This is a genomic window from Beijerinckia mobilis (assembly GCF_000745425.1).
GTDB classification, from domain to species: Bacteria; Pseudomonadota; Alphaproteobacteria; order Rhizobiales; family Beijerinckiaceae; genus Beijerinckia; species Beijerinckia mobilis.
Genome location: NZ_JQJH01000015.1, coordinates 1 through 57671, shown reverse-complemented (window position 1 = coordinate 57671; position 57671 = coordinate 1). Strand labels below are relative to the sequence as shown.

General features: G+C 54.6%; 52 protein-coding genes and 5 tRNA genes (1 of these 57 running past the window's edge). 21 read left to right on the top strand and 36 right to left on the bottom strand.

Annotation, left to right across the window (positions count from 1 at the left end):
• The 4 genes from glcF to DL88_RS12520 form a co-directional block, all read right to left on the bottom strand.
• Positions 1 to 298: the beginning of a glycolate oxidase subunit GlcF gene (gene glcF, locus DL88_RS12535; protein ID WP_034996508.1), read on the bottom strand. Its footprint begins 1040 nt before the window's first position; only the first 298 of its 1338 coding nucleotides appear in the window; it begins with the start codon at positions 296 to 298; the stop codon falls past the left edge of the window.
• A gap of 54 nt (positions 299 to 352) precedes the next feature.
• Positions 353 to 1708 (bottom strand): FAD-binding protein, encoded by a 1356-nt coding sequence (locus DL88_RS12530; protein ID WP_245270824.1) that lies wholly within the window; start codon positions 1706 to 1708, stop codon positions 353 to 355.
• A 102-nt stretch (positions 1709 to 1810) separates the two neighbouring features.
• A complete protein-coding gene (locus DL88_RS12525; protein ID WP_210165311.1) occupies positions 1811 to 3289 on the bottom strand; it encodes an FAD-linked oxidase C-terminal domain-containing protein in 1479 nt (492 codons plus the stop codon).
• Positions 3290 to 3672: 383 nt separating this feature from the next.
• Positions 3673 to 5856 (bottom strand): malate synthase G, encoded by a 2184-nt coding sequence (locus DL88_RS12520; protein ID WP_034996503.1) that lies wholly within the window; start codon positions 5854 to 5856, stop codon positions 3673 to 3675.
• A 624-nt stretch (positions 5857 to 6480) separates the two neighbouring features.
• Here DL88_RS12520 and DL88_RS12515 point away from each other — a divergent pair.
• From DL88_RS12515 to DL88_RS12500, 4 genes are all read left to right on the top strand, one after another.
• The gene (locus DL88_RS12515; protein WP_034996500.1) at positions 6481 to 7704 is read left to right on the top strand and encodes an MFS transporter; all 1224 of its coding nucleotides are present in this window, start codon (positions 6481 to 6483) and stop codon (positions 7702 to 7704) included.
• A gap of 496 nt (positions 7705 to 8200) precedes the next feature.
• A complete protein-coding gene (locus DL88_RS12510; protein ID WP_034996498.1) occupies positions 8201 to 8995 on the top strand; it encodes an alpha/beta fold hydrolase in 795 nt (264 codons plus the stop codon).
• 44 nt (positions 8996 to 9039) lie between these two features.
• On the top strand, positions 9040 to 9552 hold the full coding sequence (gene ruvX, locus DL88_RS12505) for a Holliday junction resolvase RuvX (protein WP_034996497.1): 513 nt from the start codon (positions 9040 to 9042) through the stop codon (positions 9550 to 9552).
• An 81-nt stretch (positions 9553 to 9633) separates the two neighbouring features.
• Positions 9634 to 9707, top strand: a tRNA-Gln gene (locus DL88_RS12500).
• A gap of 523 nt (positions 9708 to 10230) precedes the next feature.
• Here the strand turns inward: DL88_RS12500 and DL88_RS12495 are convergent.
• Positions 10231 to 10304 (bottom strand) — tRNA-Cys (locus tag DL88_RS12495).
• A gap of 198 nt (positions 10305 to 10502) precedes the next feature.
• Between DL88_RS12495 and DL88_RS12490 the strand changes: the two genes are divergently transcribed.
• Positions 10503 to 10578, top strand: a tRNA-Asn gene (locus tag DL88_RS12490).
• A 111-nt stretch (positions 10579 to 10689) separates the two neighbouring features.
• Positions 10690 to 12405 carry a DUF6538 domain-containing protein gene (locus tag DL88_RS12480; protein WP_169741573.1) on the top strand — a complete coding sequence of 572 codons (1716 nt, stop codon included), beginning with the start codon at positions 10690 to 10692 and terminating at the stop codon, positions 12403 to 12405.
• A gap of 539 nt (positions 12406 to 12944) precedes the next feature.
• Here the strand turns inward: DL88_RS12480 and DL88_RS12475 are convergent.
• The 7 genes from DL88_RS12475 to DL88_RS12440 form a co-directional block, all read right to left on the bottom strand.
• Positions 12945 to 14408 (bottom strand): primase-helicase family protein, encoded by a 1464-nt coding sequence (locus DL88_RS12475; RefSeq protein ID WP_034996493.1) that lies wholly within the window; start codon positions 14406 to 14408, stop codon positions 12945 to 12947.
• A 24-nt stretch (positions 14409 to 14432) separates the two neighbouring features.
• Positions 14433 to 14732: a peptidoglycan-binding domain-containing protein gene (locus tag DL88_RS12470; RefSeq protein ID WP_034996491.1), complete on the bottom strand. Its 300-nt coding sequence runs from the start codon at positions 14730 to 14732 to the stop codon at positions 14433 to 14435.
• Complete coding sequence (locus tag DL88_RS12465) at positions 14729 to 15247, bottom strand: hypothetical protein (RefSeq protein ID WP_156971081.1); 519 nt, start codon at positions 15245 to 15247, stop codon at positions 14729 to 14731. The genes DL88_RS12470 and DL88_RS12465 overlap by 4 nt, the downstream gene beginning before the upstream one ends.
• A 467-nt stretch (positions 15248 to 15714) precedes the next feature.
• Entirely contained in the window at positions 15715 to 16869 is a 1155-nt protein-coding gene (locus tag DL88_RS12460; protein WP_034996489.1) for a hypothetical protein, read from the bottom strand.
• Positions 16870 to 17734: 865 nt separating this feature from the next.
• The gene (locus DL88_RS12455) at positions 17735 to 17971 is read right to left on the bottom strand and encodes a hypothetical protein (protein WP_034996488.1); all 237 of its coding nucleotides are present in this window, start codon (positions 17969 to 17971) and stop codon (positions 17735 to 17737) included.
• Between the two features lie 100 nt (positions 17972 to 18071).
• Positions 18072 to 18719, bottom strand: coding sequence for a recombinase family protein (locus tag DL88_RS12450; protein WP_084705158.1), 648 nt, complete (start codon positions 18717 to 18719; stop codon positions 18072 to 18074).
• A gap of 2070 nt (positions 18720 to 20789) precedes the next feature.
• Positions 20790 to 21188 carry a hypothetical protein gene (locus DL88_RS12440; RefSeq protein ID WP_034996486.1) on the bottom strand — a complete coding sequence of 133 codons (399 nt, stop codon included), beginning with the start codon at positions 21186 to 21188 and terminating at the stop codon, positions 20790 to 20792.
• Positions 21189 to 21736: 548 nt separating this feature from the next.
• Between DL88_RS12440 and DL88_RS12435 the strand changes: the two genes are divergently transcribed.
• Positions 21737 to 22111, top strand: coding sequence for a DUF3597 domain-containing protein (locus DL88_RS12435; protein WP_034996484.1), 375 nt, complete (start codon positions 21737 to 21739; stop codon positions 22109 to 22111).
• Between the two features lie 704 nt (positions 22112 to 22815).
• On the opposite strand, the gene DL88_RS12425 is transcribed toward DL88_RS12435, so the two are convergent.
• Positions 22816 to 23265, bottom strand: coding sequence for a hypothetical protein (locus DL88_RS12425; protein ID WP_034996482.1), 450 nt, complete (start codon positions 23263 to 23265; stop codon positions 22816 to 22818).
• A 197-nt stretch (positions 23266 to 23462) separates the two neighbouring features.
• Positions 23463 to 23696, bottom strand: a complete 234-nt coding sequence (locus DL88_RS20355; protein WP_156971080.1) for a hypothetical protein — start codon at positions 23694 to 23696, stop codon at positions 23463 to 23465.
• Between the two features lie 193 nt (positions 23697 to 23889).
• Here DL88_RS20355 and DL88_RS12420 point away from each other — a divergent pair, with 193 nt between their 5' ends.
• The 3 genes from DL88_RS12420 (at position 23890) to aroD (ending at position 28731) form a co-directional block, all read left to right on the top strand.
• A complete protein-coding gene (locus tag DL88_RS12420; protein WP_034996481.1) occupies positions 23890 to 25224 on the top strand; it encodes an MFS transporter in 1335 nt (444 codons plus the stop codon).
• Between the two features lie 176 nt (positions 25225 to 25400).
• Positions 25401 to 27866 (top strand): glycine--tRNA ligase subunit beta, encoded by a 2466-nt coding sequence (glyS, locus tag DL88_RS12415; RefSeq protein WP_034996480.1) that lies wholly within the window; start codon positions 25401 to 25403, stop codon positions 27864 to 27866.
• 94 nt (positions 27867 to 27960) lie between these two features.
• Positions 27961 to 28731 carry a type I 3-dehydroquinate dehydratase gene (aroD, locus tag DL88_RS12410; RefSeq protein WP_245270822.1) on the top strand — a complete coding sequence of 257 codons (771 nt, stop codon included), beginning with the start codon at positions 27961 to 27963 and terminating at the stop codon, positions 28729 to 28731.
• 81 nt (positions 28732 to 28812) lie between these two features.
• Here aroD and DL88_RS12405 read toward each other — a convergent pair whose 3' ends face one another.
• The 8 genes from DL88_RS12405 to DL88_RS12370 form a co-directional block, all read right to left on the bottom strand.
• Positions 28813 to 29661 carry a SphA family protein gene (locus tag DL88_RS12405; protein WP_169741572.1) on the bottom strand — a complete coding sequence of 283 codons (849 nt, stop codon included), beginning with the start codon at positions 29659 to 29661 and terminating at the stop codon, positions 28813 to 28815.
• 595 nt (positions 29662 to 30256) lie between these two features.
• A tRNA-Gln gene (locus tag DL88_RS12400) sits at positions 30257 to 30331 on the bottom strand.
• Positions 30332 to 30557: 226 nt separating this feature from the next.
• Positions 30558 to 31673, bottom strand: a complete 1116-nt coding sequence (locus DL88_RS12395; RefSeq protein ID WP_245270821.1) for an L-dopachrome tautomerase-related protein — start codon at positions 31671 to 31673, stop codon at positions 30558 to 30560.
• 533 nt (positions 31674 to 32206) lie between these two features.
• Positions 32207 to 33109, bottom strand: coding sequence for a pirin family protein (locus DL88_RS12390; RefSeq protein WP_245270820.1), 903 nt, complete (start codon positions 33107 to 33109; stop codon positions 32207 to 32209).
• A 93-nt stretch (positions 33110 to 33202) separates the two neighbouring features.
• On the bottom strand, positions 33203 to 33469 hold the full coding sequence (locus tag DL88_RS20680; RefSeq protein ID WP_034996474.1) for a hypothetical protein: 267 nt from the start codon (positions 33467 to 33469) through the stop codon (positions 33203 to 33205).
• Between the two features lie 207 nt (positions 33470 to 33676).
• Positions 33677 to 34000 carry a thioredoxin gene (gene trxA / locus DL88_RS12380; RefSeq protein ID WP_034996472.1) on the bottom strand — a complete coding sequence of 108 codons (324 nt, stop codon included), beginning with the start codon at positions 33998 to 34000 and terminating at the stop codon, positions 33677 to 33679.
• Positions 34001 to 34136: 136 nt separating this feature from the next.
• Entirely contained in the window at positions 34137 to 34664 is a 528-nt protein-coding gene (gene infC / locus DL88_RS12375; protein ID WP_034996471.1) for a translation initiation factor IF-3, read from the bottom strand.
• 176 nt (positions 34665 to 34840) lie between these two features.
• Entirely contained in the window at positions 34841 to 36169 is a 1329-nt protein-coding gene (locus DL88_RS12370) for a glycosyltransferase (RefSeq protein WP_084705156.1), read from the bottom strand.
• A gap of 466 nt (positions 36170 to 36635) precedes the next feature.
• Here DL88_RS12370 and rplS point away from each other — a divergent pair, with 466 nt between their 5' ends.
• Positions 36636 to 37085: a 50S ribosomal protein L19 gene (gene rplS, locus DL88_RS12365; RefSeq protein ID WP_034996470.1), complete on the top strand. Its 450-nt coding sequence runs from the start codon at positions 36636 to 36638 to the stop codon at positions 37083 to 37085.
• 259 nt (positions 37086 to 37344) lie between these two features.
• On the top strand, positions 37345 to 37716 hold the full coding sequence (locus DL88_RS12360) for a hypothetical protein (protein WP_034996468.1): 372 nt from the start codon (positions 37345 to 37347) through the stop codon (positions 37714 to 37716).
• A 59-nt stretch (positions 37717 to 37775) separates the two neighbouring features.
• Here DL88_RS12360 and DL88_RS12355 read toward each other — a convergent pair whose 3' ends face one another.
• Entirely contained in the window at positions 37776 to 38183 is a 408-nt protein-coding gene (locus tag DL88_RS12355) for a VOC family protein (protein WP_034996466.1), read from the bottom strand.
• A 523-nt stretch (positions 38184 to 38706) separates the two neighbouring features.
• On the opposite strand from DL88_RS12355, the gene leuC reads away from it, so the two are divergent.
• From leuC to dinB, 4 genes are all read left to right on the top strand, one after another.
• Positions 38707 to 40113, top strand: a complete 1407-nt coding sequence (gene leuC / locus DL88_RS12350; RefSeq protein ID WP_034996465.1) for a 3-isopropylmalate dehydratase large subunit — start codon at positions 38707 to 38709, stop codon at positions 40111 to 40113.
• Positions 40114 to 40483: 370 nt separating this feature from the next.
• Complete coding sequence (phaZ, locus tag DL88_RS12345) at positions 40484 to 41575, top strand: polyhydroxyalkanoate depolymerase (RefSeq protein ID WP_051955940.1); 1092 nt, start codon at positions 40484 to 40486, stop codon at positions 41573 to 41575.
• Entirely contained in the window at positions 41559 to 43331 is a 1773-nt protein-coding gene (locus DL88_RS12340) for a PHA/PHB synthase family protein (RefSeq protein ID WP_034996463.1), read from the top strand. The genes phaZ and DL88_RS12340 overlap by 17 nt, the downstream gene beginning before the upstream one ends.
• Positions 43332 to 43556: 225 nt before the next feature.
• Positions 43557 to 44618: a DNA polymerase IV gene (dinB, locus tag DL88_RS12335; RefSeq protein WP_084705163.1), complete on the top strand. Its 1062-nt coding sequence runs from the start codon at positions 43557 to 43559 to the stop codon at positions 44616 to 44618.
• Here the strand turns inward: dinB and DL88_RS12330 are convergent.
• Positions 44601 to 45122, bottom strand: coding sequence for a gamma carbonic anhydrase family protein (locus DL88_RS12330; RefSeq protein ID WP_034996551.1), 522 nt, complete (start codon positions 45120 to 45122; stop codon positions 44601 to 44603). The two genes, dinB and DL88_RS12330, sit on opposite strands and share 18 nt — an antisense overlap.
• Before the next feature lie 428 nt (positions 45123 to 45550).
• Here DL88_RS12330 and DL88_RS12325 point away from each other — a divergent pair, with 428 nt between their 5' ends.
• A complete protein-coding gene (locus tag DL88_RS12325) occupies positions 45551 to 45979 on the top strand; it encodes a GlcG/HbpS family heme-binding protein (protein WP_034996460.1) in 429 nt (142 codons plus the stop codon).
• Positions 45980 to 45987: 8 nt separating this feature from the next.
• Here DL88_RS12325 and DL88_RS12320 read toward each other — a convergent pair whose 3' ends face one another.
• Positions 45988 to 46890 carry a lipid kinase gene (locus tag DL88_RS12320; protein ID WP_034996459.1) on the bottom strand — a complete coding sequence of 301 codons (903 nt, stop codon included), beginning with the start codon at positions 46888 to 46890 and terminating at the stop codon, positions 45988 to 45990.
• A 116-nt stretch (positions 46891 to 47006) separates the two neighbouring features.
• Here DL88_RS12320 and DL88_RS12315 point away from each other — a divergent pair.
• Positions 47007 to 47093 (top strand) — tRNA-Leu (locus tag DL88_RS12315).
• Between the two features lie 85 nt (positions 47094 to 47178).
• On the opposite strand, the gene DL88_RS12310 is transcribed toward DL88_RS12315, so the two are convergent.
• Positions 47179 to 47451 carry a hypothetical protein gene (locus tag DL88_RS12310; RefSeq protein WP_156971077.1) on the bottom strand — a complete coding sequence of 91 codons (273 nt, stop codon included), beginning with the start codon at positions 47449 to 47451 and terminating at the stop codon, positions 47179 to 47181.
• 30 nt (positions 47452 to 47481) lie between these two features.
• Positions 47482 to 47742: a hypothetical protein gene (locus DL88_RS12305; protein WP_034996456.1), complete on the bottom strand. Its 261-nt coding sequence runs from the start codon at positions 47740 to 47742 to the stop codon at positions 47482 to 47484.
• Positions 47743 to 48288: 546 nt separating this feature from the next.
• On the opposite strand from DL88_RS12305, the gene DL88_RS20350 reads away from it, so the two are divergent.
• Both DL88_RS20350 and DL88_RS19930 read left to right on the top strand, forming a co-directional pair.
• Positions 48289 to 48633 (top strand): hypothetical protein, encoded by a 345-nt coding sequence (locus tag DL88_RS20350; RefSeq protein ID WP_156971076.1) that lies wholly within the window; start codon positions 48289 to 48291, stop codon positions 48631 to 48633.
• The gene (locus tag DL88_RS19930; RefSeq protein ID WP_084705154.1) at positions 48621 to 48851 is read left to right on the top strand and encodes a type II toxin-antitoxin system HicA family toxin; all 231 of its coding nucleotides are present in this window, start codon (positions 48621 to 48623) and stop codon (positions 48849 to 48851) included. The genes DL88_RS20350 and DL88_RS19930 overlap by 13 nt, the downstream gene beginning before the upstream one ends.
• 64 nt (positions 48852 to 48915) lie before the next feature.
• On the opposite strand, the gene DL88_RS12295 is transcribed toward DL88_RS19930, so the two are convergent.
• From DL88_RS12295 to DL88_RS12255, 9 genes are all read right to left on the bottom strand, one after another.
• On the bottom strand, positions 48916 to 49155 hold the full coding sequence (locus DL88_RS12295; RefSeq protein WP_034996453.1) for a hypothetical protein: 240 nt from the start codon (positions 49153 to 49155) through the stop codon (positions 48916 to 48918).
• A gap of 593 nt (positions 49156 to 49748) precedes the next feature.
• On the bottom strand, positions 49749 to 50498 hold the full coding sequence (locus tag DL88_RS12290) for a hypothetical protein (protein ID WP_156971075.1): 750 nt from the start codon (positions 50496 to 50498) through the stop codon (positions 49749 to 49751).
• 233 nt (positions 50499 to 50731) lie between these two features.
• On the bottom strand, positions 50732 to 53581 hold the full coding sequence (locus tag DL88_RS12285) for a tape measure protein (protein WP_034996450.1): 2850 nt from the start codon (positions 53579 to 53581) through the stop codon (positions 50732 to 50734).
• Positions 53582 to 53598: 17 nt separating this feature from the next.
• Positions 53599 to 55194 (bottom strand): terminase large subunit, encoded by a 1596-nt coding sequence (locus tag DL88_RS12280; protein WP_034996448.1) that lies wholly within the window; start codon positions 55192 to 55194, stop codon positions 53599 to 53601.
• On the bottom strand, positions 55163 to 55573 hold the full coding sequence (locus DL88_RS12275) for a phage terminase small subunit P27 family (RefSeq protein ID WP_034996447.1): 411 nt from the start codon (positions 55571 to 55573) through the stop codon (positions 55163 to 55165). The genes DL88_RS12280 and DL88_RS12275 overlap by 32 nt, the downstream gene beginning before the upstream one ends.
• A complete protein-coding gene (locus DL88_RS12270) occupies positions 55574 to 55885 on the bottom strand; it encodes a phage head completion protein (RefSeq protein WP_034996445.1) in 312 nt (103 codons plus the stop codon).
• Complete coding sequence (locus tag DL88_RS12265; RefSeq protein ID WP_034996444.1) at positions 55882 to 56280, bottom strand: DUF3168 domain-containing protein; 399 nt, start codon at positions 56278 to 56280, stop codon at positions 55882 to 55884. The genes DL88_RS12270 and DL88_RS12265 overlap by 4 nt, the downstream gene beginning before the upstream one ends.
• Positions 56277 to 56690 carry an HK97-gp10 family putative phage morphogenesis protein gene (locus DL88_RS12260; protein ID WP_034996442.1) on the bottom strand — a complete coding sequence of 138 codons (414 nt, stop codon included), beginning with the start codon at positions 56688 to 56690 and terminating at the stop codon, positions 56277 to 56279. Before DL88_RS12260 ends, DL88_RS12265 begins: the two co-directional genes overlap by 4 nt.
• Entirely contained in the window at positions 56690 to 56977 is a 288-nt protein-coding gene (locus DL88_RS12255; RefSeq protein ID WP_034996441.1) for a head-tail connector protein, read from the bottom strand. Before DL88_RS12255 ends, DL88_RS12260 begins: the two co-directional genes overlap by 1 nt.
• Positions 56978 to 57362: 385 nt before the next feature.
• Between DL88_RS12255 and DL88_RS12250 the strand changes: the two genes are divergently transcribed.
• Positions 57363 to 57671, top strand: a 309-nt coding sequence (locus DL88_RS12250; protein ID WP_034996090.1) for an IS5/IS1182 family transposase, incomplete at its 3' end; no start/stop codon positions are given.

The following is a 57671-nucleotide window of genomic DNA, read 5'->3' as shown; positions in this document are numbered from 1 at the left end:
GCGCGTGATCGACGAGATGCATATAATGGACGCCGGAAGGGCAGGTCGTCATGCACGATAGGCAGGATAGGCAGCGGTCGATATGTTTCACCGTGGCGGCATCGGCAGGCCGCTCATTCTCGAGCATTTCCTTGATCAGATAGATACGCCCGCGCGGACTGTCATTTTCCTCGGCCAATGTGATGAAGGTCGGACAGGTGGCGGTGCAAAAGCCGCAATGCACACAGGTCCGCAGAATTTTCTCCGAACGCGCAATATGCGGATCGGCGAGTGCGGCGGGTGTGAAATGGGTCTGCATGGCTTTGTTCCATACACCGCTGGGACTGTATATGGGTCCCGCGCGATTGAGTGATCAGGAATTGTGTGTCTGTTGTTCCGGCTTGGAATCGGAGCTCTTGGGATCCGAGATCCGGGGCTCGAAGTTCTTGCCGAATTTATCACGGTTCAGCAGAGATAAAGGGTCAAAGGCCAGTTTGACTCGCTGCGAAAGCGCTGCAAGAGCTGTTGCCTGCGGATGGAACACAGGCGTCTGCGCACGTATGCAATCGTCAGCGCGCATCAAGGTTGCATGACCGCCAAATCTATCGACAGCCGCGCGGATCGGTTCGGCATGGGCGTCAGTCGATGGCTCGATGCAGAGCCAGATGAGTCCCCCGGCCCAATCATAAAACCAGCGCAGGATCGGTACGCCGGCCGCATGGATTGCGGTGACGAGCGGTGCGGCTTCGGTCGGCGCGGTGGAAAGCCGCCAGACTTGACCGGAAATGGCTGTTACCGGCAAGGCATCGCGAACGGCGGACCAGAATTCCCGGGAAACGGCTTCCTGCAGCAGGTCATACTGACCTTTCGCAAACATGGCTTGTTTACGAAAGAAGGTGATGATTTCTTCTTTGCGCTTCTGGACGGAAAGATGGGGCCCCTCAATGCGCAAGATGGCAATGGGCCCTCTTGCAAGGCCAAGCAGGCTCCCCTCGGGCAGGCAGGAAAAACTCGAAATATCGTAAGGTAGACCCGTGGCCATGCGCAAAAGCGCCAGCGCCTGATCTTCCGTCAGATTTGAGACGACGACGCTTTCCTCATTTTCCGGGCGCGGCAGGACCTTGAGCGTCACTTCCGTCATGATCGCCAGAGTGCCGTGGGATCCGGCGAGCAGCTTCGAGAGATCATAACCGGTCACATTCTTCATGACCCGGCCGCCGGATTTGAAAATTTCTCCGCGCCCGCTGACAGCTTGGAAGCCAAGCAGATGATCGCGGGCCGCGCCGGCACGAATACGTCGCGGCCCGCTTGCATTGACGGCGACCGTGCCGCCAATGGTGCCGCCCTTGATCCTGTCGTTTTTCGTCAAGCCATAAAGATCGCCATGATCCATGGGTTCGAAAGCCAGTTCCTGACCGTTTTGGGCGAGCAGGGCCTGGATTTCCCGCAAGGGCGTGCCGGCATGGGCACGCAAAACCAGTTCCGCAGGTTCATAAAGCGTGACACCAGATAGAGCGCTCAGCGATAGGCATTTTTCAGCGGTAACCGGACCGCCCAACCCCGTTTTCGATCCAAAACCCATGATTTCAAGGGGCGTGCGATTGGCGACGGCGGCTTCGACGACCGCCAGCACATCCTTCTCGTCACGGGGTAGGAGAATATCCATCGCTGCGGCTTCATTCGGTGCGGCCGTCGGGGCGGGCTGCTCCGGGGAAGGGAGATCGGCCAAGGCATTGCTTCCTGTTTTTATCACGACCGCGGATCGATGATTTTATCTCTTTCGGCTGATTTGCGCTTCGGCGCCGGGAGCGGTGGAACTGCCAGACACCGTCTAGAACCGCGGCAAATCGGGGAAGGGCAACTGGCCGTTATGGACATGCATACGGCCAAGCTCCGCACAGCGGTGAAGTGTCGGGAAAACCTTGCCCGGATTGAGCCGATGGGCGGGATCGAATGCACATTTCAGACGCTCCTGCTGTTGCAGGTCGATCTCATTGAACATACGATCCATCAAATCGCGTTTCTCAACGCCGACCCCATGCTCTCCCGTCAAGACGCCGCCGACTTCAACGCACAGGCAAAGAATGTCGGCGCCGAACTGTTCAGCTTTCTCGCTATCACCGGGCTTTGAGGAATCATAGAGGATCAGGGGATGCAGATTGCCGTCTCCGGCATGAAAGACATTCGCCACCCGCAACCCATATTGCGCGGCGAGCTGGTCCATGCGGGTCAGGACATACGAGAGCTGCGAGCGCGGAATCGTGCCATCCATGCAAAGATAATCCGGGCCAATGGCGCCGACGGCCGGAAAGGCATTCTTGCGGCCTGACCAGAAACGAAGCCTTTCGGCTTCGTTCTCCGAGACCTTGAGCGAGGTTGCGCCCTTCTTTACGGCAATATCCGCGACACGATCGATGAGGACATTGACCTCCGCCTCGGTTCCGTCGAGTTCGACGATGACGAGGCTACCGGCGTCGCGCGGGTAGCCGCAAGGCTGAAAGGCTTCGACCGCATCGATCGAGGCTTTGTCCATCATTTCGAGACCGCCCGGAATGATGCCCCGTGCGATGATTTCCGCAACGCAATCGCCGCCATCCTGGACGGTCGGAAATCCGAGGAGGATGCCGCGCGCCGTCGCAGGCTTTTGCAGAATACGCACCGTAACTTCGGTAATGACACCAAGCAATCCTTCGGAACCCGTCAAAACACCGATGAGATCATAAAGATCGCTGTCGAGATGTTTGCCGCCGAGCCGGAGGATCTCGCCACCCATCAGAACCACTTCGAGGCCGAGAATATTATTGGTCGTAAGACCGTATTTCAGGCAATGCACGCCGCCCGAATTTTCCGCGACATTGCCACCGATGGAACAGGCGATCTGTGAGGAGGGATCGGGCGCGTAATAGAAACCCTCGTCTTCCACAGCGCGGGTGATTGCGCTGTTGGTGACACCGGGTTGCACCCGCACACAGCGGTTCTCGTAATCGATTTCCAGAACACGGTTGAATTTGCTCATGCCGAGCAGAATGGCGTCTGCCAGCGGCAGCGAGCCGCCGGAAAGGGAGGTGCCGCTGCCGCGCGGCACGACCTTGACATTCATATCCTGCGCGACCCGCAGAATTTGGGAGACCTGCTCGACTGTTTCCGGCAGAACCACGACGAGCGGCAATTGACGGTAAAGCGTAAGCGCGTCGCATTCATAGACGCGCATCTCCCGCTCCGTATGGACGACACCATTCGGTACGATCTGTTGCAGCCGCGCGACAATCTCCTGGCGTTTCGTGAGAATCGCTGCTTCAGGGAGGGGCATTTGCAATGTCACGGGTCGAAACTCTCGATCAAGCCGGGCTCTGACAATACGCTCACAGACGGCAAATTTTGAATGGACGCGCGTGATAATAGATCAGACGCATTCCAAAATACCAGAAAATCCATGTGACAAAAGCCATATGCCAGAGCCTGCGCAAGAGACCGTTCCCCCTCAACGGATTGCAAGGCTTGCGGAAAGGGCTTTAACCACTTGGCCGTGATCGGAAAATTCCACGCAAATCCCTCGAATTGCGAAGAATTTACCTGAAAATCACCAGTCAGACTATTCCTGCATGAACCGATGATAATCGTGCCGGTACCAGCATTCTGTCAAACATGCGCATGGGCGGGAGAGACCCGCCCATGCAAAAAACTGCGCGGAATTCAGGCCGCGGAAGCCTGACCCGCGATGCCCTGCTTGGCCTTGGCCTCTCTGCGGCGAGAATGCAGAAGATATTCGGTATAGCCGTTCGGCTGTTCGAGGCCCTTGAAGACCAGGTCGCAGGCGGCCTTGAATGCCACCCCGTCGAAGCCGGGCGCCATCGGCTGATAAATGGCGTCGTCGGCATTCTGCTTGTCGACAACGGCAGCCATGCGCTTCAAGGTTTCCATGACCTGAGCTTCGGTGACGATCTTGTGATGGAGCCAATTGGCGATGTGCTGGCTCGAAATCCGCAAGGTCGCGCGATCCTCCATCAAGCCGATATTATGAATATCCGGCACCTTGGAACAACCGACGCCCTGATCGATCCAGCGCACGACATAGCCCAACAGACCCTGCGCATTGTTGTCGAGTTCCTCCTGGATCTCCTGCGCGGAATAGGTTGTCTTCGTCACCGGCACAGTCAGAAGATCATGCAGCGGAGCGCGCGGCCGGCTCGCCAGCTCTTTCTGCCGCGCGAACACATCGACTTCATGATAGTGCAGGGCATGTAAGGTCGCCGCCGTCGGCGAGGGAACCCAGGCCGTATTGGCACCGGCACGCGGATGGCCGATCTTTTGCGTCAACATATCGGCCATGGCATCGGGCGCCGCCCACATGCCCTTGCCGATCTGGGCCCGGCCGGGCAATCCGCTGAGCAGACCCACATCGACATTATTGTCTTCATAGGCCTTGAGCCAGGACTCGCTCTTCATGCCTGCCTTGCGCACCATCGCTCCGGCTTCCATTGCCGTATGAATTTCGTCGCCAGTGCGGTCGAGGAAACCGGTGTTGATGAAGACGACCCGCTGCGAGGCAGCCTGAATCGCCGCCATCAGATTGACGGTGGTGCGGCGCTCTTCATCCATAATGCCGATCTTCAACGTAAAGGGCGACAGGTCGAGCGCCTTTTCGATATCGGCGAAAACCGCATTCGCGAAGGCCACTTCCTCCGGACCATGCATCTTCGGCTTCACGATATAGACAGACCCGGTGCGGCTGTTGTGCCGTTCATGTTTGCCGTAGAGATCGTGACGGGCGACGAGCGCCGTCACCATGCCGTCGAGCAGATTTTCGGGAATCTCCGCGCCCGAAGCATCTTTGACGGCATCGGTAAACATGTGATGGCCGACGTTACGGATCAGCAGCAGACTGCGTCCGTGCAGACGCAGACTGTCTCCCTTGCCCGTCTGATAGACGCGGTCATCATGCATCGTGCGCGTCATAGATGCGCCATTCTTGACGAATGTATCGCTTAGGGTGCCCTGCATGAGGCCCAAAATGTTGCGATAAAGCGCGACCTTGTCGGCCGCATCCACGACGGCGACGCTGTCTTCCATGTCGATGATGGTGGAAATGGCGGCCTCGATGACGATATCGGCAAGGCCGGCCGGATCGGTCTTGCCAACCGGATGGGTGGCATCGATCACAAGCTCGAAATGCAGGTGATTGTGACGCAGAAGAATGGTCGTCGGTGCTTCAGCCGAGCCGGTGAAGGCGACGAACTGATCGGCCGAGGCGAGACCGACGCTCTTGCCATCAAGGCTCGTTGCCTTGAGTGCGCCACCCTCGATCCGGAAGGATTTGATATTGGTGTAGGACAGACCTTCGAGCGGAAACGACTGATCGAGGATTTGCTTGGCCTTGGCGACGACGCGGGCGCCGCGTGTCGGATTGAAACCCTTGCCACGCTCTGCGCCGTCTGTTTCGGGGATAGCATCGGTGCCGTAGAGCGCATCATAGAGGCTGCCCCAACGCGCATTGGCAGCGTTCAAGGCATACCGAGCATTGCTGCCGGGAACGACGAGCTGCGGACCGGCAATGGCGGCGATTTCCGCATCGACATTGGCGGTTTCGATGGATTTCGGCGCAGGCTCCGGAAGGAGATAGCCGATTTCACGCAAAAATGCTTCAGTCGCAGTGGGTTCGGTGCTGCCACCGCCACGGTAATAGGCATCGATCTTGGCCTGAAGCTCATCGCGCTTGGCGAGCAAGGCGCGGTTCTGGGCGCTTTTCGATGCGACGAGATCGGCCAGCCCACGCCAAAATTGTTCGGCGCTGACGCCCGAGCCCGGAATGGCTTCCTTGACGATGAAATCGTGAAGTTCCGAATCGACCGAAAGGCCGTTGATCGAAAGATATCCCATCTGGCTCTCCGAAATTGGCAGATAGCTAGAGCGTTTCGGATCGTTCCGGAAACGCTCCCCTCAAAACAATCAGGGCATTTTCAGGCAATGGAATCGCGAAGCGATTCAGCATTTCCGGAAAATGCTCCAGTCCGAACCTGTCGTCGCCCGTTTTGAATCCCCCCATTGCAGACGGGTCCCGCTGCATTGTAGGAGCGTATTCGGTGAAACAAAAATAGGCAGTCGACAGATATGCTTGACCCATAAATGGCGTATAACATTCCAATCGTCAATTTTTCTGGAAAATATTTTCATTTTTAAAAAAATTAATTATCACTATGAGATATAATGATAATTTTATTTTCGCGATAGGTATTATCAAAATACGCTGCATTTTTGGGCGCTCCGCTGGAGGCTCATTTTCGGAATGCTTTTCCAACAGTCATTTCGTTGGCCAGAACATGGCCTGAATGCCCTCCTCTTGAAGAGATGAGGTTTCAAATTTCTGGGAGCATGCGGGCGTGCCTTCCAAATCGGGTGGCGTGTTCGTGAGATGCGGTGCAGCATGCAGCGTTGACGGCGGCTTTATCCCCGGTAGACATATCTCAATATCCTCTGCGCTAGCGTTCAAGGAACGACCTGTTCATGTCTATCGCGTCTTCCGCCGGGGCTGGCACTCTGTTCGGGCACCGGCCTTTTTTCCTGTATTTCTGGTCGCGTAGCCTCTCTGCTTTTTCCCGTCAGATCGCGATGGTCGCTGTCGGCTGGCAGGTTTATGCGATGACGAACAGCGCTTTCGATCTGGGAATGATCGGCTTGATGCAGTTCCTCCCGACGGCGCTCCTGACATTCGTGGCCGGGCATGCGGCGGATCGTTATGAACGAAAACGGGTCGTTCAGGCCTGCCAGATCCTGTCTGGATTGACATCCGCCTTTCTTGCCTATGGCACCTTTGCGGGCACATTGACGGAGACACAGATCTTCGCGGCGGTGACGGTTTTCGGTTTCGCGACAGCATTCGAGAGCCCGGCGGTGGCGGCAATGCTGCCGGCAGTGGCGCCGGAAGGTATGCTCCAGAAAGCCACCGCGCTTTCTACATCCGCATTCCACATTGCAGTTGTTGGCGGTCCGGCTTTGGGCGGTCTTGTCTATGCGCTGTCGCCCGGAGCGCCCTATGTTTTGATGATGTTTTTCTGGCTGGTCGGTTCCACTCTCAACGGCATGATCGTTGTCGAGAGGGCTGTCCTCTCCAAGGAGCCGCCGAGCCTTGCTTCTCTCTTTGCCGGGGTGGCTTTCGTGCGTGCCAATCCGGCCATTCTCGGAACGATTTCGCTCGATCTTTTCGCCGTTTTGCTTGGCGGCGCGACATCGCTGATGCCGATCTATGCGCGTGATGTTCTCCATACAGGGCCGCTCGGTCTCGGCATCCTGCGCGCCGCACCCGCCATTGGAGCTCTGTTGATGACGGCCGTACTCTCGCGCTATGCGATCGAGCGCAAGGTCGGTGTCAGAATGTTCCAAGCCGTCATCCTTTTCGGTGTGGCGACAGTCGCCTTCGCGCTTTCCGGCCAGATGTGGCTGTCGTTGCTCGCGCTCATCGTCATGGGGGCAGCCGATCAGGTCAGCATGGTCATCCGCATCTCGCTGGTGCAACTGGCGACGCCTGACGATATGCGTGGCCGCGTCGGTGCGGTCAATTTTCTGTTCGTCAACGCATCCAACCAATTAGGGGAATTCGAAAGCGGATTGACTGCGGCCTGGCTGGGAGCTGTGCCGGCGGCAGTCCTGGGCGGTATTGGAACCATTCTTGTCGCGCTTTTATGGATGAAGCTGTTTCCAAGCCTGCGTCATGTTGAGCGGCTGGAATAATGACATCGTTGCCACAGCGACGCATTTGCATGTTTCAAAACACACGGATTTTCTGTCGTCAAAGCAAAGGACTGTCGATGTAATTCCTTAGCAAAGCGGAGGTTGGACAGGGCAAATGATAAGGGAGTTTAATGTATGCGTTGCGCGATCATGAAACTGTAATCAAGGCAGGTTGTATTCCTGCGAAAACATGTAACTTCTATCGGATCCTGTAGATCGTCTTTATGTCAGGTTGTTTTTCGTTTTGATAATTGGTGATGGCCGAAGGCGAGAGGTGCAATGACGCTTGCCTGTTCTTGCCATAATTTTAGCGCAACTTGCAGCATACCGAATATAACGCGCAGAAATGAAGTGTTTTCAAGAATTTCGAATCGCGGCGCGTTTCGCGTCAAAGCGGAAATATTTGAGACTATCGATTTTCGGCTGGCTGCGATCGCGGTGAAGCGGTACGCCTCTGGAACCGAGGCCAGACCATTGCAAAAGGGCCGATTCGTCCATGCATCTCAATTTAGCCGACGGCACTTTGCTTCATTACGATATTTTGGGACAGGGAGAGGAAGTTCTGGTCCTGATTAATGGGCTTGGTCTTAAAGGCACCGTGTGGCGACCGCTTGCGGCCTCACTCAAGGACCGTTTTCAGGTCGTGATGGTCGACAATCGCGGTGTGGGATTGACCCGATCGACCGGAGCTTTTTCCACACGGGACATGGCGGATGATGTCGCGGCGCTGATAGACCATATTGCGCCGAGCGGCAAAGCGCATGTGCTGGGCTTTTCGATGGGAGGCATGATCGCCCAGCATCTGGCCGTCGCTTATCCGGACCGGGTCGGTAAGCTGATTCTCGTCTCGACGACCACCGCGCTCTCGGCGCGCTCGGCGGCGGTGATCGCCCATTGGTGTGCGATGATGCGGGCGGGCATCGACCCGGCGATCATTCTGCGCGACAAATTTCTTTTCATCTGGGAAGATCAATTCTTCAACAAGGAAAGAAGCGTCTCGCAGCTGATTCAGATCATCCTGAGCGACGCCGCACCGCAAAGCACCGAGGATTTTTGCCGTCAGGTCGCGGCCTGTCGTGGCCATGCGGATCAGGGCCTGCCGGCGCGCATCCGCGCCGAGACATTGGTGATTTCCGCTCCAGAGGAACGTCTGCTTTCGGTTCCTGAAGCGCGGCAATTGGCGGCTTCAATCCCGGGCGCACAATTTCGTTTGCTGCCGGGAGGTGGACATAATGGCTGGGTCGAATATCTGGGCGATATGATCGACTACGTCGAAGCATTTTTAGGGTAGCGAAGTGACCTCTTTTACGATGCTGGCTGGGGCGAGATAAAAAGATGGGTGCAAAGGTTTTGTCCCTTGCCGAGCTTAAACCTCTGCTCGCCTCGCGCCAGCGCCTGATTGGCATCGATCTTGGCACCAAGACAATCGGTCTCTCCCTTTCCGACCTCGAGCGCCGCATTGCTACCCCTCTCGAGACGATTCGCCGGACCAAGTTCACTAAGGATGCCGAACGGCTGATGGCGCTTGCCGATGAGTTCGAGATTGCGGCTTTCGTGATCGGCCTCCCGCTCAATATGGACGGGACGGCTGGCCCAAGGGTGCAGGCGACTGAAGCCTTCGTCCGCAATTGTGCCGCGCTGACGAATCGTCCGTTTTGCTATTGGGACGAACGGCTTTCCACGGCGGCGGTCACCCGGGATTTGATCGCCCAAGATGCCTCACGCGCCAAACGCGCCGCAGTGGTCGATAAACTCGCGGCTGCCTTTATTCTTCAAGGCGCGCTTGATCGCCTGGCTTGGTCGGACGAGAGGTTAGGGAATTTCGATCAGCAGGATTTCACCCGTTGACAGGACTGGATGGAAAAGCTTAAGAACCCACGCATCCCACTGCTAGCGGGTTGAGCCGCAGGCTCCCACGATGCAGGCAGGTGGGGGATAGTTCAATGGTAGAACAGCGGACTCTGACTCCGTTAATCTTGGTTCGAATCCAGGTCCCCCAGCCAGTTGGCTCAATCTCCCCAGCTCCATTAGAATCCAGTATTCGCGATCTGTTTGGTCTGCTCATGCTTTGGCGTCTATCCTTGAAGGATCAGCCGCGTCAAAAAGCGTTTGGGCTTGATTCAATCACCGGGCGATTCAAATGGTCTGGAAATGTCCCGGTTTTCCTGGACAGCCGGGAAATTTCGAGAGCGTTCCAGATGAGGAAGAGAGCGGACGTGTTTCCGGGAAAAGGACCGGGCAGAGGAGACGTCTTCTCCAAAGAGAGCGAGGCATTGTACCGGGCAGGTGGCTTGTCGCGTGCCTCATAGGTCTCTTGCCTGCCAAGGACGCTCGCTGCTCATATGAGTCGTAAGCAAGGAGACGCAGCGCAGTGGGAAAGGGTTTCGGCGGGAAGGTCGGAGTGATGCTGGGCGTGAGAGCCTGCGCGCCATACCGAAATCAATCCTGGCCGGAGGAATGACCACTCTGGCAGATTTGATGACTATGTTTTTTTATTTGAAATGCTGATGTTCAGCGCTGTGATTCTGGAGGCCTCGCCCGGAATCGAACCGGGGTGCAAGGATTTGCAGTCCTCTGCGTAACCACTCCGCCACGAGGCCTCTCGGAAAACCCCTATCTGCTTTTCAAGCATTTGGGTCAGGGCTTCAAGCCCCGTCTCCTGCCTATACAAAGGAAACCAACCGCCCGCAAGGGAAGGAAGGAGATAAAAACAATTAATAAGATTAGATGTCAGAAAATTCGATTAGGCCTTTGCAAGCGCATCCAAGCTTGCTATATGCCCGTCATCGCTTACGCGATCCCTGATAGCTCAGCCGGTAGAGCAATCGACTGTTAATCGATCGGTCGCAGGTTCGAGTCCTGCTCAGGGAGCCATCACGCACGCCTGTACAACGGCGCCAAAGACTTAGCTGATATCAGAGACTTAGGCGGCTCACCTGCTACACGGGACTGCCGCTCATGCCTGCCCGAAAGACCGCCTCAAGGATGCCGTCGCTCACGATCCGCAAAGGTTCCCGAAACTACTATTTTCGAGCAAGGCTCCCAGCCGCCGTTCGAGACCATCTGTCCAGCCTCCCAGCCACGACGCTCCGTCCAGCCGGTTGGTCTCTATCCGAATGCTGGAAAAGTCTCGGCACGCCCGATCGCGCCCTTGCCCGGCAGCGATATGCCGAAGCACTCGCCACCTTCGAGACAGAATGCGCGCGTATCCTTGCGATCGAACCCGCCCGCGCTAATGCTCGCATTCGCTGCGCGCCCGTCGATCTTTCGCATCGCCAAACGGTCGCGCTTGCAGGAACGCTTTACGATGACTTCGTGACCGTCATCGGCGACGATCCGACTCCCATAAATTGGAAACACGTCCAAGAAGCCGATAGGAGCGCCAAGGACGGCCATCACGGCTTGTCAGGCCTCTTACTAGCCAACGAAGACGAACGCCGGTCATCAGCCATGTCAGCGCGTTTTGGAGCCCTTGCAGACGCCATCGCAGCCCGCAACGGTTTACGCCTCACAGACGCAAGCCGCGCCCGCCTAATCGAACAGACTGCCTCTGCGCTCGAAGACGCGACAAAGACGCTCGCTCGCAACGCCGCCGGAGATTACAGCCCGGATCCGGCCGCAAGCCGCTTCCCGCCTTGGACACCGCCACAGAAGGGCAGCGAAGCCCCACAGACAGCCAAGGGCGCCAGCCCCGGTACAACCCCACCAGACGCAACAACAAGGCCGTCCACGGGCTCGACAACGTGGTCTGTGCTGGTCGCCTCATGGGCCTTGGAAGCGAAGCCGACAGCGAAGACGCTTTCAGCCCGGAACGGCATCGTCTCCCGCTTGATCAAAGAACTTCCAGCCGCGAGCGCCGGTCCCGACTCAGTGTCCGAACTCGATGCCATTGCCTACAAGAACGCTCTACTAGCCGGCGGTCTATCGCCCCGGACCGTTCAAGCGTGCCATCTGTCCGGCCTCAAAGCTCTTTACGAACACGGCCTCGCAAACAAGCTCGTGGTGTCGAACCCTTTCGCTGCCGTCCGTTTGACCGGCCATGCATCTCGCCAAGCCCGCCGTTCGAACATCCGCAAGGAAGGAATCACGGACGTCGAGGCAGCGACCATCCTTCGTGCAGCCCTTGCGGACCGGCGCCCAGCCTATCGCTGGCTCCCATGGCTTGCGGCATTCACTGGAGCCCGCATCACGGAACTCTGCCAATTGCGCTTCGAAGACATCGAAAAGATCGACAACGTGCCATGCCTACGGATCAGACCGGAAGCCGGATCCACAAAGACCGACGCCGGGGAACGCCTCGTGCCACTTCATGACCAAATCCTTGAGATGGACTTTTTGTCTTTCGTTGAGTCGGTCGGCAGGGGGCCACTCTTCTTCGACGCCGCTCGCCAACGGATAGACGACCGCTCGACAGCGACGACAAGTCCCGCCAAAAAGCTAGGTGAACGGCTTTCCGCATGGGTTCGCTCTTTGTCTGCCGAATGTCCTTCGCTCGCCGATCCGCGTCTTCAACCAAACCACGGTTGGCGGCACCGCTTTGTCGGCCTCAGACGCCGCTATGGCCTCGACCACGAGCTTGCCGAATATCTAATCGGCCACGTCTTGCCGGGCATGGGGAACGTCTATGGCGGCCAGCATGTCGAAGGCTTGAAGCGCGAGGTCGACAAGCTCCCCCGTTTCGAAATCCGCCAGCCCGACTAAGGGGGAAGCCTTCTGTCTGACCACGGGCAGGGACCCGCCACTTCGGATGGCTGACCCAAAAACAGGCCTTTCCAAGCGAATGTGCCCGATCACTCTTTTCGCCAAGGATTGTCCTAGCGAGCCAAAGGCGAGCATCCCCGCGCCGCAAGGCGTGGTCTTTCCCTCACGCCGAAGGCGTATCCCCGCGCCGACAGGCGTGCCTATTGCGCCAACGGCGATGCGCTTCCGAAGCCGTGGCCGATCCTATTCCCGCGAAGAGGCCCTCCGATTATTATCAAAATGCGATATAATAGGCCGGGATCATTGCTGGACCGAGACCCTTGATAATAGTCGTTTTGGTCCAAAATGGTACCGGGCATCATATGACAAAATGACGGAACATTCGGATATCATTAAGCTATTTTTTCGTGGTACCAATGTCCCGGCATTTTTCAACTCTAGAGCATGAATTCTCAGAAAGTGGGGGGACATTTCCGGGCCGAACCGGGGCTATTATTACGACACGCGCAACAATGAAGCCCCAAAGTCCAGACCATAAGTCAGAACATTTCGTCCTCGAATTGTCGAGCATTATGCCCGGCAGCCGCGAGACTGTCGGCTTGGTCGAGACTGTCCCGATACTCTTGAAGGTTCCACTTTCTGGGGCGACCTCCAGTATTATCCGCGCGAGGACGACAAGTCCCAACTTTAAGCAGCCGAAAGGCTGACGCAATGGCCGACTCATTAGACGCGAATGCGCTATAGCCATTCTTTGCGAGCCAAGCCATGACCTCACTTGTCGAGGCAACGCGCGCGCCATCGCACAGCCGCTCGTCTTCAAGACCATCCCGAATGATCCCGACAACAGTATGTTCGGAACGACAGACAAGCCGTCTTTTCGCGGCCGTCTCCGGTGGCGAAGCGAAAGGTCGAAACTCTGCATTCTCAAAAGTCATAAACCATTGATAAAGCAGAAACAACTTGTTGTCGTCACGAATGGAGCTTTGCAACTCATTGAAATAATCGGAACACCTTTTGACCAGAGCCGTATCGGCACAGAACCACCGACGGTCCTTTTCGACGGAGCCGTCCTCACCGACTTTGAGATCAAAACTTACAGGGTTCGGATCATTCGAGCAAAGAAGGAACCGCGCAAAGACGCGAGCCATTTGCCTATCAAGGCCCTTCCGTTCGACGGCAAGCTTCGGATCACTCACCAACGATTTGACACTATCAACAAGCGCATAGTTCCCCTTCATGTAAGTCTCATGGACATGCACAAGGATAGGCCCGGAGACCCAACCGTTGAACCTCTCCGTGAGCGCCTGTGCATTGGCCATCGGCCAGTAATTGTCGAGACCAACGAGCCTCCCAACGATCTCCCCAAATGTAGACTTTCCGTTGCCCGGAACGCCCATCAAAAGGACGACATTCGAACACCGTTCGTCAGGCCTCTGTATCATGTGCGCGATCCACTTTAAGACAAACCCAATAGCCGTCTCATCGTCATTCAAAAGGTACCTCAAAAAGTCGAAGAACCATTCGCACTCCCTTTCGAGACTCACCCGATCCACTTCAGGAGCATACCCCAAATCAAACTTAGGCCTGACCCAAGTGTTCCGACATTTCGACCCGTCATCAGGATCGACAAACACGACATCCTGTCCCGGCAAAGCGTCAAGCCTATCGACAATTTGAAGTTCCCAGCCGGTGGCATCCTCATCGACCAACTTTCCGGTTCGCCGCGCGGCATCGTACTCCAGCACTCGCGCCAAGACAGGCGTCCAGACCTTCTTTGCGCCCTTATCATCGACATACTGGACGCAATGCATCGGCGCAATCAACTCATTGAACTGAGCCGCAGAGACAGCAATCATCGAACTCTCTTTAGACGAACAATCAATAACAGCCTTGTAAGCACCAACAACAACAAACCGCGCGGCAATCTCTTTGACGGCAGCGAGCTTCGCGTCCTCAAATTCATCGCTTCCCTCGGCCGGAAGCAACTCCCTTTTAATCCTCATTTTCAGAAATCCTTTCCGCCTCGATCAATTCCGCGCCTGAAAGGTGCGAATGCCTGCCTCAAAAATGTTATCTGCTAACAGCGTTGCCGGGAGCGTGATGCCTCCGACTTTGTAACCGTTTTCTTCCAGATATTTTTGCAGGTCCCAAGGCGCGAGCTTGCCCGTTGGTCCAGCCTTGATGTTCATAAACATGGGCGGCCAATCCTCTCGGCCAGCGGGAGGCAGCATGACAAAGAACTCCCGACAGAAACGCTTAATCAGGGGCATGAACGCCGCCACCATATGGGCCTTCGACGTCATCTTTTTAGCTTTACTTTTTGTCATCGCCGCAGGAGCCTCCGAGTCGCTTTACCGAAGCACGCATCATTTTCCGACCGCCGCACACCGCCACACTTTTCGGCATCCTCCAGATACACCTTGCGGGCTTCGCTCATTGCGCTTTGAAGCTCGCCTTTTGTCTGTTCATCGACCTGAATGCGGCCCTCTTCGACAGCCTTTTTGAACGCCTGTAAGGCGAGCGTGGACCAGACTCCCAGAGCCTTCCCGGCGGGGGTCCGCGCCCTCGTCGCAAGGTGCATCATTTGAGTTTCATTGAGCATGAAAGCTTGAACGGAATGCCTTGCCCCATGGGAGGTTATGACTTCTACGTCTACTTGACGAAGAACTCCCAAAGCCTCCAATTCAATGCGGTGCTTTGTGACGGTTCGCCGGAAGTCTGCCGGTCGGGCATATCCCAAGATCGTGGCCAAGTCCGTGTCTTTGATCCTCGCTTCTCCGTCAATGACCGTGAGAGCCTTCGTAAAGGCGGCCCCAATGTTCTGAACTTCCGTATTTTCCATCAGTGTATATGCTCCAAGTGTCCCCCATGAGGTAACGACCATTCGCCACCGTCCATGTGTCCAAACCATGTATGTGAATGTAAATCCGTCCCGACATGTTGCGTTTAGCAACGCTGAGAACGGAGTCTTTGCGGCCACAGCCATCCGCCCGGCGCGAAGCCTTTCCGCCTCGACCCGGTGACTCTTCTTTCCGTGAATGGATTGTCCTAGCGAGCCGAAGGCGAGCATCCCCGCGCCGATAGGCGTGGCTCTTTTCCTCACGACGCGAAGCGGCGTATCCCGCGCGGAGGCGAAGCCGCACGTGCCTCTCTCACCGAACGCAAATATGCGTCCAGCATTTTCAACAACTTAGAAACAGGTGAGCCGCTTCAAAATCGCCACCCAAAATCGCGGCTTTTCGTGCAACCAAGGCAGCCGCTTCGACCATTATGCCTAATAGACGTAAAGGTCCCAGAAGGTCCCTTAGCCTATTTCATAGCCCGCAGTTCAGCCATGATCCCTTCGCCAATCTCCCGCGCTTTCAACAAGGCATCTGCTTCCGCGTTCCTCCGACCCTCGCGCTTGGCCGCTAACGCTAGCGTTCGCTTCGCCGCCTCCCATGCCAAGGTCGCTTCAGTCTTCTCCCCTGCGATCCTTCTGCCCCCATGACCATTGCCGCGAGCTTTCCGCTCCTCCTTCTGCTTGGCAATGAACCGCTCATGTCGCCGGTCAGCCGCAGCGTTGCTCTCGGCCCAGCCCATTACGACCGGACCGAAAGTCTCCTCATCAAGTAACCGAAAAGCCTCCACATCCTCAAGCCGTTGGGTAGCACCAAGCCGCTGCTGCCGTTCCTCACTTGTAGACAAGCCTTCAAGCTTGCCACCCTTCGACCGAGTGTCCCGCTTTTCGATCGACCCTCTAGCTTTTGAAGCGGCGAGCAACGCGATGCCGAACGCCTTGACATGCACCGAAGCCTTGACCTTTGAACTGGCTTCCGTCCCGCGCGGCCAATATTCCACGCCGGTGATGCCGTGCGAAATTTTCCAGACTTCAACAGCTTCATCAGCACATTGCGCAAAGCTCCAAGGCAACGCTTTCGAACTCGTCTCGATGACACTCCACCCAAACTCCGCCGCCATGACATCCGGCAAGGCAAACGCGCTAGCCAGCCAGAACCGTCTCAAAGACCCGGCCGCAAGGAATTGCGCAACGCCCCTCGCATTGGTCACGACCAAGACAGGACGCCCAGCCACAGCATCCCGATAAGCCGGATCGCTCAACACGCCCAGACCATCGAGCAAGCCCCGTGCGCCTGCCTCTTCCCGGGTCACGTCCTCGACCCTAAAGCTACGTCTATAAGCCGGGACATTGGTCGCTGCCCCAAAGTCAACAACCACAGCCACGCCAACAGCCTTGCACCGCCGCCCAAGCCTTGCGTCATCCCCCATAGTAACGACATGAACAACAACCGGCGTCCCACTCACAGCCGCACCTTTGCCCGTGGCTTTAAGCCTATCCCGCCGTCCAGCTTCGAGGCTCTCCAAGTCATCCCGCAGCGATATCCTATTGACCACACTATCGAGCCGAACCCACGGAAGCGTCTGAAAGCCTTCCACAATTTCATACTTTTTTTCAGCACCCATTTCATATCTCCTTGTTTTAATTCCTAAAGACAGACCAACGGCCCAACCCCAAAGACAGACCAACGGCCAAGACAGCAAGCCACGACCAACAGCCACGACCAACAGCCTCGACCAACAGCCTCGACCAACAGACTAAACTTTGCGGCTGAACGGGCGGACCACGGCGCAACGACTGACCGGCCTGCCCTCAAGCCATGGATGGTCCCCAGCAAGCGCGAAGCGCGAAGCATCCCCGCGCGAAGCGTGGTCTTTCCCCCACGACGCGAAGCGACGTATCCCGCGCGAAGGCGGAGCCGCACGTGCCTACCGCGCCGCAGGCTGAACGCTTCAAAAGCTGCGAAGCTCTAAAGCAATCCCCTGCACATGTGATTGAAGTTAAAAGGATAAGGCGGCATCGGTTGATGAAAGAACTTGATACCGATAGTCCGGCACGAGTGATGCAAATCTGCAACACATGTGTCTTTCATGTCACACCGTTAAGGTGCGCCAGTTCACAACGCGCCAAGATTGTCCTATACCAGCGGGTAAAAGTGCGCCGGTTCACAACGCGCTAAGTCTTATCTGGTACCGTAGCACCCAAAGGTTATTGATATCGTTACACTTTTCCTAAGCCGGTTGCATCAGCCGAAGACGACACGTCCCGGTTGCCCCGGCGCTAAGTCTTATCTTATACCGGTTCCTTTCGAAAGTTATTGATATCGTTACACTTTTCGCAGGGACGCCGGTCAGCCCGGCCAAGCCAAGCCACCAGCCTTGTCTAGTACGTTACCAGCCAAAGGCCGCCAGCCTTCTCTTATACCATGCCATTAGCCTGCCACGCTAAGCAGGGTCTAGTACCTTACGGTTTCGTGAGTCATTGATATCATTACACTTTTTCACAGCCCAAGACAGCCCATTCGCCGCGCCAAGTTCCGGCCGAAAGCCAGACTTCTCGACAAGACCATTCGACAACAAAGCCGAGACACCAAGGCCTGCGCATTTCCTCGACATAGGCAGTCGATCCAGAGTCGCGCCGCCCCGCGCCGAGGACGATGCCCTTAAGACCGACATAAAGATCGACACCAAGTTGACCACCCGAAACAAGCTCAAAAGAAATAAGCATAGCGCACCGCTCCAAAGCTAAAGACAACACCGCCAGTAGTAACAACCGCCGATGCCGAAGTCAACTCAAAATAAACTGGTAAACAACCAAAGACAATCCATCAGACTAGACTATCAGCCACGTCATTCTTTACTTCCTTCGCAGCGCCAGCGCCTGCCTTCACGACACCGACTTTCTGCCCGTCCCTAATCCTCGAAACGGTCTGCCTCGACACGCCAAACGCCTTGGCCGTAGAAGCCACAGATTTACCCGCTGACAGGCTTTCCTTGATGGCCGCTATGTCCATAGCCGAGACGACCGGAGGCCTGCCCACGGCCACGCCAGCCGCTTTAGCGCGCGCCAGCCCGGCGTTCGTCCTCTCAATGATAAGGTCCCGCTCGAACTGTGCCACGGCATTGAGAACCTGCATCGTCAGCAAGCCAGCCGCGCTGGTCAGGTCCATGTCGCCCAAAGCTAGGCACCGAACGCGGATCCCGCGCGCCGCCATCGCCCGGACAGTCGTGGTGACATCGACAGCATCTCGGCCTAGCCGGTCCAGCTTGGTGACAACGACCGTATCGCCATCCTCAAGCCGGTCCAGAAGTTTCGCAAAGCCCGGCCGTTGGCTCATCGGCGTCGATCCTGACACAACCTCCGAAACAACACGGTTCGGCTGGACAACGATCCCGGCGGCAGCGACTTGTTCAATCTGATTATCGGTGACGAGGTCATCCTTCGAGACGCGAGCATAAAGAAAAACACGTGACATGAGGTTCGATCCTTCAAGGACGCCGGGACACCATGTCCCAGCCGTATCGAATAATTAGGACATGCCCTGAATACTGTCAAGCACCTTTTAGGGCACATTGAGACGGCTTCGAACTACCCATGACCGAGACGCCCGTTTTAGGGCAGGGCAGAACGACGACCGCGCAGCGAATGCGGGCATTAGCGCAAGGCAAGGCAAGACAGGGCAGGGCAGGGCAGGCAAGGCCGGACACGCCGGGCCACGGTAAGACAGCGCACCGAGTTGGATGGTCCCCGGCAAGCGAAGCGCGGCCATCCCGCGCGCGATAGCGTGCCTCTTTCCCCGGCAAGCCGAAGGCGCGCCATCCCCGCGCAAAGGCGAAGCCGTCGCGTGTCCATGGTCCCGTGCCGTTCGGCTTTTTTTAAAGACCCCCACCCACCGGCATGGGGGTAAATCGTTTCTGACCACGTAAAGGGTAGTCAGCTCGGAAAAATCCGGCCCAAATCGTGAGGGGCTTGCAACTGCCACGGTGACGTGCTACACCGATCAGGCCGCCGCCAAAGAATAGCCCTTAAGTCTCAGACACTTAGTCAACACGTAATGCTTTCCTGCTCAGGGAGCCAACGCCTTTTTAGGCGGAAGTTCTCCCGAGGATCGACCAGTTCGGTGTTTCGCGTCGTACTCTTTGAGTGACGCTTGTCGGAAATTTTCAAGCCAGGATTTCATAGCGACACGTGCCTCTATCCCAGAGGCAGACGTTCTTCTGCAATGACCTGAACCCGCTCACAAATGAGCCTGGATGGGTTCTGATCGCTCGCTCCGATGTCGAGATAAAAGCGGAAAAGATATTTGCAGGATTAGGCCGCGCGGCGGCGGCTTGGCACCAGGTCTTTGGCAATCCTTATATCCGCAGGCCCGGCTGAAGGCTGTTTGGTCGTGGTTGCCCTGTTTCCATCAGAGTCAACAGGTTCGCGACGTTTCGAATTCCTCGAAGCACGAAAACGACAGGATACACACTCTTCTTCCATGAGTCTGTTGCGACTACGGTTATGAATGCAGCATTCGATCGGGCGACTTCGTGGCGACATAGAGTCCTTATTGTCACAGGACACCGCCGGTATGGGAACCGATTAAAATACATTTGCCTGTCTGGGAGTCTATCGCCGTTTATACATTCGCCGTCAAAATAGGTCTTTGTAGATGAAAAATCTGGCGTGATGATGTCAGACATCAGAGGCGGAACAGGCTTCAGGGGGAGAAGTGGAAAACATTCTGCGAGACTGTTAATGTGTGTTGCTTAGGATCGCATTGCCTCATGGCGGTATCATTTACATACGCCTGTGATCCTTATCATTCTCTCTGAAACGAGAAATGGAGCGTCAATCTGTTTGAATGCTTTCTGATGGCACTATAAAATATATTTTATTTTCAAGTATTTTAATGAAGTCAGATGATGCTTTTCAAAGCGAGAACATTTCGCCGCCACATCGATGGGAGCCACGGACGAGAGCATTTTCCGATAACATTGAATCGCTTCGCGATTCCATTGTTGTGAAAACCTCGCTCTTTTGAGCGGAGCGTTTCAGAATAATCCGCAATGCTCCAGTAGCGCTCCTTTTCGAAGAATTGGTTTCCCCGGTTCGGTTCGACTGCAATCGGTTGCTGTCTTCAGGACTTATTATTGTCCGGGGCAATGGAGCGAGGATCGAGGCGATGTGAAATGGTTATGACAATGCGAAAGCAGGGTGCATGAAACAGCTGGAAGTTTCAAAGGAAACATTAAATTTTATAAACATTTGACGCTTTGTAAAAAAGTGCCATCTGCAAAGCGGTCAGGGAAATATTGAGGCTATTCGGTCGAAAATATCTTGCGGTGCAATGGCTCGATCTATGAAGATTTACGAGAAGGACTGAAACATTGCATGGACGTGCCAATAAATAACGACACGACGAAGGCTCCATGATTCAGAGCGCAAGAAAGACGCTCTGAATCATATACGGAAAGAGTGATACAGACTCAGGCCAGCTTTTTTGGCAAGACGCTGGACCAGTTATATCTGGAACAGAAAAGCTGAGGCGTTCGCCGCAACCTTATTTTTTAAGGCCCCATTTGTTGTCGCGCAGACGGATCTTCCCGGCTCCGCGCAGCCGCTGCAATGCAACGGATACTGTTTGCTTGCCGATTTCACGATCTGCACGCACTGCATTCTCGATTTCCGCCCGCGGCAAGGGGCCATGGGCCTCCAAGATTGCGAGGATCGCTTGCGGTGTGGAGCCTTCCCGCTCTGAGGAGATTTGCCGGCGACGTGATCCTAATGCGGGAGACGGCGCTGGTGTCTCCTGCTCGGCTCTTGGCTGGCGACCACGACGAGGACGCGCCGCAGGTACCTCACCTTCAAGCTCGGCCAGAATGGATTCGGCCTCGCGTAGTTTGGCGATACGCTTTTCAATTGATGCGATTTCGGCGCGGATTTGATCGATGGACTGCAACTTCGGTATCCTGCTGTAAATCTGAGGTCCGTTTATCGGAGCTTATGTGAGAACTCTTCCATTAAGATATTTCGAAAACAACAGTCAATTTATAAAATAGTTGCATCGTTTTATTTGTCTATCCGAGGCCACATTTTCAAGTGCTGCCTATATCGCCAAGACCTGGTATCGCCGAGACCTGGAAACGATAATCGGGCGAGTAACGCGTCCCTCGGTGATATGCGCCAAAACCGCCCCCGAGCTCTTCATTCGTTCGCTGCGTAAGCTGACACAGGAAGAATACCAAAGCGAGCAACATATGCTTGAGTGATTGGTATGCTGTGTGTCCAGACCTTCGCGAAATTGAGCGAATACTCAACTTCTCATCCATCAAGGCTGGACAGAACACTGTGGAACTTTCGGTAACCCCTAGCGTTAAATTAACCGCTGAGGCGTGTTTCAATGTAGGCCAAATAAGTTTGTTGTTCGACCTTTACGTCGATTCGACAGGATAGACGAGAAGGATATACCTTTTCTGTCTCAAATTCCCGATATAAGGAGCTGACAAGATGAGCTTTTTTGGAAATATACTATCGAAAATCTTTGGCACGCAGCAAGTGGGTGCTGAGAGTGCGACTTCGCCCTCTACGGCAGGTTCTGCTGCGGCCAATACACCCACTGGCACTGTCGATGTCGAGGCGGTTTTGGATAAGGCTTTGCAGGACAAACATGAAAAGCTTGATTGGAGACATTCGATTGTCGATCTCTTAAAGCTCCTTGATCTTGACAGTAGCCTGGCGGCCCGCAAGCAATTGGCGGATGAATTGCATTATGAGGGTGATAAAGAAGATTCCGCGCAAATGAACATTTGGCTTCACAAGGAAGTGATGAAGAAGCTCGCGGAGAACGGCGGGCGTGTGCCGGATGATTTGAAGGCTGCTTGATTGCAGAGCGTACAATGGCGTTGTTCCCTCGCTTTCATCTGCCTGAGGCGAGGGAAGGCTGAACGAAGAAAACCTGCATTTAATGGTTTGTTTGGCGGTCCATGTCTTCGGGGGGCTGCAAGGGTCGTCGTGGCCGTACACGGAATGCAATAGACCGCTCTTGAGGTATTTTCGTATATTTGGGGGGAGGTTCGGAGGTGGGTATATCTTGCTCATTGTAACCCAGCGCGGCCGAAGAGATGTAGCCTGGAAGTGCGCGGATCAATTTCGTGGGGCAAAATTCCTAAAGCCAATCTCGCGGAGAATTCTCTCCGAAGAGGAACATCATCGCATTTGGTGTAACCGCTTTGGAAAGCAGAAATTGATCGACGTTCGGGATCATTGACCTGACGCCGATTTCTGGCGAGGGGAAGCGAGGCAAGCGTCTCGTCATGCGTAGTTTCAATGAGCATAAACTCATTAGGACTTTACTTCCCGCGACCGCGGAGCGGCGCCTCTCAAGCCGGACCTTCCTGATCCCCGGCCGGGGATCAGGAAGACTTGGTTATCAGTCCTATGATCTGGTCAATGTGGGCGATGAGATCGCCGATCAAAACAGTCTGATAGCGATCGATTTATGAGATCATTCGAAAAGCCGTCGTCTTATCCGGGGGTAAGTCTGATGGCTTTCACGTCAGACTCGTATAATCCTTTCTCGCGTCACACTAGCGCTGCTTCACCTCGGCCGGAGCGTTGGTGACTGTTTTTGTGTCGTTGCTAGCTTGCAGGGGTGGAGATAGTGGAATGGTGGCTGTTGTGGTTTGGTGTTTAGCGCGGAAAATGGCCCCTTTAGAGCATGCATAAAGCACGCTGTAGGGAGACGCGCTGGCGAGATCCGCCCGATGCATGCAACCTTCTTTGTCGCTTCGCACGAGGTTATCCCACAATTGGGCAGTGAGTGTGGCAAGCCGTGTCTGATCCAAAATACAGGTCTTCAGGCCCGATTCACTGGGTTTCCAGGCGTCGCCACATTGCTTGCCGATGTCGTAATGAGGGAAGCCGGATTTGGCACTTATCGTAGCCGGCATTCCATCGCGGCGGAGGACGGAAGTTCCTTCAACGGCACCAGCGACACCAGGAAAAACAGCAATTATAAGAGCAGCTCTTTTCAACATTATGACATTCCAAGGCAAAGAAATTTATCAATGAAATAGTAACCTATGTGTTTCTCGTCAATATCCTTACGATTTACGTGCTTAATAGAATTAATTAAGTGATATTTATACGAAAAATTTAGATAAATAATAATAAAATTGTAAAAATAAACAACTGTGCGACATATTACCGTAAAATTATTATGTAGATGATTACATCAGAAATCTGATAAAAAGCTCATTTTTGATTGTGTCTGCAACTTTGCACTTTTCATCTGCACATATTTTTCTTTAACAGCTTTGGCTTTTGTGAAGCTGATGTGCTTTCCGGCAAAATGCGCTTCAACGATCCGGGTATGGATAGCATTTATTCCTGAGGCCATTCTTTCTTCTTGATGTATTTGACCTGAACAAACCCTTAACACCACAAGTAGATCCTTTAAGGCAGCCACGCCGTTGCTGGCGACCGACCTCTATGAAATATCTTTGCTTTTCGTGCTCGACTGGGACGATGCAAAATAGAAATGCTCTTTCGCAACTGGTTTTCATGTCCGAGGAATGGCACCTTGACCCGAACATCTCGTTGAAGCGCGCTCGTCAAGCGTCAATGAAGCCTTGGATAATGCGCCTTGGGAGCCAGGAAAAATGGTCGATACATTACAAAAAACTCATTTCTCCCCTAGCGCGGATCCCTATGATCAGGTCGATGTCCGACGGCGGATGAAAGCCATTCTTGTCGGTTCCACCGGAAATCTGATTGAATGGTATGATGTCTATGCCTATTCGGCCTTTGCGCTTTATTTTGCGGGCTCGTTTTTTCCGGTCGCCGATCCAGTAGCTCAGCAGCTGGCGGCGGCTTCGCTTTTTGCCGCTGCCTTTGTCATGCGTCCCATCGGCAGTCTCTTGTTCGGTTATTTCGCGGACCGCTATGGCCGGCGTCTGTCGCTGACTTTCGCAATTCTGTTAATGTGCGTCGGATCACTCCTTATCGCGGTGACTCCGACTTACGATTCGATCGGTATAGCAGCGCCTGTTATGTTGGCATTCGCTCGTATTCTGCAAGGTCTGAGCCAGGGCGGTGAATATGGCACCAGCGCAACTTATCTTGCTGAAGTGTCGCATCCCGCGCGCCGCGGCTTTTATTCTGGTATCTGGTACACGACATTGATTGGCGGGCAACTCGCTGCCATTCTCGTTTTATTGATCTTGCAAAAACTACTGCTGACACCTGACCAGCTTCGTGATTTTGGCTGGCGTATTCCCTTTTTCATCGGTGCCGCGCTCGCGCTTTATTGCTTTTTCATGCGTCGTGACTTGCATGAAACCGATCTGTTTCAGAAATCGCAGGCTGTAGCCACGCGCGTCGGTACCTGGACGGTCTTGCGCCGTAATTGGAAAATGGTTCTTTATGTCATCGGCTTTACTGCAGGTGGGACCTCGGCCTTTTACACCTACACGACCTATATGCAGAAATTCGTGAAATTATCGGTCGGTCTCACGGATGATCAGACGACTTTGATTATCTTCGGATCTCTGGTTTTCGCGGTATCCATTCAGCCGCTCTATGGCGCTTTGTCAGACAAAATCGGTCGCAAGCCGATGCTGTTGGCCTTTGGTATCGCTGGCACTCTTTTGACTTATCCATTGCTGATGACGTTGCGAACTACGACAAGTCCGCTTGTTGCCTTTCTTCTAATCTCTTTGGGCTGGTGTATCATTACGCCTTATACGTCGACTGCTGCAGTCGTGAAGGCTGAACTTTTTCCGACTTCCATCCGCGCCCTTGGGGTTGGTTTCCCCTATGCAATTGCCACAGCATTGTTCGGCGGTACGATCGATAGTGTCGCTCTATTCTTCAAGAACCGTGGGCATGAGGAATGGTTCTTCATTTATGCCACCGCGTGCATTTTCGTTTCGTTGATCTTCTATTGCTTCTTGCCGGACTTGAAGAAAAAGTCGCGTATGGAAAATGCCGTCTAGCGGCGCCGCTTGGGTGAAGCGGAGTGGCGATGAATTGACCCCGCCGCCGAGAGATGATCGAAAAGGGTTGGTGTCGAAGGAGACCTTTCGTCCCGGCCGCGATCCGTTTATGAGAGGGTGAATCCGGCTGGTTCCGCGCGAACCTGTATCTTTCCGCTTCCGATCAAGACATAACGATGCCCGATCTTCTGCTTGAGCTGTTTTCCGAGGAAATTCCTGCCCGCATGCAGGCACAGGCGGCCGAGGAGTTGAAGCGGCTGGTGACCGTGGCCTTGAGCGAACAAGGACTCAGTTTCGAAGGCGCGGCGAGCTTTGCGACGCCCCGCCGGCTTGCGCTTCATGTCGCCGGCCTGCCGCCGCGCCAAAAGGATGTCCGTGAGGAAAAAAAGGGTCCGAAAGTCGGAGCGCCCGAGGCCGCGGTTCAGGGCTTCTTGAAGAGCGCCGGGCTTGCTTCGATCGATCAGGCGAAAATCCAGAGAGATGCCAAGAAAGGCGATTTCTACCTTGCCGTCATCGAACGTGCGGGCCAGCCCACGCTCGATGTCCTTGCTAATCTCTTGCCTTCCGTCATCAGGAGTTTTCCCTGGCCAAAATCCATGCGCTGGGGCAAGGCATCGGTGCGTTCCGACGCCTTGCGGTGGGTGAGACCTCTGCATGCCATTGTGGCGACGTTTGGCCCGGAGACCGAAGAACCCGACATCGTCTCTTTCGACGTCGATGGAATTCAGTCAGGGCAGGTGACCTATGGTCATCGTTTCATGGCGCCCGAGCCAATCAAGGTGCGCCGTTTCGATGATTATCTACCCGCTCTGGAAAAGGCCAAGGTGGTGCTGAGCGCGGAACGGCGCCGCGATATCATCCTTCACGACGCCCGCGATCTCAGCTTCGCGCAAGGTCTGGAACTTATTGAAGACAAGGGTTTGCTTGATGAGGTCGCTGGCCTTGTCGAGTGGCCGGTGGTGCTAATGGCGGAATTTGATCCGCAATTTCTAGAAATACCGCCGGAGGTCATTCGTGCGACGATTCGGGCGAACCAGAAATGCTTCGTATTGCGCGATCCGGTGAGCGGGCACCTTGCCCATAAATTTCTGCTCGTCTCGAATCTCGAAGCCAAGGATGGCGGCGCCGGTATTATCGCCGGCAATGCGCGTGTGGTCCGGGCGCGTCTTTCGGATGCCAAATTTTTTTGGGAAACCGATCTCCAGCTACGCCTCGAGGCGCGGCTGGCGAAGCTCGATACGATCGTCTTCCATGAAAAGCTCGGCACGCAGGGAGAGCGCGTGCAGCGCCTGATCCTGAACGCCCGCGATTTGAGTCCTGTCGTCGGGGCTGATCCATCGGAGGCGGAACGGGCAGCATCACTCGCCAAGGCCGATCTCGTATCGGAAATGGTCGGCGAATTTCCTGAATTGCAAGGGTTGATGGGTCGCTATTACGCGGAGCATCAGGGCGAGAGCGTGAATGTCGCCGCCGCGATCGAGGATCATTATAAGCCGCAAGGCCCCAATGACACTGTGCCAAAGGCGCCGGTCTCCGTGGCCGTTGCGCTCGCAGATAAACTCGATACGCTCGTCGGCTTCTTTGCCATCGATGAGAGACCGAGCGGCAGCAAGGATCCCTTCGCGTTGCGGCGCGCGGCACTCGGTATTATCGCGCTGATTCTCGAGAACAGGCTACGTCTGCCGCTTCGTGAGAGCCTGGGGCATGTCTATGCCCATATGGTGCGCGTAAGCGAGGCCGTACCGGCTTTCAGGTTGCAGACCTTGTGGGAGGACACGGACGCCGATGCGGCTGACCTCGAGAAGCTCATCCGCAGCGGCCTTTGGGCCTGGGAGTTTGGATCTGATCGGGCGCGGGCGGCAAAAGAGGCCCTTGCCCAGATTCTCGATGCGCGGTTTGCCGGTGAAGGCGAGGCGGCGCCGGACGGTGCTAAGTTCTTTGAGAGCCTGCACGCACTTATCAAACCTTACGAGCGGTTGCGCGAAATCTGGCTCGCCGCGGGTCACGCCGATGCCACCGCGCCCGAATTTGCCCTGGCTCGGCAGGTCTTTTTGTCGGAACGGCAGGGTCTCATCGACCAGCTCATGGCCTTTTTCGGTGAGCGGTTGAAAGTGTATCTTCGTGACCGGGGCGCCCGCCACGATCTGATCGATGCCGTTTTCGCTCTGCCGGGCCAGGACGATCTCCTTCTCATCACTGCCCGTGTCGATGCGCTGGGCAATTTCCTCGATACTGAGGAAGGGGCCAATCTTCTGGCAGGCTATCGGCGAGCGGCCAATATTCTGAAAGCGGAAGAGAAGAAGGATGGTGCCGGTGCCTTTGAGGATCCAGCTGATCCTGGCCTGTTCCGCGAGGGGGATGAACGTGCTCTGTGGGAGCGCATTCGCCTGATGCGTGAAGATGCCGAGGCGCATTTGCGTCAGGCGGAGGAGGAAACCGGACGTCGGACCTTTGACGGGGCGAGCCCTTTTGAAAAGGCGATGGAGAGCCTGGCGACATTACGTGGCCCTGTCGACGCTTTCTTCGAGCATGTTACCGTGAATGCGGAGGAACGGGAGATGCGTGTCAACCGCCTCCGCCTGCTCAATGAACTGAGACAGGCGGTGCACAGGATTGCCGATTTTTCGAGAATTGCCGGGTAATCAACACGCGTAGCGTACACGTCGGCCGTGAAGCGTTTCCCAAAAATTCCATGGATATTCCGGAAACTGAATGGCTCTCCGTGGGAAAAAACGAATGATGCAAAGTGTGTCCGTCGGCAATGTGGTGATTGGAAACGGTCGCCCCAGCATCATCGTGCCGATTACAGCGAAAACTGCCGACGAGGTTTTGGCTCTTGCCGCTCGATATGCGCGTGAATCGACGGTCGATCTCATTGAATTGCGCGTTGACCATCTCGATCAGGCGCGCGACGCGCATCATGTGTCAGAACTTACGCGCGCTGCTGCCGCAATCGAGGGGGCGAAACCTCTGATCGTGACCTTCCGCACCAAGGCTGAAGGGGGCATGACCGCACTGGATGGCGTGGATTACGTCGAGTTCTATCGGACCATCCTTGCTGAAGGCCGTCCCGATTTGATCGATGTCGAAGTGGCGCGTGGGGAAGACGTCGTTCTGCCAACCATCGACGCGGCGCGACGTGCCGGTGCTAAAGTTGTCCTGTCACATCATGATTTCGCTGCCACGGCACCGGTTTGGGATCTCATCGCCCGTATGCGGCACATGCAGGATCTGGGTGCGGATATCGTCAAAATAGCGACCATGCCGAAAGACGCTGGTGACGTCCTTAAACTTCTCGAAGCCACCTGGCTCATGTCGACTCGCTATGCGCATTGCCCTTTGATCACCATGGCGATGGCGGGGCCGGGGGTTGTTTCCCGCCTCTCGGGCGAACTTTTCGGCTCGGCCGCGACATTTGCCATGATCGGTGAGGCTTCGGCACCTGGACAGGTCGAACTGGCGAAGTTGAGCCCGGTTCTCGATCTCATTCATGAAGCCTTGAAATAAGCTCCTGCCGCATCGAACTTGCGCCAGATCGTACGGCAGAGAGTGTTGACAAGTGCCTGAGCGGGCGACGGTCAAGGTCTCCTATTTGAACGCATAAAGGGGAAATGCGACGGTCATGAAACCCGCCGTGCCGGTCAGGCGATTGGTCGCGTCGAATTCGCGAAGAACCTTGATCCTGGTCGAGATCTGTGTCTCGGGCAGATCGATCGTGTAGGCAATTGTACCGCCGAATGCGGCGATTTCACCCTTGAACGGGCCGAGGAGAGCCCCGGTTCCGCCATCACCGGTAATCTGCTTGTAATAATAGCCGATAACGCCCGCCGACAGGCCTTTCGCAAGCGTCTGTGTCATCGCCCATTCAAGGTGATATTCCGTTCCCGTACGATAATGGGTGACGGGATTTTCTCCGTTGAAGGTCATGCCCGTCACGATGGAGAGATCGAGTCCGGTCTTGGGATCGAAATAGGTCAGCGCACCGGAAATGTCTCCAGCCCATCGGTGGAAGGCGAGATTGGCGACTTGGCCCGCACGGTAATAGCCGAGGGGTGAATTCATGAGGCCGCTGATATTCCAATGGAAATTACCGCTATGCCAGCCAAGGACTGTGGTTAGGACGGGATCGCCCATCACGAGCGTGCTGTCGCCGAAATCCGCTCGCGTCGGCGTGTTGACCAGCGGACCAGAATATTGCGCGCCAGCACGGATGGCGACGCCGCCCCAGGGAATGATCGCGCCGATGCCGAAGTCCCCACCGAGGATTTGCCAGGGGGTGATCAGGCTCAATGACTGGAAATCAGCGCGGATGGAATCACTAACATTGGCAATGATATGGCCGCCAGTTACAATTTCACGGTTAGCTTGTGTAGATCCGTTGTAAAAATAGAAATCATTTTGAGAATAAATGCCTGGCGGCGGCACAAAACCGGCCATGGCACCGCGGCTGCCGAGAATGTAAAATCCGAACGCATTTTCGGCTGCCCGCGAAAGGCCGCATGTCGCCCCATACATGCAGCAAGTTAAGAGGACGCTCCAGAAAATCCGTATGCTTACACGTACCGTTCCTTGCGCGCATTCTTTCGCCACTTTTACCCCCGTCGCCCTCTATCGATAAGCCCCAGCCTTACCCTGCGCGGGTTGTGTCATATTGTTAAGCGCAGCTTATACATTGTGCATGGATCGGATGTTGAAAGCAACATACGTCACTCGCGTTGCGCGTGCGTTCCACCTCTCCGAAAGAGGGTAAGCTTCATACATGGAGGAGTAAAGCAGGGGGACGGCGGGCGATAGTGGTGCCCATTATCGACGCCGCGTCGCGTGGTTACGCCTGGAGCATTAAGAATTGCGATGGGATGCGATCTCACGCAGAAGCGAGTTTTGGGAGAATGGGCTGCCGGGCTCGTCCCGCTGGCGCTAGCCAGCCTGGTTTTCCTACCAGTTCACCGCGCGGAAACGACCTATTCCGACGGCCGGCCCAATATTTTCGAGAGGTGCGCTGACCTGTAAGGCATAGCGATTCGCTTGATATTGGCTGGGGCGGGAGGACTCGAACCTCCGAATGGCGGAATCAAAATCCGCTGCCTTACCACTTGGCTACGCCCCAATCCCTTGCTTCGGTAAGGAAAGCTCGCGGACCATAATGCGGGTGGTGCTCACCTGCAACCGGCCTTCGCATTTATTTGCAAATTTTCCCTTATCATGTGGATTTCAGGTGGGTTCAACGGAGAAATGTGATGCCATCAGGGAGCATATTCTCCGGTCTCGGCGAAGACCGCGCATTTTGAAAAGGTCCAGTCAGCTTCCCGAGTCGGTTCATCGGGTACGGCGCGTCACCTTGGTTCCGGTGGTGTGGCGATGGGCATGCGGATGAGAAGATAAGGAGGCTGGCGCAGATCCTTGCCATTGTTGAAGCTTGCGAGCCGGTTCCATTGGCCGAGGGTGCAATAGACGTGAGTATCCGTCGTGCAAATCCCGTCCGGCCAGACGATGCGGGGATCACGCGCAAAGATTTCAACGCTGCCGCGAGGGTCTCGCCGTAAGATGGCATTATGCTCGACGGCGGTGATGTAGATCCGATTTTCTCGATCGGTTGCGAGACCGTCCGAGAGCCCTTTTTCCCCCTCGTCGACGACGCCTGCAGCGAGAGCCTCTTCGCCTGCGGAAAAATCGGAGATCAGATCGGTCGCGATACTATAGAGCCGCCGGCTCGTGAGCGGAGCATAATAGAGACGCTTGCTATCAGCGCTGAGTGTCAGCCCGTCCACGCCTCCGGTGGGAAAAGTAGGATGGATGGGATCGTAACGCAGGGCTTTGCCATCGAGAATCGCCAAAAATCCCTGCTGAGGTTGGGTCGACGGATGTTGCGCGAGAACCCGGCGCTGGTTTCCGGTGGCGATATCGACGACGACAAGGGCAGGTTTTATACCGAACGAGGAATCAGAGACATAAGCAATGCCTGCCTCGCCGTGCGTCAGATCGATGCGTAGATCGTTCATGTGACTTTCCGTCAGCATTGTTGGCGGGGTCAGAACGATATTGGCAATGACCTGATTGGTGGAGGGATCGATGCCCACGATTTTGGCGGCTCCCTTGGCGATCGGTTCTCCGGCTATCTTCCCGTCGTCGATCAGCCACAGACGCCCCAGGCTGTCGAGAGTCATGCCATGGACCGATATCAGCCGCTCGGCAGGTTTGCCCTCGGCAAGGGCATTCATGGCCGCATTGGGATAGGCGATAAGCTTTCCGTCGCGAAATTCGGCGAGGGACGCCTTGCTGTGGTTTTCGGCATGGCGCGGAAAGCCAAGAAACACTCTCCCGTCGGGAGTAACGGCGACACCGGAAGGGCCCGGATCGCGAAATTGCGCGACAGTCTCGAACTGACCAAAAGGGATTGAATCGCCCGAAACCGCCGATGCGATGGCACCGGCCGCGTATGCCCCTGACATTGGAAGCAGCATCCCGCTTGCCGAGGTGAAGGAAAGGCTGGTTTGCAGGAAGCGACGCCGGTCTATTGGAATTCCCCGTCGAATCTCTACTCTCTTGGTGTCTTCTCTCTGCATGTCGTCTCTGTGCACCTTCCGGCCGCATCTCGGCCGCATGTTTGATTCACGATGCCGCCGGTATACAGGCGGCGTCGAATCCGCCAATGACAATCATGTCGAATCTGCGTAAGCGAACCCTGCCGGGGATAAACAAGACCGCCAGTCCTTTGGTTACCCGCATTTGCGAGCAGTGTGAACTTGACTGTCAGCGATGAGATGCTTGGCTTTATCGAGAGCTTGAGCATATGGGACCGGTATACGCCTTGCGGCCGGTGGCTGACAAGGATGGCAGGGGAGCTTCTCCAGCCCCTGATCACCAGCTGTCGATGGTTTGACGGATCCTCGTCAGGATTGGTCAGCGGACATGCACTTCCCTTGAGAGCTAAATTGGGGAAATGAGTCCCAGTCCGGGAAATGACACGCGTTGCAATTCGTAATCACAAAGGATTGGGAGCGGGAGTGGCATCTTGGGGCAAGGGTATGAATTCCTGATGATCGAAATCTGGAAGCTTCATCCGTCCCGTCTGCCAATCCGCTTTTGCCTGATCGATGCGCTCTTTCGAAGACGAAACGAAGTTCCAATAGATGAAACGCTCTCCGATCGGTTCACCGCCAAGGCCGAGCACGATTGACGGCTGCTCCGCCGTGATGCGCACCGAAGTATTACGGCCGAAGAGAATCATGTCTCCCGCGCCGAAGCTCTGATCCTCTGTCTGGATACGTCCCGCTGCGACATAGACGGCACGTTCAGAGTATTGATGCGGCAGGTCGATCGTGACATTCTTATCGAGCTGCCAATGGATATAGAACTGGGGCGAAAACACCGCTGTAGGCGCCTTGGCACCGAATGCCTCTCCGGTAATCAGTCTCGCCGTCATGCCCTTCTCCTGCCAGACCGGGAGATCCGTGCCTTCATAATGTTGGAAGAATGGGGAATTTTCCTCATTTTCTTTTGGCAACGCTACCCAGGCCTGAATGCCGTGAACATGATCGCCTTCTTCCTGTCGCGCGCGTTCGAATCGCTCGCTATGTGTCACGCCACATCCGGCGGTCATCCAATTGACTTCTCCCGGATGGATCGGCTGTTGTGAACCGACGCTGTCGCGATGAACGATCTCTCCGGCAAACAGATAGGTCACTGTGGAAAGACCGATATGGGGATGCGGCAGGACATCGACAGAACGGGGCAGGCCGGCAGGCAGATCGACGGGGCCAAGATGATCGAAGAAAATGAAAGGTCCGATCATGCGTCGTTTCGCAAAAGGCAAAAGGCGTCCGACCTCGAAACCGCCAAGACTGCGGCGGCGCTGCGATATCACCATCTCGATCATACGATTCATCCTTTTCGATCCCGGGTGCCTTGATGTCATCCGCACGCAGCCGCAGCGATTAAGATAGCCTGAAAGTGGAGCGCTCTTTTCAGTCCAATTCATTTACAATCCGGGATCGCCGTTGATGCCGATGTATACGACATAGACGAGATTTGGCGTGAGCGTCGCGAGCCCGTAATCACCTCGTAGTGTCACGCGAGACTTTCCGGTGGAGAAGATCACCGATACGAATGGCGACGACAGACTTGATATGCGCATCCGCTGCGAGGGTTCCCGTACCAGCGAGGCCTCTTCATATTCTTTCGGCGCGGGCCAACAATGCCGATCCTGTGGAGGGGTCACCGCGCCGATGGTAATCAATGCTTCCAACACATACGTTTCATAATCTGTACCATCGCATATCTGGGCCTGTCTTGACCCGCATGCGGTGCCCGTTGGGGCATGTGTATCCATGCACCCTTGCGTGCTACGCTATTCAACCTGATGCAGAACCGACAGGACTATCGGGATAGTTCGGACATCCTCCAACGGAGAAGCCTTACTGTAGTGCCGTTATTGAACGAAACCGGCGCGATTTTATCCGACTGTTTCGAGAATCCAGTTGCGCAAGGCGTCTTTTGTATAGGCTCCGATATCCTGCGCAACCATGGCGCCGTCCCGGAATATTTTGAATGTCGGCACCGAATGGATGGCTTCCGTCTCGGCCGTGAGAGGGTTTTCATCGATGTTGAGCTTGGCGATAACGACGAATTCCTTCAATTCGTCCGCCAATTCCTCAAGCAGAGGAGCGACTGCATGGCATGGACCGCACCAATCTGCCCAGAAGTCCACAAAAACAGGAATGCCCGCGTCATAAACAGCGCGGGCGAAGGTATCGTCGGTAAGTTTAAGGCTCGGCATGACTGTCTCTGGCGTCATGCGGCTTACGTGCCATGGCTAACCAGGCACGGGCCGCATACTGGCCGGCGAATTGGATAAAGCATGACTGGAACAGCGCGCTTTACGCCGATGCCTTCATTGGTGCAGCAGATGGGTCTCAGCGGGGCGCGAGTACCATGATCATCTGACGGCCTTCCATGGAAGGCTCAGCTTCGACTTTCGCGAAGGCGCCGGTTTCGGACTTCACGCGTTCGAGCAGGCGGAAACCCAAATCCTGGTGGGCCATCTCACGGCCGCGGAAACGCAGCGTGACCTTGACCTTGTCGCCTTCCTCGAAGAAGCGCTTCACGGCCTTCATCTTGGTATCGTAATCATGTTCATCGATACCGGGACGCAGCTTGATTTCCTTGATCTCGACGATCTTCTGCTTCTTACGGGCCTCTGCGGCTTTCTTCTGTTCGAGAAAGCGGAATTTTCCATAATCGAGAATTTTACAGACTGGCGGATTGGCATTCGGCACGATCTCGACGAGGTCGAGAGAGGCTTCGTCGGCCAGATGCTGGGCTTCGAGAATCGGCACGATGCCGCGATTTTGGCCTTCGGCATCGATCAACTGGATCTCGCGGACACGGATTTCGTGATTGATACGGGGTCCATCCTTCTGTGGGGCAATGGGGGCTTTCATAGGGCGGCGAATGGGTAGAACTCCTTTGTTGTCAAGCGAACCTGTTATCGTGCCAGCCTTGAGCGCACCTTGCGTCTCTGATGCCACGAAAAACGGCCCATTCAGAGATTGGGCCATTATGAAAAGATGTCAATGAAGACTTGACCTCACTAAGAACAAATCACTCCGTGAAAAGTTCAATCCTCATCGCCGCCGAGCAGGGAAGCATAGGCGGCAAGCGTATCCTGGCACATGGTATCGAGCGAAAATCGCGCTTCGACCTGACGGCGTCCCCGCTCGCTCAGGAGCCCGCGCGCCGTGGCGCCAAGCGCGAGAACCTCGGCGATTGTCGAAGCCAGGGCGTGAGAATCGCCCGGCGGTACCAGCCAGCCAGTTCTCTCCGTATCTATCACCTCTGGAGGCGCAAGAATGATTTCGGCGGCGGCTCCAAGCGCCGGCAGGATCATCGGCGTGCCCATGGCCTGTGCGGCAATGGCGAGTGGACCGAATCCTTCCGGCTGCGTCATTGGTGCTACGACGGCGGCACTCGCCAGAAGGGCTGCCGGGAGATCGGCCTCCGTCGTCGCCCGCCGCATGATGCGGGAAAGACCGGCGGTCGCGATCCGGCGTTCGAATTCCTTGGCTGCCTGCATATCCGTTGGCAGGGCGAAACGCGGACGCTCGGGCTCATGCCGCGTGGCGGGGCCTAAGTGATGGCCGAGCACTGGCGTCGCATTACCGGCGAGGATGAAAATAGCGTCCTTGAGGCCTTGATCGTGGAGCATGCGCGCCGCTTCGATGAAAGTCGGCTGGCCAGACTGTCGGCGATGGCTGCCCGCGATCGCATTTTTACCGTTGATCTCGGCAAAAGGATCGGTGAACAGCACGATCCGTTGATCGGGCGCGATACCCCAATTTTCCCTCAGCGCCTGTACCCGGCTGGGTTCGACGTGCTGCGGGGCGAAGATCTGGAAATCGATTCCGGCGGGGATGACCTTGATGCGCCGGCGCGCATGCGGATACCGGGCCTCGATTAATCTGGCGGTATAGTGAGAATGAGCGATGATGCAATCGCCACGCGCCATGATCGAATTATAACGCTGCTGCAGACCGGTTTCTTCAATATAGCCACTGTGGAAAGTGGTCACCAAGGGTGTCTTCGTCCGGCGCGCCGCGCCATAGGCGACCCAGGCTGCGGCGCGCGAATGCGCATGGATGATATCGACATTTTCCTGCTCGATCAGCCGCGCGAGGCGGCGCACATTGAGCAGCATCGCCAATGGTTCCCGCGAGGCGGCGGGGAAGGGCATCCATAGGCCGCCCATCGCCTGCAGGGCGCTCACCAGACGTCCTCCCTCGCTGGCGACAAGTGCCTTGCCGCCCACTGCGGCAATGGCCGCCGCGGCCTCGATCGCAATATGGCCGGCATCGCCTCCATCGAGGCTTGGAACGATTTGCAGCACCGTCCTGTGGCTCAGGGGGTGCGTGGAGCGATCGAGCAGGGGTGGGGACAGGAGCTGGCGCATCAGGCCCCGGGCGCAAACGTCATGTGGCTGGTCCGTAGACGGCAATCATCGAAACGAGAGAAGGTAGAACAGGATGCATCTATAGGGAATCGCGCGGCAATGACATAGGTTTGATGAGTGTTTTCCGGAGGCTGTGGCTTTCAGGGAAGTTTATTGGAAAATGAGGCGATTCGAGACGGCTTCATCTGTCGCCGTGCTTGCTTGGCTGTTACCCGCCGAGGTTTGGCAGATTCGCTCATTGGCGAACTTGCTGCGCAAAGGGATCGATCGTCTTTCTCACGAGTCATGATGAAGGCTATCGGAGGATGGGGCGAGGAAGGCTCTCGACAAGTTATTTTGTCTCCGGTAAAGATCAGGTTTCAACTCAAAACAGCGTGCCGAAACGCTCGCCTGCCGGAATCGGGCCGGATCCTTCCGTTCCCTTTTCAGGCCTCGCTCAGGCGAAACGGCTCAAAAGGTCAAAGACATGAACATTATCGAAACTTTGGAAGCGGAACAGGCCGCCAAGCTTCTGGCCAATCGCGCAATTCCGGACTTCCAGCCTGGCGATACCTTGGTCGTCAATGTGAAGGTCAAGGAAGGCGAGCGCACGCGCGTCCAGGCCTATGAAGGTGTTTGCATCGCCCGTAATGGCGGCGGCATCAACGAGAGCTTCACGGTCCGCAAGATTTCCTACGGCGAAGGCGTCGAGCGCGTTTTCCCGATTTTTTCGCCGAACATCGATTCCATCAAGGTTGTCCGTCGCGGTAAGGTGCGCCGCGCCAAGCTCTATTATCTGCGTGATCGCCGCGGCAAGGCCGCCCGTATCGCCGAGCGCATGGAGACGCCGGCTGCAAAGGCTGCGCGCGAGGCCGCCAAGAAAGAGGCCAAGGCCGCTGCAAAAGCCAAGAAAGCAGCTGCTGCTCCCGCGGAATAAGAATCGGACCGGCGTGATGAGGTCATCGCGCCGTTCGAATAGGGTCGGATAGTTTTTCACTGTCCGACTTTACGCGAAGAGATTCTTTTCGGGGTTGGCGGATCGCGTTGCGATCTCATTGAAACGTAAAGGCTCTTGCCTGAGACACGGAGTGAGATGGCTCTCCACTCCTGTCCTGCCAGTTTCCTCAAAGGCTTGAGGGTCCGTGGCCCGCTGGCACGAAGCTTGATCCCACTGATCCCATAAGCGGAACAGAGCCATGAATGCGGGTGATAAAAGCGAGCGTGATGAGGCGGATGAGGAGAATACTCCTCTCGAATGGGACGATGGACTTGCTGCCGAGCTCATCGGCAAATATGTGATCGCCGGTTTCGTGCACCTCGAACGTGACGGAATTTCCGTCCGTGAAAAAGTTCAGGTTCACGGCGTCATTCTCGATGCAAATCGTGAAGAAGGCTTTCAGCTCGCCCTGCGTGGTGAGGGCGAAGGGCAAACGATGCTTTTGCCCGCAAATACCAATGCTTTCGTCAAGGCGAAGCCCGGACGTTACCGTCTCAAAGGATCAAACGAAAGAGTCATAAACCCGGATTATATCGGGTTGTGGACCATCAAGACGCCGGTTTTGCATTGAGCAAACCGAGCGAGCCGCCCGATGCTGGCGCGGCCCGGTTGATCTCTTCCCTTGATTGCTCAGAAAAGCGGCGCATTTAAAATCCAGCGGTGACCGAAGGGATCGCGCAGGGTCGCGACCCGCGTGCCCCAGAAGGAATTCATTGGGTGAACCTCGCCCTTGGCACCCAGGCTTGTAGCCTTGGCGAAGGTTTCATCGACGAGTTTGGTCGTCGGATATTCCAGGCTGATCGAACACGTCGCCGGTTCTCCCGGTATTGGCATGCGCGTATTGCCAAATTCCGGGAAGGCATCGGACAGCATGATGGAGCCGCCGTTGATCCCGAGTTCGCAATGCAGAATGCGAACGCCGTCAAGCGCAGGCATGAGCGCCTTCTGCTGTGCGCCGAAGACCGAGATATAATAGGCGATGGCGGCCATCGCAGGGGTAACGGTCAGATAGGGTGCGACCGGCGGGCGTTGGCTCATGGGTTTTCCTCGGGCGACAGAATCGATTTTGTGAGGGAGTCGGCCGCGAGGTTTGGCCGAAAGAGTGATTCCCACTTTTTGAACCTTGTTCTACAGCATTTCCCTCCGGTCCCCTCATCGAAATTCGTTATTGGCAGAAGATTATTGTCGCGTCGCGCGTTCGATGACGATAGGAGAACGGATGTAAACAAGGCCGCCTAAACCTGCCCGCGGCATTGGCCGGCGGCAATAGGCTGAAAGTGCGATATCCGCATCGTGCAACCTGGCCCGTTCGGCCGGGTTGGGATGCGGGTCTGGATGCAAGACCTGGATTCAAAGTCTGGATTCAAGGCATTGTCCCGGGTACCGTTTTCGTGAGGTATTCCGGACAGATGGCGACGGCAGAGCTTGTGCTGCTGACGCCTAAATCTTAGACAGCATCGACCGCGCGTTGGTAAACACGTCGATCATGGTTCTGGCCATGCTCTGGCTGTTCAGGCGATGTCGATCATGACGCGAAATGACGAGGACTGACAGAACAGCCATGGCGCAACCGCGTACCCTCTACGACAAAATCTGGGACGACCATGTCATCGAGACTCAGGCCGACGGCACGAGCCTCCTCTATATCGATCGCCATCTCGTGCATGAGGTGACGAGCCCGCAGGCTTTTGAAGGCCTGCGCATGGCGGGCCGCAAGATTCGGGCGCCACAGAAGACATTGGCGGTCGTCGACCACAATGTTCCGACAACCGATCGGAGCCAGGGTATCGAAGATCCCGAAAGCCGGCTTCAGGTCGCTCAGCTGGCGGCCAATGCCGCCGAATTCGGCATCGAATATTACGATGCACTCGATCATCGTCAGGGTGTCGTTCATATCATTGGGCCGGAGCAGGGTTTCACCTTGCCGGGCACGACGATCGTCTGCGGTGACAGCCATACATCGACCCATGGCGCCTTTGGCGCGCTGGCGCATGGCATTGGAACCTCCGAGGTCGAGCATGTGCTGGCAACCCAGACCCTGATCCAGGCCAAGGCCAAGAACATGCGGATCGTGGTCGACGGGGTGCTCCCTGATCACGTCAGCGCGAAAGATCTCATCCTTGCAATTATCGGCGAAATTGGCACGGCCGGTGGCACCGGCCATGTCATCGAATATGCTGGCGAAGCCATTCGCGCCCTTTCGATGGAAGGCCGCATGACGGTCTGTAACATGACCATCGAGGGTGGTGCCCGTGCCGGCATGATCGCGCCGGATGAAAAAACCTACGCTTATCTGAAGGACCGTCCGAAGGCGCCGAAGGGTGCTGCCTGGGATGCGGCGCTTGCTTATTGGCAGACTCTCTCCTCCGATGAAGGCGCTGTTTTCGATAGGGAAATTCGCCTTGATGCGGCCAATCTGCCGCCTACCGTGACCTGGGGCACGAGCCCCGAGGATGTCGTCGCCATCACCGGATTGGTCCCGTCGCCGGAAGACGCGACGAGCGAGGCGAAAAAGGCATCGATCGCCCGGGCTCTTGACTATATGGGGCTCAAGGGTGGCGAGAAGCTCACCTCGATTGCGATCGATCGCGTTTTCATCGGGTCCTGCACCAATGGCCGGATCGAGGATCTGCGTGCTGCTGCGCAGATCGTTCAGGGCAAACATATCGCTGCTTCGGTCAACGGCCTCGTGGTTCCGGGATCCGGACTCGTCAAGGAGCAGGCCGAAGCTGAAGGGCTCGACGTCATCTTCAAGGCGGCTGGTTTCGAATGGCGGGAGCCCGGTTGCTCGATGTGTCTTGCTATGAATCCCGACAAGCTCTCGCCGGGTGAACGTTGCGCCTCGACCTCGAACCGCAATTTCGAAGGCCGGCAAGGCTTCAAGGGACGCACACATCTCGTATCGCCGGCCATGGCGGCGGCAGCCGGTATCGCTGGCCATTTCGTCGATATTCGTGATTGGCATTGAAGTCAGAAAGAGGGCCCGCGAGATGATCTCGCGGGCTGAACACGCGCTGGCTCTTCACGTTTCCGATCTCCATCTTCCATGACCTTTGCTCCGCGTGACAATGTCATTTCCATGGAAATGATTTCCATTCTGACAGAGCGTCAATGCGTTGTTCTCATCGAGAATTGATGTCATCTCGGTGTGGGAAACAAGCGGAGACACGACTATTGGGTTGAATGATCGGGCCGGAAATGAGAGCATCCGAAGGGGAGAGCCTGTGATTCCGGCTGCTCCCCTATTTCTTTTGGAAGCTTCAACCAATTGCGTCTGAAAAGCGTTGCTCTCTTAAAAACGGGAGGACAACGATTTGGGTGTAGCGGGAAAATTTCGTTTGGCCGTTGATGATGGCGTGATTGATCCCAAAGCGTGGCAGAAATTCGGCATCGCTTCGGTGACCGTCAACGGCAAACGAGTCGATGTTCATGAGCATGTTCTCTGCCGATGGCCCTTCGCGGACCTTCGTTTGTTTTCCCGTGAACGGACCGGTTTTGAAACGAATACCAGACCATTTCTCGTTGTACCGCCGCTTGCGGGTGGCTTTCCGATTCTCCTGCGCGATCTCGTCGTCGCCCTTCTGACGGAGAACCCGGCGGTCGCCGTCGCCGATTGGTTTGACGTCCGCTATATTCCGAAAACATTTGGCCGTTTCGGTTTCGATACGTCGATTTCCTATATTACCGATATGATTCGGCTGCTCGGGACAGATTTGCATTTGCTCGGCGTCTGCCAGGCCGTCGTCCCCACCTTGGCTGCCACGGCTTATCTCGCTGCCCGCGAGCCTGAAGCCGCGCCGCAATCATTGATTTTGATGGGCGGTCCCGTCGATCCTTTGCGCAATCCAACCGGTGTCGTTCGCAATTTGCGGGGGCATACATTGGATTGGCTGCGTTCCAATACAATTATCCCGGTGCCGACTGGTTTCCCCGGCCGGGGACGACTCGTCTATCCGAAAACATTGCAGATCGCGACGCTCACCGCTTATGTGACGCGTCATTGTCTCGAAGGGAGAGAACTTTATTGGAAACTTGTTGCCGATGACGGCGTCGATCCCGTGCATTTTCCATTCGTGACGCTTGCCTACACACTGATGGATTTGCCGGCGGAACATTTTCTGGAGAATATTCGCTGCGTTTTCCAGGACCGCGATCTCGTCACTGGGAAATTTATTTTTGCCAATACGAAGATTGATCCTCTCGCAATCAGGAAGACGGCCTTGATGACGGTGGAGGGCGAGCGTGATGATATCGCCGCGCCGGGCCAGACCAAAGCCGCGCATGACCTTTGCGGATCGATTCCAAAAGACAAGCAGCGTCATCTGCTGGTCGATGGATGCGGCCATTTCTCATTATTCCATGGGCATATTTGCCGCACCCAGATCGTGCCGGAAATCATGGGATTTCTCAATCATGAAGCACGAACTTGAGCTCACGCGTCTGGCGCAGGCCAAAGAGATAGAGCCATTTGAACAGACAACCAGGGCAATCGATCAGGCTTTTCACGGGCTGGTCGCGCGTTTCAGCAATGTCCTGTCACCTATGGTGTTTGGTGCGGCTTTCATGGATTGGGGCATGCATCTCGCGCTGTCGCCGGGAAAGCAGATGCAGCTCGCCATGGATCAGATGACGCAGGCGACGCGTCTAATGGCGATCATGGCGGAGGCCTTCACCGGCGAGTCTTCGGGACAGGCGATCAAGCCTTTGTCCGGCGACAACCGGTTCTCGGAGCCGGAATGGCGGCAATGGCCGTTTTATCTTTTCTGGCAGGCGTTTCTCCTGCAGCAGGAATGGTGGCTGAAAGCCACGACCGATGTCGAAGGCGTGACGCAAAAGCATGAGAATGTCGTCGCCTTTGGCACGCGGCAGATGCTTGATGTCTGGGCGCCGTCCAATTTCATCACCACCAATCCCGCGGTCGGGCGACGGACGCGAGAATGTCATGGCATCAACCTGTTAAAGGGATATAGTCATCTTCTTGATGATCTCTATCGCTGGCAGATGCGCGAACGTCCGGATGGAGCGGAGGAGTTTCAGGTCGGTCGTGATGTCGGCGTGACGCCGGGCAAGGTCGTGTTCCGTAACCGGCTCATGGAGCTGATTCTTTATTCTCCGACGACGGAGCAGGTGAAGGACGAGCCGATCCTGTTCGTTCCCGCCTGGATCATGAAATATTACATTCTCGATCTGTCGGCGTCGAATTCGCTCGTCCGCTATCTCGTCGAACAGGGATTTTCCGTCTTCATGATCTCCTGGCACAATCCTACCAAGGCCGATGCGGGGTTGGGGCTTGAGGATTATCGCCGGCTCGGTGTCATGGCTGCGATCGATACGATTTCATCCATGCTGCCCGGACGCAAAATCCATGCGGCGGGATATTGCCTCGGCGGGACATTGCTCGCAATCGCGGCGGCGACCATGGCCCGCGCCGGTCAGGAAATCCTTAAATCGATGACAATGATCGCTGCCCAGGTGGATTTCCGCGAAGGCGGGGAACTGACCCTGTTCATCGATGAAAGCCAGCTGAAGTTTCTCGAGGATTTGATGCGCGAGCAGGGCTTCCTCGATGGGCGGCAGATGGCCGGCGCCTTCCAGCTCCTGCGCTCGAACGACCTTGTGTGGTCGCGTATGGTCCATGATTATCTCATGGGTAAACGCCACAGGATGACGGATCTGATCGCCTGGAACAGCGACACGACGCGTATGCCCTACAAGATGCATTCGGAATATTTACGCAAGCTTTTTCTCGACAATGATCTTGCCGAAGGACGTTTCGAAACTGACGGGCAGCCGATCGCGCTGAATGACATTCATGTGCCGATCTTCGCGATCGGCACGGAGCGAGATCATATCGCACCCTGGAAATCGGTGTTTAAAATACACCTGCTTGCGAGAACAGATGTCACTTTCCTTTTGACATCGAGCGGCCACAATGCGGGCATTGTCTCAGAGATCGGTCATCCCGGCCGGCATTATCGCGTTCGCACCAAGGCATTGAGGGATCTCTTCATCAATAGCGAACGGTGGTTGGCGACTACGAAAAAACAGCAGGGATCATGGTGGCCGGAATGGGTCCATTGGCTCGATGAACATTCGAGCGGAGAAAGCCCCCCCTTGCGGACCGATACTTTGCCTGGCGGCAATACGCTGGGCAATGCGCCCGGCATTTATGTTCTGGAAGCCTGATCTATCTTGTTCTGAAATTCATGGATCACGAGCTGTCGTGATCCATGACGATCGGCTGAACCGTTCCCGCTCCGCTTTGGCTTAAACCTCGGGACCAAACAAAGAGAAGTCACGCTTATCGCTCTTTGATATGATCGGTGCTGACTGTACCACGGCAGGGCGGAAATTCTGGTGACGGGCGGGGATGCGGCTCAGGTACTGCCGCGTAAGATCATCCATATAGACATGGACGCGTTTTATGCGTCCGTCGAGCAGCGGGATGATCCTGCCTTGCGTGGCCGTCCAGTCGCGGTTGGAAGCGCACGGGCGCGTGGGGTCGTCGCGGCGGCGAGCTACGAGGCGCGGAAATTTGGTGTCCGTTCGGCAATGCCGTCCGTCACTGCCCTGCGAAAATGTCCGGAGCTCATTTTCGCGCCGCCGCGCTTTGATGTCTACAAGGCGGTGTCGCGGCAGATCCGGGCGATCTTCGCCGATTACACACCATTGATCGAACCGCTATCGCTCGATGAAGCCTATCTTGATGTCACCAGCAATCTGACGAATATCGGCTCCGCCACGGAGATCGCTGAAACCATACGCAAGCGTATCAGGAGTGAGACCGAGCTGACGGCTTCTGCGGGCGTTTCTTACAATAAGTTCCTGGCCAAGCTCGCCTCCGATACCAACAAGCCGGATGGCCTGTTCATCATTACACCGAAAATGGGCCCCGTGCTCGTCGAAACCCTGCCGGTTGGCCGGTTCCATGGCATCGGCCCTGCCACAGCTGCCCGCATGAACGGGCTCGGCATTGAAACCGGCCTTGACCTGAAACGGCAATCGCTGGCCTTTCTGCAGCATCATTTCGGCAGGGCCAGCACCTATTATTACGGGATCGCGCGCGGCATCGACGATCGGCCGGTGCGGCCTGATCGGGAGCGCAAATCGCTCGGCGCTGAAAATACATTCGCCAATGATCTCTTCACTCTGGGACAGGGGCTGGCGGCTCTGGCGCCGATCGCCGACAAAGTCTGGCGTAGCTGCGAATTGATGCGGCTCACCGGCCGCACACTCACCTTGAAAGTGAAATATGCGGATTTTCAACAGATAACACGGAGCCATACGGTGACGGAAGGCATTGCGACGCGGCGTCAATTCGACGAAAAGGCAATGGCTCTGATCGCCTCTCTGTTTCCGCCGCCGAAGGGAATCCGGCTGCTCGGCCTCACGCTGTCTAATTTTGCACAGCCCAAGCCCCAGGATACACAGCTCCGACTCCCATTTGAGGGTTTGTCAGGGCAGGGGCCGTAAATGGACCCGATAGCGGCGCCCGCGTTCACGATAGGTTTCCGCCGTGCGCCCGAGCATGAGGCGATGTTTGTCGGTGATCTCACCGACGACCTTGCCCGGTGCGCCACGTACAATGGAGCCCGGTGGGATTTCCTTGCCCTCGGTAATGAGGCTGCCGGCGCCGATCAGGCAATGCGCGCCGATTCGCGCGCCGTTCATGATCGTCGCGCCCATGCCGATCAGCGATCCGGTCCCGATGAAACATCCGTGCACAATAGCAAGATGGCCGATGCTGACATCGTCTTCCAGAACCAGCGGGAAGCCCGGATCGGCGTGCAGAACGGAATTGTCCTGCACATTGACACCCTTGCCAATATGCAGGGTCTCCGTATCGCCGCGCAGGACGGTTCCGAACCAGATGCTGGCCTCGGCTTCCACGCGGACGCGGCCGATCAATGTGGCCGTCGGTGCGATGAAACAATCGGCATCGATCTGTGGCTGATGATCTTCCAGTTGATAGAGCATCGGCATTCGTTTCCCGTCCTGAAGATTGGTCTGTTCCCGCAGTCTCTCAAGCCGGCCGTTGCCGTTTCTCACGGCGGCCGTGCGATGATTCTGCGTGGGAAGAGTCTCGAGCCGCGCCGCGTTGATTACAACAGCTCGTGATCAATGAGACGCGCTTTCGGAGCATAATGCAATGGACCAGGCGCATCTACATTGCTCCATCTTTTTGTAAATGCAGCATATTTCCGAAAATCGGAATCGGCTGTCTGGTTTCGGGAAGAAGAGGGAGAGTCAGGGAGGAGAGGATTCGATATCCCCTTTCCTTTTCACCAGCGAATTTTCATAGAAATGGAAATATTTTCCAAATAAATCAGGATTTGAATTAGGCCCTGTCTGATTCCCGCGAAGCGCATCGGTTGGGCCGGACCTCACGCCAAATGGAGATTGTTATGACTTTATCCCTGGATATCGCCCGCCGGGTGGCGGAGGCCGCTCTTGCCAAGGGTGTCGAACTTAAGCTGAAGCCTCTGGCTGTTTCGGTGCTTGATGAGCGCGGCTGCCTTCGGGCTTTCTTCGGTCAGGATGGAATCAGCCTGCTGCGGGGCGAGGTGGCGCAAGGCAAAGCCTATGGCGCCCTGGCGCTCGGCATGGGATCGCGGGCGATCTTCAAGCGGGCGCAGGAACAGGCGTTTTTCATTGGGGCCGTCAACACGCTTGCGCAAGGTGCGATTGTTCCGGTTCCGGGCGGCGTGCTCATTCGGGATGCGGATGGAAATCTGCTCGGCGCGGTCGGCATCAGTGGCGACACCTCCGATAATGATGAGATTTGTGCCATCGCCGGGATCGAATCCGTCGGCTTGCGTCCTGACGCCGGCTGATGCCATTTCTAGCCGGGTTCATTGCCCGGCACGAAGACCGTGACGGCGTTGGTGCGGAGCGAGAAGTGGCCCGGTGTGCTCGTCTTGACTTCTCCGTCGGTATTGATGTCATGCGGGCGATGGCTTCGTAGAACCAGTGCATGTGTCTCGAAGGCCCTTACCCCCGCATGGCGACGCTGCATGCCCCTGCGGAGCGAAGGCAGGAGAAACAGCGCGTGGAGCCAGTTGCGGACATTGAGGCTATAGACATAGAGCCTTTTATCGTCAGGTTCCGCCGCTTCGTGAATCTGCATGCCGCCGCCGTAATAGCGGCCATTGCCGACCGAAACCTGGATGCTCTTGAATGTCTCGGTGATACCGTCATGCTCCAGGCACACTGTGAACGGACGGCTTTGCGAGGCGATCTGTAAGGCGCCGATGGCGTAGCCGAGCACGCCGAAGCGGCTTTTCGCGCGCTTGGTGAGATGGGCGGCCAGCATGGCGCTGAAGCCGATGCTCGCCACGTTGAAGAATGGCTGATCATTGACGATGCCGAGGTCGATTGTGCGGCATTGCGAGGCGGAGATGATGTTCACGGCAGCTTCGATCTCCCCCGGTATGCCCAGGGTGCGGGCGAGATCATTGGCCGTGCCGAGCGGCACGATTCCCAGCGGCAGGCGCGTCTTGCAAAGACCTTCGGCGCTGGCGTTCAATGTTCCGTCTCCGCCGGCGACGATGACGCAATCGACATCCTGGGCAAATTCGACGATCGCCGAGGAAACGTCCCGGCTCCCGTTGATCTGGGGGATGATCAGGTCGAATCCGCTCTGGCGCAAATGATCTTCGACGGTCTCCGCCATTTGCGCGGCGCGCCTGGCGTTCCGGTTGAGAATGAAAAGGGCGTGGCGGCGCGGCTGGAGGGTCGAGTGCATGAGGTCTTAAGCAACCACTTGAAGGGGAAAGGCGCATGGCCTTGCGATTTTTTACAATAGCCATGCTTCGAAGACTGGACTTCCGCCACGCACTCATGCAAAACGCTGCGATCCGCGCGGGCGTGGCGGAACTGGTAGACGCGCCGGACTCAAAATCCGGTTCTGGTGACAGAGTGTCGGTTCGATTCCGACCGCCCGCACCACATTGATTTATTGAGTGTTTTCAATAACTTGCTGGCGAAACAGTCGAAGGTTTTGTAGCATCTTTGTGGAGCTTTGGAACGGGAATCAATCCTGTGGATAATTCAGCCGCCAAGTTCCATCGGCTTCCCGGACCAATACGAATCCAACGCCACTGGCATAGTGGATTTCGTAATAGTCCTGTTTAAGCTGGATCACCTCCGAAGCATTATTGAAGGCATGAAGTGCCGCCCCATCAGGAACGGATAGGTCAAGTTCATTGCCAGCGACGGAGTGCCAAGATTCCCCGTCGATTTCGCCTTTAAGAAAGCGCGACTTCAAAATCGCTTCGACCATATTGTTATCTGGAAAAGTATTCACAGTTTTCTCCTGTTAAATTAAGTGAGTGATTTAGTCCCGAAGCAAGCCTTCCGGCCAGATATTCCCGACAGTGCCGAGAATGATTTTGATTTGATCCGCTGTAACTTCGCCGGTTACAGCGCATGGGTCTGGATTGATCAGCGCGCCGACAAGGCGTTCATAGACTTCATCAGGCAGATAGACGCCAGAACCCGTTTCGTCATCGAATGAGTCAAGGTTTTTAAACGCCACTTCAATCCCCTTGATGGTCACTTCGATTTGAGCCGGGGATAGTTTTTTAATTTCCTGCATGAATTTCACTCTTCCAGTCAGATTAATCAACAAATAAAATCTAGTTATTTGTTTATTATCTGTCAAATAAGTGAGAATTTACTTATATTATCACATTCTATAGTAAGCAGTTACTTATTTATGCGGAAAAATACTCGTCTTCGACTTCACATAGAGGAATGCCAAGCTCATCCGCGAATTGATAAACGCGGCAAAGGTTGCGCCTGCCGTTTTTGAGAGAAGCCTTTAGTTCAACCTCGCGTGCGAATGCCGCGCGGATATGAAGCAATTCCGTCGCATCAGCGATTGGCATGGCTTTAAGGGCCGACAAGGGTGGTAGTAAGCGGGCCATATCTTCTCCTGTGGCTCTGTCCCGTCTGGGGGACAATTGCCCTATAGCGAGCGAGCCGGGGAGATTTCGAAATTGGATGATCGCGAAATATTTTTATTTATGTAAATAGAAGTTCGCTCGTCACGGCGCGGTCTTTGCTCGGTGCGATGAAGAAACCATATTTAGCTTACTTTCGTTAGTAAGGCTTGACGAAAGCTCCGTTTGTTAGGACACGAATGGAGAGAATTTGCTCCCGCAAGGCAAAAGCGATGATAAAACGAAACCTACTATGTTTTGCCCATGGGCATGGCACCGCTTGGGAAGCGATTTGTCTTGATCTTGATATCGCCGTGCAAGGTCACAGTGCAGATGAGGTTTTCAATCTTCTAAAAGACTCGATTTCCGATTATCTCAAAGCTGCTAACGACGAACCAAGTCCGGCACGGGAAAAATTGCTTAATCGTAAAGCACCATTTTTTGTCCGCGTTCGTTATCTTTTTGGTTTCTTTTGGCACGCCCTTCACGTGGATCGAAAGGACAATGAGACCGAGCATGGATTTACCATTCCGTGCCACGCCTAAAATGTACCTTTGGAGAGTTTTTAGAAATACTAAAAGCTCATGGATTTATTTTGCATAGACACAACGGAACAAGCCACGCAATCTATCGTAAAGAAGATGAAAAGGGTGTTTCGTTTGTGACAGTCGCTATGCATTCCTCTGGCGAGGAAATTAAACCAGATACGCTTCGATCAATGATCAGGCAGTCCGGTTTACCAAAAAAGATATTTCGGAAATAAGCAAAACCCCCGCCTAGTGCGGGGTTAATTCTTTCAATAATTGCAGCTTTAAGTTGTATTGGTTTCAAGCTGCTTCGCGAAGCATGGTCCGGAAATCGAAAGTATTATCCTTGCCTTGTCGCTCGACAATATAATTTGCCAAGTCTGCGCATATATCTTCCTTAGTAAAAAAATCCACCGGCTCTTTGTAAAGACTCGGCCAATTCCGCATCATGTCCAAACATGCCTGACAGATTCTAATTTCTTCATCCAACCATTCTATTTTTTTCTTAGATGGTTTGCGTAACTTTTTATACTGTTCCATGAAACTAATCCGCATGGTCTTGAAATTCTTTAAAGCTATTATAGCGAATCGCCGGAGAGATTGCACAAAATTGCTTAAAATATGATTGGCTCTAAAATCGCCTAGAAAGATCACTGACAGGCTTTAGCATTTTTTAGCTAGTACCCTAGCGGAGGCTATGCCGAAGGCCACTCCTTAGCCTCTGCTGTTAATCCTTGGAATCAATATCTAAGGTATTGGGCGGAAGGCGGGAGCGAGCGAAGCGAGCGGGGCAGAAAGCTAGTTCCGCAGATGTTGGGGAAGAGCAGGGAGTTTTTAATTCCGCAGATTGGTTTACCAAACCTCTGCGGAATGAGAGGGGAACTAAAATCGAAAGGGATTGGGGTGCCCGAAGGGCGTCCCAATTTCTTTCACCCTACTGGTAAGTTCTTATTTAGAAAATAATCTAATATTATATATATATATAAAAGAAAACTTGAAAAATTTTGGGACACCATCATTAAGCAATTGAAATATAAAGATTTAGTTTGAAATGGCAAAATGGCGTGGAACAGGCTTCAATGCCGTTAATCCAGCCTCCAAGAGATAACCTTGAAAAATTTTGGGACACCTCTCTAACCCCAAATATTTCCCGGCTTTTCGAGTTTCGCGATGGTCTCTAGGGTTCGCTTGCCCGCATCCCGGCTCACTTCGATGTCTGTTAGGACATAGAATTGCTTCGCGACCATTGCGCGGGAATCGTTCCCCAATGCTCTCGCGGCTTCTCTGGCGCGCAACCAATCCATGATTTCGGCTTCTCTGCCACGCAATTGACGAAGCTGCGCAGTCTCCGGCGCTTTCAATGATACAACTAAAAGTTGTTCCCTGTGATCGATCTCGGCAGGACTCATAGGCAAGGGGATTGAGCGAGCGACAGGGACATATTTTGCGCGCATGGCCTTTCGATGTTTTTCCTTCGCCTCTTCCCGTTCGCGTTCTTTTGCTTCGTTTTCCAGCCGAACGGCTTCGTTTTTGGCTCGAATTGCCGGATCATTGGCTTCGCGGAAATCCCGTTGTTTAATATAAAATCTGCGAGCGCATTCTATGAGCGGTTTCGATAAAGGCTTATGCGTGCCACCCAAATCGAGCATGTATTGAATAGCTTTTTGACCGCAGGCTTCACATGCCGGAAGGCCGTTGCTTTCCCGTGTCGGGCGAGTGCCGGGACATTTTGCACAATCCGAAGAGTTTCGATCGTATATATTATAACGCCCGAAACAATAGGGGATTTCTTGTTCCCCGCGCCGAACAGTTTTGAAATAATCAGAGCGGATTTTTTCTAGTTCGTATTTAAGTTTTGTATTGTAAATTTCTTCGGAAATCATTATATTTACTTTGCCTGTAAGTTATAACTTTAGACCGCCTTTTTTGGCGGTCTTTTTTTGGACACATTATTATAGCTATTTTGACGTTGGATTTGATGGAATTTTTATGGAAAATTTTGTGCAATCGATTCGATAGTTTGCTATAATATATAAGTCAAAGCAAACGGCATTGCTTTGATATCTTCCTTGCAGAAAAAGGCTAGACGGTTATTCCTCCCGTCTGGCCTTTTTCTTTATCTCGCCAAGTAACCTCCCGGCCTTGACTGCGATCTAATTTCATTCGCCGCGATTTGGCGCATTTGAGCTTCAATTTGACTTGAAACTTGCTTAGCAAGATCGTTGTTTTGCTCTTTCGTTCCACCGCTGGCGTTCACAGTCACGTTATTCGTCACGCTCATGCCGCCGCCAGAAGCGCCTGATACCGCTCCAGAAGCCGGTTTGATCGAAGGTGCGGAAATCGAGGGAGCCGAGACAAGGCCACCGCTCGCAAATCGAGGAACCTTGCCGGAATTGATCGCGTCCAGAAGAGTCCTGTGGCGGCGCGTGGCATCGGCTGAAACAACATATTCGCCATTGCTCAATAGGGCAGGGATTGAGTCCGATTTAGAGCTTCCCGGTCCAGAAACAGCGCCGCCATCAGCGAATTTGAACAGGCTTCCGATTCCGCCGCTAAACAACGCGCCAAGGATGCCGCCAGAACCTTCCTTGCTTGAACCTGAGCCGAACAGATTCGCCAATGGTCCTTCGCCAAGCAATGCGGCCTGTAGGGCGGCGCGCTCGATTTCCGCAGCAAGGTTTTTGAATGTCTCGCCAACGCTCTGTCCGTCAACGATTAGGCTCTCAAGGGAACCTTCGAGGCTATTTTTGAAGAAATCAGTCTGCGCCTTGGCATCCTCTTGAGCTTTGTCATAGGCTTTGATTGCGTCTTGAGCCGAAGTGATTTTTGACACGTTGTCGGCAATAGCCTTGCCTTCGGCACTGGTCGCGGAAACCATATTCTTGCTTAGCTCAAGCGCCAGGCGTTTTTCAGCGTCGGTTTTACCTAATGTCGCGGCCTCTGCCTGTTCCTGCCTCGCCTCTTCCTGCAAAGATTTGATCTGGGCTTTGATTGCGTCCGCCTGCTTCTCTTCTTCGGATTTACCGCTAGAATGTGAGGTTTTGGCGGGTTTTTCGCTATCAGAGACGGATTTTTCGTTGCCAATCAGATTGGTGGCGAGCGTTTTGGCTTCCGTATCAGAGAGCTTTCCGCCCTGTTTGGCGAAATCTGTTTGAAGGCTCTTGGCGCGATCCTCGATTGCCTTGGCGTCCGAAGACAGCTTCGACCTGCGAACCTGTTCCTGTGACAATTTGTCGTTTGCGGTCTTGAGCCGGTTCGCTTCTGCGAGTTCCTTCACGCCAGTCTGATTTGCGTCTAAAGCGGCGGTTTTGGCCTGACTTTCCGCATTTTTAGCCTCATTTATGGCCGCGTGAGCGTTTTGCGCGGCCTGCCGCACCATAGCGAGACGGGCAAGCAGAGTGTCGAATTTTCCGAAAGCGTCTTGGAACGATGGATTTACCGCGCCCATGGCTTCGATCGATTTTGCCGCCTCATTGGCGGCTTGAGCGTCGCCATCCATTCCACGTTTAATAATCTCTAGCGCCTGCGCCTTCGTCTCTTCGTTGATTCGGAAAGCGCCGAATTGCTCAAGATTCTGGACCAATCCGCGTAAGGTATCTGTGAGGCTTGAGGCATCGGCATCGAATGATTTGAGATGCGCGCCTTGCGTTGCCTCTGTGGCCTCGCGCATCTTGGTCGCGCCTTCAAGGGCGGCATTTCCTACGTTTTTCAGGCTTTGGGCAGTGCCATCGCCGGAATTTTTAAGCTCATCGAGAGCCTTGGCGTAGGCGTCCGCGACAGGTTTTCCCTCTGAAATCTTGCTCGCGACATAGGCGAAGGTTGCGCCAAGAGCCGCGATCGCGATGCCGACAGGTCCACCCATAACGGCGAGAGCCCGAGAAAAGATCGTGAGGGATGCCGATGCAATTCCCGCCGCTGTTCCGGTTGCCGTGATTCCTGCAACTGCCGCAGTCAAGGAAGCCGTCAAGCTCCCCATGCCAGCAATGACAGGTGTAATACCTGCCGCAAGCAGGCGAGCGGCCAAAATCGAGCCCAGTGCCGCCGCGCCAGTTCCGACAGTATCCAGATTATTTGCGAGACCGATGATTGCTTTGCCTGCTAGGTCTGTGGCGGTTTTGATTGCGTTACTATGACCTACATAAGCGATTGCTTTTGTTTCGAGGACATTGAACGCTTGTGCGATTGTCGGCTGAAGCTCTTTGAATTGTTTGTTTACGTCCTGCGCTGAATCGAGCAGGGCTTTAAAAACCTTGTCGGATGTTAATGCACCATCGGAACCAAGCTGTTTCAATCCGGCTGTAGTCGTGTTGAATGCCTTGGCGAGTGAAGCCGCAAGAGTAGGCGCATTTTCCAAGAGCGAGTGAAGTTCATCGCCCTGCAAAACGCCAGAACCAAGCGCCTGTCCAAGTTGCAGAATTGCGCTACTTGCCTCTTCCGCACTAGCGCCGCCAAGTGTTAGTGCCTTACTGACCGATTCGGTAACAACTAACACGTCCGCTTCGGACGCGTGAAGGTCTTTACTCGCGCGTGTTAGACTGGCAAACAAACTCGCTGTTTCGCTAAATGACGAAAGCGCCCTTTCGCTAATTCCCGCAACAAGATCAGTTGCAACGCCAGCGCCAGACGCATTCTCGCCCATGGCAGCTTTGATTTTATTTTGTGCGCTCACCCATGCGTCACTGTATTTTCTGATTTGTTCAACAGACAGTGCCGTTGCCATTCCTGCCGCGATCTTACCGGGATTGAAGTTCTCTAAGAACCCTTTGCCGATCGAATTGAGCTTGGCGTTTACACTGTTTGCAGCTTGGCCGAACGTGGTTTCTAGTTGCCGAGATGATCTCTTGGCACGGTTTTCGATCGATCCGAAATTATCATTTGCGGATCGTGCTGCTTTCTGCATATTCTTTTCGAAGTCGCGGATTCGCGCCTCAAGCTGCACAACCAATTGTGCGTCTTCGCTTGCCATAATCAAATATCCTTAAATTAAAAGATCAAAAATCCATCTGGTCTTGCAGAAACGTCATCGTAAATTGATCGATTGCTTTCGCCTACCGTCGCACGTGAAACCGCCATCCAAGTTGCTACAGCACCGTCAATCCTATCTGTGCTCTTGCCCTTGTGCATGGTGCGATTGCCTGCCGAATCCGTATTGATTGCGATATTATCGAAGCACCATCGCAAAACAGGATGCCCGCCGTGCTGAAACTTACCGGAAATGATTGCGCGTTCCAATTCATTCAAAGCAGGCGATTGCGTAACCCATCCTTGCCGGATCGTGATGCAAGGCAAGCCATCTTCGAGCAAAGGGGCCATGACTGGTTGTGCATAAGCGGGATCAAAGCCGATTTCTTGAACGGAATATTGGTCACATAAGCCGCGAATATAGAGTTCAACCGCCTTATAATCGATTACATTGCCGGGTGTGGCGCTGATATAACCATCTTCCGCCCATTGAACGTAAGGAACGTGATCACGATCAGAACGTGCCCTTAGATTATCAGCCGGGCAAAAGAAATGAGGTATAACAACGAAACCGCCGTCATCATCACGAAAAGCAGCAATCACGGCTGTTAGATCGGTTGTGGTGGACATATCTACGCCAATCCAGCAAGGCGAGCCTTCGAGGCTATCAAGATCAATCGGATTCGAGCCGCGATCATAGATTCCCATATCCACAAAGGGGTCTGTGGAGTGATCAAGCCAAATATTTAGATGATCGTTTTTGAATTTCTCGCGAAGGGCAGGGCGATTTTCAGCCTCGCGCGCTTCCTGCCTCAAAGCATCAAGATCAGGATAACCAAGGGATAAGCCAGGATTTACAGCAAACCAGACGTTTTCATCACGCCAGTCAGCATCTTTGTCTGTCTCAAAGAGAATCGGAAGCGTGCCGGGATCATCGATTTCGCCCTTTGCCACGCGGCGCGCATAGTCGAAAATCTCATAGGCGACGTTCTCTTGCCCGCGTCCAGCCTGCGAAATCACAATCGAAAGCGTTCCCTTGGTTTTTCCAAGGCCGGTTCGCAAAACATCGTAAAGTTTCCGATCGCGCCATGCGTGGATTTCATCAAACAGCACGAAGGAAGGGGTTCGGCCATTTTGTGCCGCCGCGTCACTCGAAACAGCCTTCATTGTCGCGCGGCTCTTCGAGTGAACGATTTGATGCCGGTAATCCAAGAGCTTTGTCGCCGCGACAATCCTATGATCGGCCTTCACAATGCCGGAAGCCTCTTCATAGGCGATTCGTGCTTGATCACGGTCATAAGCCGCGCAAATGATCTGGCCGCCTGTGATTTTCTCTGGTCCGATCGTATGAAGCAGACCAAGAGCCGCGCCTAGTGTGGTTTTCCTGCCGCCGCGCGGAAGCATCCAGACCACATTTTTAACGATCCGGGTTCCATCTGGTTTGCAGGGTCCATAAATGCGGCGAACAATTCGTTCCTGCCACGGATCAAGCTGAAACTGCCTGCCTGTTTTGGGATGCTTCAAGGCACGAAGGAAGCGAACCGCCCTTTCACCAAAACCGAAGGTGTCTTCAATCGGACTATTATCAAAGACCCAAGTCGGCTGAATCGTTTTCATCGTCGTTCTGAATATCTTTCGCGGGCCTCGACCTTGAAACAGGTGTCAGGCCAAGTTCTGCCGCAAGCAATCGGCTTTGAGTCATGGCGTCGTTTTTGACCATCATAGCGGGATGTTTTTTCTTGCCCTGTGGCGTGGTGATAACCATGCCTTCGGCTCGAATGAGTGATTCTGCCGCCATAATGTCACCTACTGCCGAACAGTAATTTGCGAATGTCGCTAGATCAGCCATAGTGAGGGTTTTACGTTCTTCGATCAGGATTGGTGCAACCCGTTTCCATTCTTTTTTCGCGTCATCGTTCAACCATGAAGGCGCGCTTGGCACTCGAATAATAGGGCTTGATCCGCTATAAATTGCTCCCGGCTTCCTTCCGCGCATTTATTTGATTTCCTTTACTGTGATATTCAGACCCTTGCGCCTGCCGATAACTTCAATATTTTCAATCTCATGAGGTTTGCCGTAAAGAATGACGTGATAATCATAAGCAACCGGCTTGAAACGGGTTTGAAATGTGTATTTCTGGATTGAGCGCGTGCCGCTATCCGATGATTGATTTTCCTGCGAATTTTCAACCATTTTAGCTCGCAACATGAAGCGGTCTTCATATGTTGTAATCGACGCGCCTGCCTCGTCAAAATTGTAAACCGGTCCCTTAAATAAAAGGATATGCTCTAAATCACCGGCATTCATTCTGAAAATTCCTTCATCAAAGCTTCGACCGTGATAACACCGTGTGAATAATCGCCGGATGGATCACGAAGAAAGCGAGTGCTGTTAATTTTAAGATCGATCACGCTTAAATTAGCGGGAGCATGTTTGATAATATCTTTGACCGTTCCTGATATTTTCTTCACGCTCGCTAAATTATCTTCCTTGGTCCAGATATGAAGATCCAGATATGTGTTTATGTAATCCCGGCCTAGATTAATATCAGCCGCGACGTTCTGGCCTTCACCAATGATCACGCAAGGAAAAATCTCTGGCGTCTTGGCACGATCAAAAACAGTGATGCCGCTCATATTAGGCGATGAAATAAGCGCCTGCCGAATAGCAATTTGAAGCGTAAGAGAAGGATCGTCACTCATTTGTTCCAATCATCCTTCACGGCTTTCGAAATTGCTCTTTTGGTCCTGTTTTCAATACGTTTCTTCAGAAGCCGGAATGCGGGCCAGAAAAATGGCTGTGCCTTCGCTTCGGCTGTTCCATATTCAACCAAGTGTGGATAGCGAACCTCTTGATTTCCGACAGTAATAGCGACTGCATTTTCCGGCACGATATGGGAACCACCCGGTTGCGAATAAGCAGGCGTCATTTGTCCGGCTGGCGTCACTGTAATCGAATCTCGCAAAGCGCCAGTATCAACAGGGGCAAGATGTTTCTGCATATCAGCGAGTTCATTCCCTGATTTCTGCAATGAGGGTTGAACAGCGTTTTTGACAGCCTTCGGAATTGCTTCGAGCCGCTTGGTTAGATCACGTAATTGCTTGCTCGCCATTAAAATGCGAAGTCCCGATAAGGCGTGATCAAGGCGGCAACGCCATATTCGGTTTCAAACGATCGTGCGGCATTCGTCCCGTTACGATCCTCATACAAATCAGCGGCAAGTTTACGTGTCGCCTCTTTGATCGGGCCGGGGATTTCAGCGCCATCATCGATAGGAACAATGAGCGTTGAAATGTATGAAGACGCGGCATCAATCTTGGATTGAAGCAAGGTGTCGTCGTCATCGAAAGTGATATTCAGATGGCTTTTTAGGTCATCCAGATCAATAAAACTTAGCATGAAAAATAATCCAATATAATCAAATAGGTAAAAAGTCTATTTTGTTGAAAATCTTGCGCGAACCATCCCCCGCCGGTCCCCTCTTGAAATTTTCGAGTATTGCACTACCCCCCGTTCACACTCACATTCCCGAAAATTTCATCAGAACCGCATTCATCTCACGCCATCAGCTAAACAGGTGTGTCAGTGCCAAAGATGGCTTGTGAATAATCACCAGATTCATCTTTGATTAGAGTCATCGTATTAACTATTTGTTCTGCGGATGTATATTTTGTAACCTTTTGAATTACTGAACTTTCTAGGTCATCGAAGTTTTCGCTAGTGGTGATCTCGATCTTTTTAACTAGGGCCTGTTAGTTCTTGAATTATTCCCTATATCTGATTGATGAGCACGGACAAGAGCTTACAAGTCTTCACGGATGAAGCCTGGGCGATCTGGGAGCCTCTGATCCAGGCGGTACAGCCGCATGGTAAAACGCCTTTGCAGAACCTGCGTCGGACCATTACGGCGATCTTCTGGCGGCACACCAACGGTGCCAAATGGCGCAGCATTCCGCCGGAGCTTGGTCCGTGGTGGAAGGCGGCGCAGACATTCATCCGCTGGTCGAAGCTCGGGGTCTGGGAACGGCTGCTTGCCCTGGTCCAGAAGCAGAAGAGCCCGGCACTGGGTATGACTTTCCTTGACGGGACCAAC

Excerpts from the sequence above, each read along its gene's own strand:
- DL88_RS12525 (WP_210165311.1), bottom strand. The coding sequence starts at position 3,289 with ATGCCCCTCCCTGAAGCAGCGATTCTCACGAAACGCCAGGAGATTGTC.
- DL88_RS12520 (WP_034996503.1), bottom strand. The coding sequence starts at position 5,856 with ATGGGATATCTTTCGATCAACGGCCTTTCGGTCGATTCGGAACTTCAC.
- DL88_RS12515 (WP_034996500.1), top strand. The coding sequence starts at position 6,481 with ATGTCTATCGCGTCTTCCGCCGGGGCTGGCACTCTGTTCGGGCACCGG.
- DL88_RS12510 (WP_034996498.1), top strand. The coding sequence starts at position 8,201 with ATGCATCTCAATTTAGCCGACGGCACTTTGCTTCATTACGATATTTTG.
- ruvX (WP_034996497.1), top strand. The coding sequence starts at position 9,040 with ATGGGTGCAAAGGTTTTGTCCCTTGCCGAGCTTAAACCTCTGCTCGCC.
- DL88_RS12480 (WP_169741573.1), top strand. The coding sequence starts at position 10,690 with ATGCCGTCGCTCACGATCCGCAAAGGTTCCCGAAACTACTATTTTCGA.
- DL88_RS12475 (WP_034996493.1), bottom strand. The coding sequence starts at position 14,408 with ATGAGGATTAAAAGGGAGTTGCTTCCGGCCGAGGGAAGCGATGAATTT.
- DL88_RS12470 (WP_034996491.1), bottom strand. The coding sequence starts at position 14,732 with ATGACAAAAAGTAAAGCTAAAAAGATGACGTCGAAGGCCCATATGGTG.
- DL88_RS12465 (WP_156971081.1), bottom strand. The coding sequence starts at position 15,247 with ATGGAAAATACGGAAGTTCAGAACATTGGGGCCGCCTTTACGAAGGCT.
- DL88_RS12460 (WP_034996489.1), bottom strand. The coding sequence starts at position 16,869 with ATGGGTGCTGAAAAAAAGTATGAAATTGTGGAAGGCTTTCAGACGCTT.
- DL88_RS12455 (WP_034996488.1), bottom strand. The coding sequence starts at position 17,971 with ATGCTTATTTCTTTTGAGCTTGTTTCGGGTGGTCAACTTGGTGTCGAT.
- DL88_RS12450 (WP_084705158.1), bottom strand. The coding sequence starts at position 18,719 with ATGTCACGTGTTTTTCTTTATGCTCGCGTCTCGAAGGATGACCTCGTC.
- DL88_RS12435 (WP_034996484.1), top strand. The coding sequence starts at position 21,737 with ATGAGCTTTTTTGGAAATATACTATCGAAAATCTTTGGCACGCAGCAA.
- DL88_RS12425 (WP_034996482.1), bottom strand. The coding sequence starts at position 23,265 with ATGTTGAAAAGAGCTGCTCTTATAATTGCTGTTTTTCCTGGTGTCGCT.
- DL88_RS12420 (WP_034996481.1), top strand. The coding sequence starts at position 23,890 with ATGGTCGATACATTACAAAAAACTCATTTCTCCCCTAGCGCGGATCCC.
- glyS (WP_034996480.1), top strand. The coding sequence starts at position 25,401 with ATGCCCGATCTTCTGCTTGAGCTGTTTTCCGAGGAAATTCCTGCCCGC.
- aroD (WP_245270822.1), top strand. The coding sequence starts at position 27,961 with ATGATGCAAAGTGTGTCCGTCGGCAATGTGGTGATTGGAAACGGTCGC.
- DL88_RS12405 (WP_169741572.1), bottom strand. The coding sequence starts at position 29,661 with ATGGCCGGTTTTGTGCCGCCGCCAGGCATTTATTCTCAAAATGATTTC.
- DL88_RS12395 (WP_245270821.1), bottom strand. The coding sequence starts at position 31,673 with ATGTCAGGGGCATACGCGGCCGGTGCCATCGCATCGGCGGTTTCGGGC.
- DL88_RS12390 (WP_245270820.1), bottom strand. The coding sequence starts at position 33,109 with ATGAATCGTATGATCGAGATGGTGATATCGCAGCGCCGCCGCAGTCTT.
- trxA (WP_034996472.1), bottom strand. The coding sequence starts at position 34,000 with ATGCCGAGCCTTAAACTTACCGACGATACCTTCGCCCGCGCTGTTTAT.
- infC (WP_034996471.1), bottom strand. The coding sequence starts at position 34,664 with ATGAAAGCCCCCATTGCCCCACAGAAGGATGGACCCCGTATCAATCAC.
- DL88_RS12370 (WP_084705156.1), bottom strand. The coding sequence starts at position 36,169 with ATGCGCCAGCTCCTGTCCCCACCCCTGCTCGATCGCTCCACGCACCCC.
- rplS (WP_034996470.1), top strand. The coding sequence starts at position 36,636 with ATGAACATTATCGAAACTTTGGAAGCGGAACAGGCCGCCAAGCTTCTG.
- DL88_RS12360 (WP_034996468.1), top strand. The coding sequence starts at position 37,345 with ATGAATGCGGGTGATAAAAGCGAGCGTGATGAGGCGGATGAGGAGAAT.
- DL88_RS12355 (WP_034996466.1), bottom strand. The coding sequence starts at position 38,183 with ATGAGCCAACGCCCGCCGGTCGCACCCTATCTGACCGTTACCCCTGCG.
- leuC (WP_034996465.1), top strand. The coding sequence starts at position 38,707 with ATGGCGCAACCGCGTACCCTCTACGACAAAATCTGGGACGACCATGTC.
- DL88_RS12340 (WP_034996463.1), top strand. The coding sequence starts at position 41,559 with ATGAAGCACGAACTTGAGCTCACGCGTCTGGCGCAGGCCAAAGAGATA.
- dinB (WP_084705163.1), top strand. The coding sequence starts at position 43,557 with ATGGACGCGTTTTATGCGTCCGTCGAGCAGCGGGATGATCCTGCCTTG.
- DL88_RS12330 (WP_034996551.1), bottom strand. The coding sequence starts at position 45,122 with ATGCTCTATCAACTGGAAGATCATCAGCCACAGATCGATGCCGATTGT.
- DL88_RS12325 (WP_034996460.1), top strand. The coding sequence starts at position 45,551 with ATGACTTTATCCCTGGATATCGCCCGCCGGGTGGCGGAGGCCGCTCTT.
- DL88_RS12320 (WP_034996459.1), bottom strand. The coding sequence starts at position 46,890 with ATGCACTCGACCCTCCAGCCGCGCCGCCACGCCCTTTTCATTCTCAAC.
- DL88_RS12305 (WP_034996456.1), bottom strand. The coding sequence starts at position 47,742 with ATGCAGGAAATTAAAAAACTATCCCCGGCTCAAATCGAAGTGACCATC.
- DL88_RS20350 (WP_156971076.1), top strand. The coding sequence starts at position 48,289 with ATGGAGAGAATTTGCTCCCGCAAGGCAAAAGCGATGATAAAACGAAAC.
- DL88_RS12295 (WP_034996453.1), bottom strand. The coding sequence starts at position 49,155 with ATGGAACAGTATAAAAAGTTACGCAAACCATCTAAGAAAAAAATAGAA.
- DL88_RS12290 (WP_156971075.1), bottom strand. The coding sequence starts at position 50,498 with ATGATTTCCGAAGAAATTTACAATACAAAACTTAAATACGAACTAGAA.
- DL88_RS12285 (WP_034996450.1), bottom strand. The coding sequence starts at position 53,581 with ATGGCAAGCGAAGACGCACAATTGGTTGTGCAGCTTGAGGCGCGAATC.
- DL88_RS12280 (WP_034996448.1), bottom strand. The coding sequence starts at position 55,194 with ATGAAAACGATTCAGCCGACTTGGGTCTTTGATAATAGTCCGATTGAA.
- DL88_RS12275 (WP_034996447.1), bottom strand. The coding sequence starts at position 55,573 with ATGCGCGGAAGGAAGCCGGGAGCAATTTATAGCGGATCAAGCCCTATT.
- DL88_RS12270 (WP_034996445.1), bottom strand. The coding sequence starts at position 55,885 with ATGAATGCCGGTGATTTAGAGCATATCCTTTTATTTAAGGGACCGGTT.
- DL88_RS12265 (WP_034996444.1), bottom strand. The coding sequence starts at position 56,280 with ATGAGTGACGATCCTTCTCTTACGCTTCAAATTGCTATTCGGCAGGCG.
- DL88_RS12260 (WP_034996442.1), bottom strand. The coding sequence starts at position 56,690 with ATGGCGAGCAAGCAATTACGTGATCTAACCAAGCGGCTCGAAGCAATT.
- DL88_RS12255 (WP_034996441.1), bottom strand. The coding sequence starts at position 56,977 with ATGCTAAGTTTTATTGATCTGGATGACCTAAAAAGCCATCTGAATATC.